Raw genomic sequence first — 54,565 nt, forward strand, 5'->3', positions numbered from 1 at the left:
CAGCGCCGACACAGCGATGCGGGCCATTGCCCATCGTCGTATGCCGGATCGGCGGCAGCTTGCGTTCGAAGTCCACCACCTCGGGATTGTCGAAACTTTCGGGATCCAGATTGTGCAGCACGCTCGGCAAATAGATCAGATCGCCCTTGCGCATCGTAACGCCGTCCGCCTCGACATCGGCGAGGAGGTTTCGCGTCACCGACACGGTCGGATAACGACGCATTAGTTCATCCGCCGCCTGCGGGATAAAGTCGGGATTGTCGCGCAGGGCCTGCTGGTCTTCGGGGAAGCGGGCCAGATGCGCGGCGATGTTGCCGAACATGGCGACCACCGTGTCGAGCCCGCCGAACAGCAAGTTGCGGCACATCCGCTGCGCTTCTTCGAATGTCCACGGTCTGCCTTCAATGGGAACCGAAAGGATACGGCTGAACAGGTCTTCGCCCGGATTGGCCAGCCGCGCCTCAACGTAAGGGCGCAGGTATTCGTCGGCTGCATCGCGCAGCTGCTCGACCGTCATCGAACCGTCGGGCCGCGTGAGTTGCGCGCCTAGCGGGCGCAGTTTTGCGCGATCTTCGGTCGGGACGTCGATCAGGGTCAGGAAGACGTGGATCGGCACGATCTCGGCAAAGGACTGCATGAATTCGCAGCCCTCCTGTTCCTTGAGATCGGCGATCAACTGCTGCGTCACGTCGCGCACCAGCGGGGTCAGCGCGACAATGTGCGCATTGGCAAATCCGCGCATGACGGCGTTGCGGAACGGCTTGTGTTCAGGCGGGTCCTGCTGAAGCGGGATGAATTCCATCACTTCGCCCAGCCCCGGCGTCACGGCCAGCGCCTCGTTCGAGAAGTTCTCGGCATCGCCCCACATCTCGCGGATGAGATCGCCGCGCGTCGCAATCCAGTGGCCGCCGTTCGCCGTAGTCCAGGCCAAGGCGGGCACGTCCGGCGCCTGCAGCGTCTGCCAGGCGGCGAAGTAATCATCCTCGATCCCCGGCGGGGCGAAGATGTCGAAATGGATGATGCGATCGGCCGGAACATTGTCCGGACGGACTGCGGCTGTTGCCATTGCGCTCTCTCCCAAGAAGCTTCGGGAGGGAGACTAGGGCTGCATCTCAGCCCCTACACCTGTCGATTATACCAATGCGCGAAATGCGCCCCGGCGCGATCAGCTCGCGTATTCGGGGGCCTTCTTCTGCATCAGTTCGAAGGCCTTTTCGTACCACTCGCTACCCGGATAGTTCGCGCCGAGAACGGCCGCGCTCTTCTTGGCTTCCTCGGGGATGCCGAGTGCGAGGTAGGTTTCGGTCAGGCGGTAAAGCGCCTCTGCCGTGTGGCTGGTGGTCTGGTATTCATCGACGACCTTGCGGAAACGCATCGTCGCGGCCAGCCACTTGCCGGTGTCTTCGTAGAACCGGCCGATGGTCATCTCCTTGCCCGCGAGGTGATCGTTGACAAGGTCGAGCTTCAGCTTGGCATCGGCGGCGTAGCTGCTTTCCGGATAGCGGCGCACGACTTCGGTCAGCGCGGTCTTCGCCAGAAGCGTCGTCTGCTGGTCGCGCTGCACGTCACTGATCTGTTCGTAGTACGAAAGCGCGATCAGGTAGCTGGCGTAAGGTGCGTCCTTGTTACCCGGGTGGATCGACAGGAAGCGCTGGGCCGACTGGATCGCCTGCGGGTAGTTCTTTCCGACGTAGTAGGAAAACGCGCTCATCAGCTGTGCGCGGCGGGCCCACGGCGAATAAGGGTGCTGACGTTCCACTTCGTCGAAGAGGGCGGCAGCAATCTTCACCTGGCCGCGGTCGAGGCGTTCCTTCGCCGCGAAGTAAAGCGATTCCACGTCGCGCGCGACATAGGCCGTGTCGTCGGGACGGCCGCCCCCGCCTGCACAGGCGGCGGTCAGCAACATGGAGCCCGAAGCGAGGGCAAGGGCAAGGGTGCGAACGGGGCGGCTGGCCGACGAAGCTGCGATCATGACCGGAGCCTATAGCCTCGCCCATACTGAACGCCAAGTGAAGCTTGTGCCTCTGTCCACGAAAGGTCGCCATTGCGATTTCGGGGCACTTCAACAGGAAACGGGGCGGCCCTTGTGGGGCCACCCCGTCCTTCGGGTGAAGTGGCGGTGTGCGTCGTGCGATCGTCACCCCGCCTTTTCAGTTCCGATCAGAGAGCGAGGTTCGACTCGCACTCGGCCGTCTTGATGCGGGCCAGGGCCAGGTTCGACTTGCTCTTGTCCAGGACGAGATAGATGAACACGGCCGGGCGCGAAGCCATCGGACGGATGATGTGATACTGCGACGACAGCGTGATCAGGATGTCGTCGATCGCATCCTTGGTGAGGCCGAGAGCCTTCATCGTCTTCAGCTTGGCGCGAACCACTTCGGTGTTGCCAGCGCCGGCAACGTCGAGGTCGATGCCGCCGCCTAGCTTGCCCAGGACCATGCCCGAGTCAGAATCGACAACCGCAGCGGCCTTCGCGCCGTCGATGGTCATCAGGTCGTCCATAGTTTCGTTGATGCTAGCCATTTTTTCACTTCCTTTTTTAAAGCGGTTTATCTGTGCCGGTCTCCGTCCCGCCAAATCCGGTGACCGTTAAATCAAGCTGCCTTTTCCTGGACCAGGGTCCGCATGTTGGAAGCGGCGAGCCGCGCTACGGAGAGCGCCTTGCCCACCGTTTCGGCCGCGTCGAAATGCGCGGCCAACACCATTGCGTGCTCGGGGACACGCATCTGGATCACGTAACCGGTTTCCGCCGCGATAATGATGTACTCGGCGCCCCCGATCCTGAGGTCCTTGGCGACGGCATCGCCCAGGGCCTGCATCGAGGAGGCCATCGAGGCGACGCGCCGATTCTGTTTTTCATCGCCCGCGATGCTGGCGACTTCGAAGCCGTCGTCGGTCAGGAACGTTGCGTAACGCAGCGACCTGCAGACGTCGGAAAATCCATCCAGAACCTCGTTCGCGAACGCGATGACGACGGGGTCCTTGTGTGCACTGACTGGCTGTGCGCCAACTTGCTCGGTCATGCCGCGCGCTCCTGGCTATCGGCGATCATCGCCGTCATTTCGATGTTCGCGATCAGGCTCATGAGTGCGGTGCGCATCTGATCGCCGTTGCGGGCATCGGCAGTGAAGACGGGGATCATGCGCCCCGGCATCACTTCGCGAATGCGTTCGGCGTACTTGTCGAGATAAGGGGTTGCCGCGACGTCGCTGCGCGTGACGCAAACGACGATGCCGCCCTTTTCGTGAAGCTCGCCAAATTCCTCGAGAAACGCGTCCAGCTCCTCGATAGGATCGGCCGCATCATTGTTGACCAGTAGGACGAGCCCGACGGCGCGTTCCTTCAGGATGGTCCACATGAAGTTGAAGCGGCGCTGTCCCGGAACGCCGTAAAGGCGCACCTTGTCCTCGTCGCCGACGGTAATCTCGCCGTAGTCGAGCGCGACCGTGGTCGTGTCCTTGTCGGCGGTTTCACGATCGGTGTTGGTCGCCTCGGTGCGGATCGTCTCGATCTCCGACAGGCTTTCGATCGCCGTCGTTTTGCCCGCTCCCATGGGTCCCGCGAAAAGTATGACGTGTTCAGCCATCGATCAGAGCCCCAGCTTAGTGCGAAGTTTGGAGAAGAGACCGCCGCCGCTTTCCTTCTGCGCCGGGGGCGTGAAGGTTACGGGCGCTGCCGTCTTGTCGGTCTGGATCTCGAGGAGACCCATCAGCGAATAGGCGTTGAGCGTGCGTGTCGCGCTCTCCACCGAGATTCCCGCTGCCGAAGCCAGTTCGGCGGCATTGAGGAAACAATTCCCGATGGCTGCTGCGGCGCGCATGTCGGCGACCGCGTGGTTCAGCTCGGTAAAGTTGGGCCAGCGGCGCAGGCGATAGCGGTCCTCAGGCTTCAGCCAGGGGGCACCGGTGCCGTGGAAGGCCTGGCTGCCGATGAACCAGAACAGCTTGTCCAGCGATTCACCCGGCAGGTTGACGATGGGCGGACGGAACGCCTCGACCAGCGTCGAACGGATCGCGATGCGGCTGCCGTTGGCGGCCACCTGTTCCAGCGGAATGCGTGAGTTGTAGGCCCGGAAGCGGAAATCGATGCGGATCATGTCGAGGTTCTCGACACGGATTTCCGCGACCGCAGGAGCCGAATTCTGCACGATGGAATAGAGCGCGACGGCGATCTGGTCCCATGCGGCAGCGAATTCGTGGGCATCGCCATGGCTTGCGTCGGAACTGACAGGCTGCGGCGGTGCGACTGGCTGGGGCTGCTGTACCGGTGCGTGCATCGCGCTTGGCTGGGTTGCCGGATGGGGGCTTCCGTCTGCGGTGACGGGCCAGGCCTCTGCCTTCAGGGCGGCCGAACCGTCGGTCAGGTGATGCGGGGTCGGCGTGCCGAAGCCGGCCGGGACATGGTGGCGATCGTTGGCCGGGACCGCACCCCAGTCTTCCATCTTCACCTTCATGGGCGTGACGTCGTCCGAACGCGACCGCGTCGAAAGATTGTCCTGCGCCTTCTTCAAGACATCCATCAGTTCCGCCGCGCTCAGCGGGGTAGTGATGCACAGCTCGCCTTCGATCGGCTGATTGCCGAAACGCACGAGGCGGATAAGAACCTGGTAGGGATCGGCGCTGAATTCGACGTCCGAGGGGACGATCAGTGCATCGCAGCTATCGGAGTGAAGCACCAGCCACGGGCAACCGGCCGCTTCAGCCTCGCTTTCGATGAATGTCGCGATCTTCGCGCATTCGATCGGCGAAAGACCGACGAGCCCCAGACTGTGCCGCGCTTTGGTCATCAAACCCATTGCCTTGCCGCTCCAACACACGGCACGACCAGATCGGGATGATTTGGATCGCGCCGCCAGGAACACTGACTAAGGCAGGTCCGCCTAATTAACGGTTAAACCGGATGCTTTCGAAAATAATAATTGCAGTAAAATTCCCCGGCATTCCCCTTATAGCCCAAAGAGTAGCAAGTTAATGAACGCTCAATCCCGGAAAATAATTCAAAAACCAATACATATTTTGCATAAATTACATATTTTTTATGCAAATTTACTTATAACAGGTACGCCTACATGAATTGGCAACCGATCAAAAAACACATTGGATGGATTTCGAAAATTACGGGATGAAACGTTATGTCTTTCACAAGCTCAACTAGGCAGTACTCCCAAGCAACATCATACCCCATATTGCCAGTAATCAGACATTGCACAGGTTCTCGCCTGCGCAGTTTGTCAGCCCGGTTTTCAGCGCTAATGTCGGGCTCAAATCGTTACCCCGCGCGTTTGTGACACGAATGCCCCCAATTTGCGGACACATGGATGGCCACGCAGCCTTTAAGAGATAACCGATACGCCGACGCGGCGGGCCGGGGTTACAATATTTTCCGCAGCTGGCCGCTCTGGTTTCAGGGCCTTCTCGCCGCACTTGTCCTGTTCTTCGGATGGGAAGTCTATGCCGCACCGCCATGGAAGCTGGGCGGCCCGCCCCCGCCGCAGGGCATAGATTTCCTTGCGACCGACGGCACCGTCATCGCGCATCGCGGGCCGAAATCCGCCGTCCCGATCGATGCCGAGGAACTGCCCGAACACGTCCGGCAGGCCTTCCTCGCGATCGAGGACCGGCGCTTTTACGAACATGGCGGCATCGATTTTCGCGGCCTTGCCCGCGCCACGGTCACCAATCTGAAAGCCGGCGGCGTCGTTCAGGGCGGCTCCACGATCACGCAGCAGTACGTGAAGAATGCCTTCCTGACGCAGGACCGCACGTTCGTGCGCAAGGGCAAGGAAATGCTGCTGGCCGACTGGGCCGAAATGTGGATGAGCAAGAACGAGATCCTCTCGCGCTATCTCGAGCTCTGCTATTTCGGTGAAGGTCAGTACGGCCTCGTCGCAGCCGCGCATCATTATTTCGACCGCACGCCTTCGGAACTGACGCTGGGTCAGGCCGCTCTGCTGGCAGGGATGGTGAAGGCCCCTTCCCGCCTTTCGCCGATCGATAACCGCGAGGCATCGTTCGAACGCATGCGCGTCGTGCTGGGCGCGATGGCCTATGCCGGTTTCATTACCGAAGAACAGGCTGAGGAAGAGCCCGATCCCAAGGTGACGCCGGGCGCGGAGGACGACGAAGGTCCCAGCGGGACGTGGTTCGTCGACTGGCTCATGCCGCAACTTCCCGAGGATTTCTCCGGCTCGGTCCAGACCACGCTGGAGCCTGACGCACAGGCCCGGGCCGAACGCGTCGTGCGCAATGCGCGGCTTGGCGGGGCGGAAGTGGCGCTGATCGCGATGCGGCCCAATGGCGCGATCGCTGCGATGGTCGGCGGCAAGAAGTGGACGCCCGAGGCGTTCAACCGCGCCACGACCGCCAAGCGCCAGCCGGGTTCGACTTTCAAGCTATTCGACTATTTCGCCGCGATCCGCGAGGGTGCGACCGCCGACACGCTGATCGAGGACGGCCCGATCGACATCGACGGGTGGCAGCCGAAAAACGCCTATTCGGGCTATTACGGCCAGATCCCGCTGTCCCGCGCCTTTGCGATTTCGAGCAATACCGCAGCGATCCGCGTCGCGCAGGATGTCGGCGCGGATGAAGTCATCGACACTGCACGCGATCTGGGCGTCGAATCCGAGATCCCCGAAAATCTCAGCATGGCGCTCGGCACGGCAAACCTGACGCTCAAGGAACTGGCCGCCGCCTATGCTGCCTTTGCCCTCGGCAAATATCCGGTCGAACCCTATGGCCTTGCGGAAGAGGCCGCGACGCCTTGGCGCAGTCTCGATGCTAAGCGGGAATGGGCGCCGATGCTCAAGCTGCTTTACGGCGCAGCGAACAGCGGCACGGGCCGCGCTGCCGTGATCGACGGTCAGCCGACTTTCGGCAAGACCGGCACGACGCAGGAAGGGCGCGATGCCTTGTTCGTGGGCTTTGCCGGCAACATGGTGACGGCCGTCTGGGTCGGCCGCGACGACAACAAGCCGATCCCCGGCAACCACGGCGGCGGCAATCCGGCGCAGATCTGGAAGCAGTTCATGAGCGGGGTGAAGCTGGAGCCGCTGCAGCTTCCGCTCAAGATCAACCAGATCAAGCGCCCTGCCCCGCGCCGCACGATGAGCGCGGAAGATGCCGACATGAGCACGATCGAGATCGGTGACATGAATGAAGGCGACATCGACATCATAGTTCCCGAGGGCATCCCCGACCTGCCGGAAGGCTTTGGCGATATGCCTTCATCAGCCGGTGCCGAGGATTTAGAGCCCGAAGTGCCGCAAGCTGACATGCAGGTGCCGGCCACTCCGCCGCAGGGGCAGCCCGCGGCGCCGCCAGAAAACGGCCCTGGCCCCGCGCCCGAGTAACATCGAGCGCGACCAAGGCATGAAACGGTATTTCTATCTGGGGGCTGGCTACCTGTCGCTGGCGCTTGGCGGCATCGGCATCGTCCTGCCCCTGCTGCCTACGGTGCCCTTCATGATCCTTGCCGCGTTTTGCTTTGCCCGGTCAAGCCCACGGCTTGAGGCGTGGCTGGTCGAACACAAACACTTCGGCCCGCACATCACGGCATGGCGCGAAAAAGGCGCGATCAGCCGCCGCGGCAAGACCGCCGCACTGGCCGCCTTTGCCGCCAGCGTCATCCTGTCCTTCGCCTTCGCGCCGATGCCTGCGCCGCTGATCTCCCTGATGGCAGCGGTCGTGGGCGGAAGCTGGATCTGGTCCCGCCCCGAAAGCTAGGTGCTCAACGCATCGGGCAGGTGTTGAGGCCCACGATCCGGTAGAGCGGGCAGAACCCGACCAGCCCAGTAATCAGCGGGATCAGGCCGAGCCAACCCCACGACGTCTGCGGCCCCACGAATACCAGCGCGATGACGAACAGCCCCACGACGACGCGCAGGATGCGATCAAGTTTTCCTTCGTTGACAGGCATTGTTGCCGACTCCTTCTCCTCTGGAACTGCAACAATCGCACTTCGGACGGCGACGCTAAATGATCCCGATCAAACCCGCAGTTCGCGCCATTCGCCAAGGCCCAGCCCTTCGACCGTCCAGTCCCCGATGCTCCAGCGCACCAGCCGCAAGGTCGGGTGGCCGACGGCGGCGGTCATGCGACGAACCTGGCGGTTGCGGCCTTCGGTAATCGTCAGTTCGATCCAGGCATCGGGCACCGACTTGCGAAAGCGGATAGGCGGATCGCGGTCCCACAGGTCTGGCGGGTCGATCACGCGCGCACGCGCGGGCGCGGTCATTCCATCCTTCAGCCGCACGCCCTTGCACAGCGCCGCTATCGCCGCGCCGTCCGGCTCGCCCTCTACCTGCGCAAGGTATGTCTTGGGCATCTTGTGGCGCGGTTCGGCGATGCGGGACTGCAGCCGTCCGTCGTCGGTCAGCAAAAGCAGCCCCTCGCTGTCACGGTCCAGCCGCCCGGCGGGATAGACGCCGGGGACTTTCACGTATTCCGACAGCGTCGGATGCGGGCTTTCATCGCGTCCGGCGCTGAACTGCGACAGGACGCCGAATGGCTTGTTGAGCAGGATGAGGCGCGACACGGGCGTGCCCCGCCTTATTCCTCGCCCATGCGCAGCGCAGCGATGAAAGCTTCCTGCGGGATCGAGACGTTGCCGTATTCGCGCATACGGGCCTTGCCCTTCTTCTGCTTTTCGAGAAGCTTCTTCTTGCGCGTGATGTCGCCGCCGTAGCACTTGGCGGTCACGTCCTTGCGCATCGCGCTGATCGTCTCGCGCGCGATGACCTTGCCGCCGATGGCCGCCTGGATCGGGATCTTGAACAGGTGGCGTGGGATGAGATCCTTCAGACGCTCGCACATGCCGCGTCCGCGTTCCTCGGCAACGCCGCGGTGGACGATCATCGAAAGCGCGTCGACCGGCTCGTTGTTGACGAGAATGCTCATCTTCACGAGATCGCCTTCGCGCAGGCCGATCTGTTCATAGTCGAAGCTGGCATAGCCGCGGCTGATCGATTTCAGACGGTCGTAGAAGTCGAAGACCACTTCGTTGAGCGGCAGTTCATAAGTCACCTGTGCACGCCCGCCGACATACGTCAGGTCGACCTGGATGCCGCGACGGTCCTGACACAGCTTCAGGATCGAGCCGAGGTATTCGTCAGGCGTGTAGATCGTCGCCTTGATCCACGGCTCCTCGATGACCTTGATGCGGTTCTGGTCGGGATAGTCCGCCGGATTGTGCAGGAAGATCTCGCGCGCCTCGTCGGTACGGCTGGCGGCAAGGTCGATGCGATAGACGACCGACGGCGCCGTGGTGATAAGGTCGAGGTCGTATTCGCGGCTCAGGCGTTCCTGAATGATCTCGAGGTGCAAGAGGCCGAGGAAACCGCAGCGGAAGCCGAAGCCCAGCGCCGCGCTCGATTCCATCTCGAACGAGAAGCTGGCGTCATTCAAACGCAGCTTGGCGATCGATTCGCGCAGCTTGTCGAAGTCATTCGCGTCGACCGGGAAGAGGCCGCAGAACACGACTGGCTGGACTTCCTTGTAGCCCGCCAGCGCCTTGGCCGCGCCGTTCTTTACCGTCGTGATTGTGTCGCCGACCTTTGCCTGTTCGACTTCCTTGATCTGCGCCGTGATGAAACCGATCTCGCCTGGCCCCAGTTCGGGAAGGTCGGTGCGCTTGGGCGTGAAGCAGCCGACGCGGTCGATCAGGTGCTCGGTCCCGCCCTGCATGAACTTGACGTTCAGGCCCTTCTTGATGACCCCGTCCATGACGCGGACCAGGATGACGACGCCGAGGTAGGGATCGTACCACGAATCGACCAGCATCGCCTTCAGCGGTGCTTCGCGGTCACCGGCGGGCGACGGGATCTTCTCGACGATCTGTTCGAGGATCTCCTCGATGCCGATGCCCGACTTCGCGCTGGCCAGCACCGCATCGCTCGCGTCGATGCCGATGATGTCCTCGATCTCTTCCTTCACACGCTCCGGCTCTGCGGCGGGAAGGTCGATCTTGTTGATCACGGGCACGATCTCGTGGTCATGCTCGATCGACTGGTAAACGTTGGCCAGCGTCTGAGCCTCGACGCCCTGCGCCGCATCCACGACCAGCAGCGCGCCTTCACAGGCGGCAAGGCTGCGCGACACTTCATAGGCGAAGTCGACGTGACCCGGCGTGTCCATGAGGTTCAGCTCATAGGTTGTGCCGTTCTTGGCGGTATAATTAAGGCGCACGGTCTGCGCCTTGATGGTGATACCGCGCTCCTTCTCGATATCCATGTTATCAAGGACTTGCGCGCTCATCTCACGCTCTGTCAGGCCGCCGGTGAACTGGATCAGGCGGTCGGCCAGCGTCGACTTGCCATGGTCGATGTGGGCAATGATGCTAAAGTTGCGGATGTTCGCGAGTTCGGTCATGTGCGCGCCATTAGCGGTTGCCTGTGCCCGTGTCAGCAGGGAACACGCATTGGCGGTCGCAAGATGCGCGCACCTGACCAATAGTCGGCTGTTCCATCGGGCCGGAACCTGCTAGCGCGATCATCTCATGCCATTCACCTATCGCAAATCCACGGTCGAGGGTCTGACCCTGCGCATCGGCAGAAAAGGGGCCGGATCCCCGCACGACGCAGTGCCGCTGCTGATGCTGAACGGCATCGGTTTCAATTCGGAACTGATGGAAGACCTGTCGCGCCAGTTCCCGAACCGGCCGATCGTCTGTCCCGACATGCCCGGTTGCGGCAAATCGCCCGATCCGGTGCTGCCCTACACGATGCAGCGCATGGCCCGCGGCATGGCCGCGATGATGGAGCGCGAATTTCCCGGTCGGCCCTTCGCAGTCCTCGGCTTCTCTTGGGGCGGCGCGCTGGCTCAGCAGATCGCGGTGACCGCGCCGCGCAAGGTGGAACGGCTTGCCCTTGTCGCGACGACGTCGGGGCTACCGCTGCCGATCGCAAACCCCGAGGTTCTGCGCCGCCTGCTGGACCCGACCGAGTACATCGATCCGGCCATCCTGTCGGAAAACTTCCTCGCGCTTCTGCATGAAGGCGGGGCGAGCGCAGGGCTGCTGCGCCGCTTCAAGACGCCGACGCCAGCTGGCGTCGGTTGCCAGGTCGCCGCGCTGGCCAGCTGGACCGCAGCACCGATGCTGCCGTTCCTGCGAATGCCGGTGCTGCTCGCCGGGATGACCGAGGACGCCGTCGTCCCCATTGCGCATCAGCGGGCGCTGTCCTGCCTGATCCCGCAGGCCGAAACGTTCGAGGTCCGCACCGGCGGGCACCTGCTTCCCCTCGCCGTCCCTACCCGCATCGCGCCGCGCCTTGCCGAGTTTCTGGAAGGCAAGGAAGCGCTTGTGAACTGCTAAGACGCAGCCACCCCTTCCCTTTTCGTGTCCGTTCGATAGCCTGACCCGACAAGACAAGCAGCTTGCGGGGGACTTCAATGCGCCACATCGCGGTGATCGGTTCGGGCCCGGCCGGATATTACACGGCGGAGGCCGCCATTAAGCACTGGGGCGACGATGTGCGCGTCGACGTCTTCGACCGCCTGCCCGTCCCCTATGGCCTTATCCGCACCGGCGTTGCCCCCGATCACCAGACGATCAAGGCCGTGTCGGGCCGCTATGAAAAGACGGCGCTGACCGAAAACGTCCGCTTCGTCGGCAATATCTCGATCGGCAAAGACATCTCGGTCGATGAACTGCGCGGCCTTTACGATGCCGTCGTTGTCGCGACCGGCGCGCCGCATGACCGGAAACTGGGCATTGATGGCGAGGAGCAGACCGGCGTCTATGGCAGCGCGGCTTTCGTCGGCTGGTACAATTCGCACCCGCAGTTCCGCAATCTGGACCCCGATCTTTCGAGCGATACCGCCGTTGTCATCGGTATGGGCAACGTCGCGCTCGACGTGTCGCGCATCCTGTCCAAGACCGAGGCCGAGTTCGAGGGATCGGACATCGCCGCCCATGCGCTCGACATCCTGAAGGGCTCGAACATCTCGCGCATCGTCCTGCTGGGACGGCGCGGGCCGCACCAGATCATGATGACGCCCAAAGAGCTTTCCGAACTCATGAAGCTCGACCGCGCCAGCCCGCATGTCGACAACGCGGACCTTCCGCCAGAAGGCGACGACGCGATGCTGGAGCCGGGCTTGCGCAAGTCGGTGAACCACTTGCGCAGCTTTGCCGCGATCCCTGCACACATTCATGCCGACAAGGCGATCGAGATCGAGTTCGACTTCTTCGCCAGCCCCAAGGCAATCCTTGGCGACGGAAACAAGGTGACCGGCATCGAGGTCGAGCGGACCGAAGTAAAGACCGGCCGCGCCGTCGGCACGGGTGAGACCTACACGATCCCCTGCGGCCTCGTGGTCACCTGCATCGGCTATCACACTGCCAACATTCCCGGCGTGCCGTTCGATGAACGCCTTGGCCGCTTCGCCAACGACGAAGGCCGCATCCTGACGGGGCTTTACTGCGTCGGCTGGGCACGGCGCGGACCTTCGGGGACGATCGGCACCAACAAGCCCGACGGTTTCGCCATCGTCGAGAAGGTCGCCGAGGATATGGAGGCGGGCCTGCTGGGGAATGGCAGCAAGAAAGGCCGCCCGGGCTTTGACGAACTAGCAGCCGCGCGCGGGCTCGACATCGTCACTTTCCGCGATTGGAAAAAGATCGAGGAAGCAGAAGCCTCGGCCGCCCGCGACGGCGCTCCGCGTGAGAAATTCGCCGATATCGAAGCGATGATCCGGGCAGCGCAGTAAGGACAAACGGATGGGGACGAACCGCGTGGCTCGTCCCCATCTCGTTCGCATTACTCGCGGCGATTCAGGGCTGGCGCAAGTTCCGCGTCAGCCGCCGGGGCTGATCAGCGCCCTTCGCCAGCCTGCGCATTGGCCGGTGCCGGCGGCTGAAGGCCGTCGATCGTCTGGGCCAGACGTGCGCCGAAGCTCTGCGCCTGCGGGGCGCAGGTCTTGTTCGCTTCCTCGACGTTGCCGAGCAGGCTCTGCACCGTCTGCGGGTTGATCTTCGTTTCGACCTTGCCGCCCGTACGCGCTTCGTAGCGGCCCATGAAATAGCTCATCATGAAGCCTAGACCGCGCTTGCGGCCCTCGTCCTGCTCCTGCGAACCGGCGACAAGCGCCCAGGTTGCGCAACGCAGGTCCGGATCGGGCGCGGCGTCCTGCGCGGCAGCAGGCAGCGCGGACAGGCCGAGCGCAGCGGCAGCGGCGATGGATGCGTACTTGGCAATCATAGTAATACTCCCGTTTGGGCGGCCCCTAACGCGCACGGCGCGCAAAGGCCAACCCATCGCCCGGTGCGATGGACGAAACGGGCTTGCTGCAGGATGAAGGGAGCCTTCGCGTCATGTAATCTGTGGCCTCACGCCTGTCCGATCGTTTCCGAAAGGGTCAGGATCGTGCGTGCATGACGCGATGCCACGGCCATGCGATCGGCTCCGTATCCCCCGCCCAGCGTGCTTGCCAACGCAATCCCGCGGCGGCGCGCCTCTGTAGCGACCATGCGATCGCGCGCCTGAAGGCCGCCGTCGCTTAGCGCCAGCCGCCCCAGCTTGTCATCGACATGGGCATCGACGCCCGCCTGCAGCAGCACCAACTGCGGCGCAAACTGGTCGAGCGCTTGCCGCAGCGACTTGCCGAGTGCGTCCAGATAGGCATCGTCGCCCGTTGCATCGGGCAGTGCGATATCCAGCGAGGAGCGCGCCTTCCGCGTCGGGAAATTCTTCTCCGCGTGAAGCGAAAGCGTGAAAATATCGCTGCGTCCCGCCGTCAATGCCGCCGTTCCGTCCCCCTGATGCACATCGAGGTCGAGGATCAGGATGCGCGAAACATCGCCTTCGGCCAGCAAGCGGTTCGCGGCAACGGCAAGATCGTTGAAGACGCAGTACCCTGCCCCGGTGTCGGCCAGGGCATGGTGGCTTCCGCCTGCGCTGTTGGCGGCAAAGCCGTGCTTCAGGGCAAGTTTGGCCGCAAGCCATGTGCCGCCGGGCGAAAGCTGCGACCTATGGGAAACACGCTCATCGATCGCGAACCCGATCCGACGCTGTTTCGCGTGCGGCACGGTGCAGGTAACGACTTCCTCGACGTAGTCCGGATCGTGCACCGCCTCCAACCAGGCTTTCGGCATGACCTCCGGCTCATGCACCGTCATCGGCACACCGCTTTCGCCAAGAGACAGCATGACCAGCGCGTACTTGTCGTGCGGGAACGTCCCGCCACTCTTCATCGCGATCGCATAGCCGGGATGATGGACGACGTGCAGCATTCGCAGGACGCCGGCTGCCTAAGTGGCCGCAGAAAGCCGGTTGCCCATCAGTTCACCAAGCCGAACCGGCCTTTCCGGAGCCCAGTCTTCGTTGAACGTAATCGTGTCTTTCCCGAACAGCATGACGATCGTGGAGCCCAGCCGAAAGCGGCCCATTTCCTCGCCCTGTTTCAGTTCGATTGCCTGATCGCCGTAAGTCCATTCGCAGACTTTGCCGGTCCGCGTCGGATTGACCACTCCGTGCCAGACGGTTGCCATGCTGCCCACGATAGTCGCGCCGACCAGAACCATGACGAACGGCCCATGTGTCGGCGAATCGAACACGCAGACGACCCGTTCATTGCGGGCGAAGAGGTTCGGCACACCGCGGGCCGTGGTCGGATTTACCGAGAACAACGCCCCCGGCACATAGATCATGCGCAGCAGCCTGCCGTCGCATGGCATGTGGAGACGATGATAATCCTTGGGAGACAGGTATAGGTTGGCAAAGCTGCCATGGCGAAAGCCGACCGCCAGGTCTTCATCACCGCCAAGCAGTTCTGCGGTGGTGAAGTGGTGCCCCTTGGCCTGAAATATCCGGTGATCATCGATCGACCCGAACTGGCTGATCGCGCCATCGACCGGGCTGATGAAGTCCGCCGATGCCAAGGGCCGCGCACCGGCCTTCAAGGGGCGCGTGAAAAAGTCGTTGAACGTCGCATAGCTGGCGATGTCGGGGTTTTCCGCCTCCCCCATGTCGACACCATACTTGCCGACGAACCAGCCGATCAGCCGCGTCGTCATCGCGCCGCCCCGCGCACCGGCGACGCGGCCGGCGAACGTGGTCAGACGCCGCTTGGGCATCAGGTACTGCGGCAGGACTTTCAGGCGTTCGAGCATGTTACGTCATAACGCCTTTGGACCCGAGAAAGTGCCCGAGACGGCAAACCTCCTCGCAAATGCGGGTCAGACCCGCATCGGCATCAGGACGTAGAGAGCCGGGCTCGCATCGTTCTGGCGGATCAGCGTCGGCGCACCGGCATCGGCAAGGTGCAGTTCGACGTTGTCACCTTCGATCTGGGCGAGGATGTCCTTGAGGTAGTTGGCGTTGAAGCCAATCTCCAGCCCCTCGCTGCCATAGGCGGCCGCGATTTCCTCGGCCGCGGTGCCGTTGTCGGGCGACGTTACCGAAAGCGTCACGCGGTCCGTATCGACGGCCATCTTCACGGCGCGGGTCTTTTCGGTCGCGATGGTCGCAACGCGGTCGACGCCGGCGAAGAACGACTTGGGATCAAGTTTCAGCAGCTTGTCATTACCGGTGGGGATGACGCGGCTGTAATCCGGGAACGTGCCGTCGATCAGCTTGCTGGTGAGGACGATGCCGCCCTCTCCGCCCAGCGTGAAGCGGATCTTGCTGGCCGACAGGTCGATCTGGACGTTGGAATCGAGCGATTCTTCGAGAAGCTTGCGCAGTTCGGCGACGCATTTGCGCGGCACGATCACGTCGGGCATCCCCTCTGCGCCGTCGGGGCGCGGGATCGTGAAGCGCGCAAGGCGGTGACCGTCGGTGGCCGCTGCCTTCAAAACCGGCTGGCCGCCCGGGCCATCGTCGGCCACGTGGAAGAAGATGCCATTGAGGTAATAGCGCGTTTCTTCCGTGCTGATCGCAAAGCGGGTGCGATCGACGAGCTGCGCCAGTGTCTGGGCCGGAACCTCGAACGTGGTCGGCAGGTCGCCTTCGACGATAACGGGGAAGTCGTCACGCGGCAGAGTGGGAAGCTGGAAGCGGCTGCGCCCGGCCTTCACGACCATGCGGTTGTCCGCGGTTTCCAGGCTGACCTGCGAACCGTCGGGCAGCTTGCGCGCGATGTCGAACAAGAGGTGGGCCGAAACGGTGATCGCGCCCGGGCTTTCGACCGAAGCGGCGGGCATGGCCTCTACCACTTGCAGGTCGAGGTCGGTCGCCATCACTTTGACGGTGCCGTCGGCCTTCGCCTCGATCAGGACGTTGGACAGGATCGGGATCGTGTTGCGGCGTTCCACCACCGACTGCACGTGAGACAGGCTGTGCAGCAGGGTTGCCCGTTCGATCGTCGCCTTCATTTCAATCAGATCCCCTTTTGCCCGACCGTGTCGAGAGGACCGACCAGGCATGAAATACGGTCAAACTTTCCTAGCGGATGGGTGAGACCGAACAAGGCGAACGAAAGGGGAACGGGTCGATTCTGGGGATAAAAGGCGGGGAAGAAGTCACTTGGCCTGCCCGATGGCGCGTGGAAGGCGCCTCGAGAGGCCGGTGGAAAGGCCGGGCGAAGAGGCGTATCTTACCCCTCGCGGTCGCGCCCACGATCCTTCTGAAGCGAAAAAGGAGGAACTCATGCGACATTCAATCGCAATTGCCGCCCTTGTCTCGGTCGTGCCCATCGGTGCGACGGCGCAGGACACGGACACGGCGGCCCTGATCGCCAATGCCAGCACTGCCGCCCCGGCGTCAGTGACGGACAAGGCCACTTTCGTCGACGGTGACGGCAACGTCATTCGCGAAGGCACCAACGGTTACACCTGCCACCCGCAGTCGGCCATGACCGGTCCCATGTGCAACGACGCGCAGTGGGAAGCACTGATGGGCGCGTTGATGGCGGGCAAGCCCTACGTCCCGACCGGCTTCGGCGTGTCCTACATGCTCGCCGGCGAAGGCACCGCACCGGGCGTCAGCAACATAAGCCCGGCAGAAACCGAACCGACACCAGACAACGACTGGATCAAGGACGGCCCGCACATGATGCTCATCCTGCCGGACGCGGCGATGCTGGAAGGCATTTCGACCGATCCGGCGGACCCGGTCTATGTCATGTGGAAGGACACGCCCTATCGGCACCTGATGGTGCGGATCGCCGAGGAGTAATTCTCAGACCTCGCCGCGATCGAGTTCGAGGCAGAAGAACTGGTTGAACTCGCTCGCCACGTAGTCAGAGAAGGCACCGCAGCTTTCGAACCCGCGTTTGCGGTAAAGGGCAAGCGCCGGTTCGAAAGACGAACCGCTGCCGGTCTCCAGGCTCAGTCGCGTCATGCCTTGCGCCTTGGCCGCTTCGATGATCGTTTCAAGGAGCTGCGCCGCGGCACCGCGCCTTTCGAAGCCCGGAGCCGTCCGCATCGACTTCACTTCGCCGGTGCCGTCGCCAAGCGCCTTCAGCGCGCCGATGCTGGCGATCGTGTCGCCATCCCACGCAGACCAGACCGTCACGCGCGGGTCCTGCAGCCCCGACAGGTCGAGCGCGAATACGCTCTCTGCCGGGGAATTGGCCTGCATCCCGGCAAGATGCAGCGCCAGCAGGCGGCGGGTCTGCTCACCGCCCAGATCGTCTTCGCGTATCGTGAACATGCGAGCAGGCCCCTACCCTGATCAGATCATCGCCATGCCGCCATTGACGTGCAGCGTCTGGCCCGTGACGTAGCCCGCTTCCTTTGATGAAAGGTAAGCAACGGCCGCACCGATATCCTCGCCCTCACCCATGCGGCCCATCGGGATGCGTGCGTTGAGCGCATCCTTCTGCGCGTCAGGCAGGACGTCGGTCATCGCCGTGCGGATGAAGCCGGGCGCCACGCAGTTCACGGTGACGTTGCGGCTGGCCAGTTCCTGCGCAAGGCTCTTCGACAGGCCGACAAGACCCGCCTTGGCCGCGGCGTAGTTCATCTGGCCGGGATTGCCGGTCGTGCCCACGACGCTGGTGATCGAAACGATGCGGCCGAACTTGGCCTTCATCATCGGACGGGTCGCGGCGCGCATCAGGCGGAAGGCCGCCGACAGGTTGATGTCCAGCACCTGCTGCCAGTCTTCGTCCTTCATGCGCATCATGAGGCCATCGCGGGTGATGCCCGCATTGTTGACGAGGATATCGAGGCTGCCCAGCGTGTCGATCGCTGCGGGGACGAGTTCCTCCACCTGCGTCGTGTCCGACAGGTTGCAGGTGATCTCGACGTGATCGCCGCCAATCTCCTCGTTCAGCTGTTCGCGAAACGCGCGCAGCTTGTCACCGTTTGAGCCCGAAAGCGCGAGGCGTGCGCCCTGCTTCGCGAGCGCGACCGCGATGGACGAACCGATGCCGCCGCTGGCCCCGGTGACAAGCGCGGTCATACCGCTGAGGTCGAACATCTTGTTCATTCCACGTTTCCTTCTTCACGCAGTCTATGAAGCCCCTCGATGCGGATAAGCCGCGCCTTGGCAAGCGGAGGGGCGTAATTTTCGATAGTGGCGATGGCGCCTTCTTCCATGGAGACGACAAAGCCACCGGTCATGGCTTGCATCGCTTGGGCCCGTTCCACGCCGTCGGCCTGCAGTTCGCCCGACAAGATACGAAGGTCGCGCATGGAGATGCGGTTCAGCATTTCCTGCACTTCCAGCCTGCTGGGCGTGGAGACCGGCATGGAATTCACGATCCCCATCTCGACCAGATAGCCGGTTTGAGCCCCGAACGCCGCAGACATCGTCGCATCGTCCCAGTCGAGTTCGGCCATACAACGGTAGAGGTGGCTTGCCAGCGCGTTCGACAACGCCTCGGTCGGATCGGGGATCGGCCCTCCCGGCTGATAGTCGAAATGATCGGTGTAGAACGAGATATAGGCCGCGTTCTCAGCATCGGTCGCATCGCGCATGCACGCAATGTTCGGCGGCACGTCCGCTTCCTGCGCAGCGGCAGGCGCGGCAATGGCCACCCCGCCCGCAATCAGGGCGAAACAGGCGCTGAGCGGAAAGCGCATCACAGTTCCTTAGCCAGCGCCTCAATGTCTTCCATCGTTACCACGCTGGTGACGACCGCGTCGGGGAAGGAACGCTTGATCATCGGCGCCAGCACCTTGCCGCCCAGTTCGTAGAAGTGGGTCACACCAATCGCGCCCATGCCGATCGCGCTTTCGCGCCAGCGGACGCGGCCCGTGACCTGTTCGACCAGCAGGCGGCGGATTTCGGCAGGGTCGGCGACCGGCTGCGCCGTCACGTTGGCAAATACCGGCAGGATCGGCGCGCTCGGCGGCGTGGCGGACAGCGCCTCTGCCATTGCGTCGGCGGCGGGCTGCATCAGCGGGCAGTGGAACGGTGCCGAAACCGGCAGCTTCACACCGCGCTTAATGCCAAACTCCTTCACCAGCGCGATGGCGCGGTCGATCGCCTCGGCATGGCCCGACAGCACGACCTGCGTCGGATCGTTGTCGTTGGCAACGGTGCAGACCTGCCCTTCGGCAGCGGCTTCTGCCAGCTGCGTCGCTTTCTCGATGTCGGCACCCAGCAGCGCGCACATCGCGCCCACGCCGACCGGCACTGCGGCCTGCATCGCCTGTCCGCGCAGCTTCAGCAGACGCGCGGTATCGGCGACAGAGAACGCGCGCGCGGCACAAAGCGCGGTATATTCGCCAAGGCTGTGTCCAGCGACGTAATCGCCCTTTTCGCCCAGCGAGACATTGAATTCGCGGCCCAGCACACGCACGACCGCCATGGCATTGGCCATGATCGCGGGCTGTGCATTTTCGGTAAGGGTAAGCTGGTCTTCGGGCCCTTCGGCCATCAGCTTGGCAAGATCCTGCCCCAGCGCGTCGTTCACTTCCTCGAACACTTCGCGAGCCGCGCTGCTGGCGGCGGAAAGGTCCATGCCCATCCCGACCTTCTGGCTGCCCTGCCCCGGGAAAACGAATGCCTTCATGATACAAGTCTCCTGTTGCCGGGCGGGTTAGGCATGCCTTTGCCCACGGGCAAGCCCTCAACCCAGCGAAATGTCGATAAGCAGACCGTCTTCGAACCGGCCCGCCTTGTCGGCGACCAAGCCGTAGAAGCCGAGCAGCGAGTCGGTTGGTTCGTAAAGTTCAATCATGTGTCCGTGGGTCTTCACCGTGTCGATGAAGGCAAAGCGAAAGCCGTCTTCCATCAGCGCGTCGAACGCGACTTCATATCCGGCTGCGGCGTAATGGGCGATCTCGTCCTCGATCGATTCCACGAAAAGCGCGATATGGTGCAGTCCGCTCTCCCCCGAACCCTCGGAATACATGTCATGAAAGGCGGAGGGGCCGGCATTGTTCTGCTGAACGAATTCCACCATCACCGAACCCCACTGGCCATAGGCGCTGGTATGGTCGAGCGTTGCCGGATTGCCGCGGTGCGTAGCCGTGCCCAGCGGGATATTCTCGGCCACAAAGAACGGGCCGGATCCGTAAAGGGTGTGATGCTCGGTCGCCGCCTTGCGGACATCGGGCACGAAATACGCGATCTGCCTGACGGGCAGCGCCTCTGGCATCTGTCTCTCCTCCTCGCGCGGTCCGTCAACCGGGCACGAAGTCGCGCTGGTGACCGAACGGCACGATCCGGTTCGCGTGGTCGTGCCCTATATCCGCACGGCCAAGGTACTGGATGCCGGCCCTTGCGCACCAGTCTTTTGCGATAGTCTCTGCATCGGCGCCGAATTCGCGGTCGTTCTCCGGCACGTCGGACACGCGGCCAAGCCGCAGCCCTGCAATGTCCATGCCCTTCAGCACTTCGACCGTGTGAAAGAACAGCCGGTCCACCGAGTAGAGATATTCGCTCACTTCCTCGACCATCACGACATGACCGCGCAGGTCCGGCATGAACCGCGTGCCTGCCAGCATGGCGAGCGTGGTGAGATTGAAGGCCACCGTCGGGCGGTGATCCAACGTAGGTTCCAGAGTATCGGCATCACCCTTCATCCAGGCGAGAACCCGCTCGATCGCCTCGGTCCCGCGGTGGCGTTTGACGTCGAGGGGCATGGGCGCATGGACCGGCCTGCCGATCCCCGCCTTGTAGAGCGAACCGAGCAGGTAGCCTCCGTCGGACGAGCCCAGAAACACCTTCCTGTCCGCATCGCGCGAAAGATAGGCCAGCGCCGCCTCGCAGATGCGGTTCGAACCATAACCGCCGCGCGCGAACCACACCGCGTCGATAGTCGGGTCGTTCGCGCAGTCGAGCAGGGCCTCAAGCCGCTGTTCGTCCGTGCCTGCGAAATGGCCTGCCTCGTAGAAGCACTGCTCGTGGAAATGCAAATCCACCCCTTCGAAGCACGAGGCGACTTCGCGCACCGGCGCGACGAGTTCGCGTGGCAGCGTTGCCGATGGGGCGCAGATGGCGATGCGTATGGCCATATGCATGTGGCTATCCGTCGCACCCGCGATTGCCAAGCGTCACCACAGGCAATAGCCACAGGGGCGATGACCGACACCCCGATTTCGCAAAGCCCCGTCCCCCAAGACCTTACCGGCCGCCCGTTCTTTTTCTGCGGGATCGGCGGGTCGGGGATGCTGCCGCTCGCCTGCATCCTGAACGCGCGCGGAGCGAAGATCGCCGGATCGGACCGCAGTCGCGACCAGGGGCGCAGCGCGGAGAAATTCGCATGGCTGGAGGCTCAGGGCATCGAACTGTTCCCGCAGGACGGCAGCGGCATCACCAGTGGCGATCGGGTTCTGGTCGCCAGCGCCGCGATCGAGGATACCGTCCCCGAAGTCGCCCGCGCGAAAGAACTGGGCTGCCTGCGCGCCAGCCGCGCCGAATTGCTGTCGGCTCTGTTCAACGCCGCGCCAACCTCGATCGCCATTGGCGGGACGAGCGGGAAGTCGACCGTGACGGGCATGACCGGCTGGATCATGGACCGCGCGGGCACCGACCCCACGATCATGAATGGCGCGGTGATGAAGAACTTCGTCGCGCCTGACATCCCTTTCGCCAGTGCACGTGCGGGGCGCGGACAGGTCTTCGTGTCGGAAGTGGACGAAAGCGACGGCTCCATCGCGCTTTACCAACCGTCGGTCGCGGTGCTGCTTAACGTGACGCTCGATCACAAGTCGATGGACGAATTGCGCATCCTCTTCGGCGATTTCCTCGCCGCTGCCGATGTCGCGGCGGTCAATGCCGACGATGCCGAGGCGCTGGCCCTGCTGCCGCGCGCCAAGCAGGCGCTGACTTTCGGGATCGAGCAGGAAAAGGCGCAGATCGGCATCGTGCCCGGCTCCATCGCCGACGGCCCGACACGGCAGGCTGCGACGCTGATCGACCGACATGATGGCAGTGAATATCCGCTCGTCCTGAACGTGCCGGGCCGTCACAACCTTTCGAACGCGCTGGCCGCGATTGCCGCCTGTGTCGCCGCGGGGGTTGCGGTTGGCGATGCGGTGGCGGCTCTTGCCAGCTTTACCGGCCTTGCGCGCCGATTCGACATTGTCGGCATCAGCCCGTCGGGCATCGCGGTCATCGACGATTTCGGCCATAACCCCGATAAGGTCCGCGCCACGCTTCGTACGCTGCGCAGCCATCCAGGCCGCGTCATCGCCTTTTTCCAGCCGCACGGCTTCGGGCCGCTGAAGCAGATGGGCCGCGAACTGGCGCAAGTCTTTGCCGAAGAGCTTGAGGCAGACGACCGCGTGATCCTGTGCGATCCGGTCTATTTCGGCGGCACCGTGGACAAGAGCGTCGGCAGTACCGAACTTGCCGGATGGATCGCCGAGGCCGGAAAACAAGCCGAACACATCCCGTCACGCGACGGCTGCGGCGACCGGATTGTCGAGATCGCTCAGACCGGCGACCGCATCGTCGTGATGGGCGCGCGCGACGATACGCTCAGCACTTTTGCCAAGGGCATTCTCGACCGGGTGGCCTAGCCCCAAAAAGCAACGGGGCGCCCGGATACCGGACGCCCCGCTCCCCACAAATCGTGTCCGAAGCTTACTTCGGCGCGTGCGTGTGGCCCAGTTCGCTCGTCGACGAGGCGATCAGTTCGCCCATTTCCTTGTCGAGCGCTTCGAGCTCTTCTTTCGAGCCCAGCTTCTTGATGCCGGCGTTCCGCCATGCCGCTCCGGTCGGAGAGATGCTGTAATCCATCTCTGCCATACCGCCTTCCATCGGGATCATGACCATGACCGGCCAGTCGCCAGAATTCATGTGCATGATCGTAGCCGGCTTCTGACCGGCTTCGACGCTGATCTCGTTCATGATCTTCGCGATCTCTTCGAAACGGTCCCATTTCCCGTCTTCGATTTCGAGATAAAGGATGCGGTACGCACTACGGCCTGGATCTTCCTTCATCTCTACTTGCGCATGCGCAGAGACGGAAAGGCCAAGCGTAACAGTCGCCAAGACGGCAGTCTTCATAAGCTTCATGATGTTCCCCCTTCATCCACTTGGGATGAACGGGAATAGATCAAGCAAAGTCGAGTCGGCACAACCCCTGCGGCGAAAGTTTATTTTAACGGGACTTTCCATGTATTTACGATGATTGAAACGAAAAAGGGCGACCCATAGGGGCCGCCCTTTCGTCTATTTGATAGACTTTTCGTCTGTTCAGAAGGTCTTGGTAAGCACCACGAGACCCGGATCACCCGCGAAGGGGCGCGGGGTAAAGCCCTTCTCGCGTTCCAGTTCGATCGCCGCGTGGTTTTCGCGATCCTCGATGGCGATGACCTGCTTCAGCCCGCGATCCTGCGCAGCCTTGCTCAACAGGTCAAGCATCGCCCAGCCCACACCGCGGCCCTTGTAGTCGTGGCGGATCGAAACGGCCACTTCGCCCAATTCCATGCGGGCATCGCAAGCCAGCATCGCGGTGGCGACAAGCGCGCCGGTATCGGCGTCGAAGGCCAGGAAGTTTTCAGACTGCCAGTGATCGACTTCGATCAGGGGGGCCAACTGATTGAGCCCGACGTGGGCCTGCGCGCTCAGAAAGCGGAAGCGGCGGTCATCAACGCTGACGCTGCGGAAAAAATCGACCAGCATCTCCACGTCGCCGGATTCGACGGGGCGAACTGAAAGCTGAACATCGTCGCGCGTCGACACGGTAAGGTCGGAAGTAATCACGTTCACTGCCATTCTCCATGTTTCGTCGCCGGAACATGTGCCGGCCATGGCGGGGCAGATAGTGATTATGCTGCGTTTGCGAAGAGAATTGTTGCGTTGCAGCACATGCTAATTGGCAGTTGCCTCTTGCATAAAATGCAAACGGCTAAAAGCAGCAGGGGCAGGCAGCATCGCCACCCACCCCGCAACTTGTTGCAATGCTTCAGAAAGTCCGCGTCAGGACAACCAGCGAATTGTCACCGGCGAAGGGCCGCGGTTCGAAACCCTTCTCGCGCTCAAGCTCGATCGCGGCGTGGTTGTCACGGTCCTCGATGGCGATGACCTGCTTCAATCCACGTTCCTGCGCCGCCTTGCCGAGTACGTCCAGCATGGCCCAGCCCACGCCCCGTCCGCGATAGTCGGAACGGACCGATACGGCGATCTCCCCCACGTCCATCCGCGCATCACAGGCCAGCATGGCCGTCGCGACAAGCGCGCCATTGCCGGTGTCGAAAGCAAGGAAGTTCTCGGTCTGCCAGTGGTCAACCTCGACCAGCGGGGCGATCTGGTCATGCCCGATATGCGCCTGCGCGCTAAGGAAACGGAAGCGGCGATCGCTTTCGCGCACGTTCTCGAAAAAGTCTTCCAGAAGCGCTTCGTCACGCGGCTCGACCGGGCGAACGGTAAGCTGCACGGCATCGCGGGTAAGGACGGTTCGCTGGGCGGCCATCACGTTCATCGGCTTTCTCCTGATCCTTGCGCCGGAACCCTCGCCGGCCATGGAAAGGAGAATAAGCGCCTTGCTGCATCTGCGAATTGATCTGTCGCAAGCGCATGATTGCCCATTTTGAAAACGCGGTTGCGTGAAGTGCAACAGTTGAAATGGAGCTGGCAGTAACTAGCAAAGGTCTGACAACGCAGCGGCAAAAGACCTTTCGTCTTCAGCCTCGGCGAAAAGACCCGAAGAGCGGGTTCAGGAGGTAATATGCGATCGCTGAGTGATAAAGTAGCGTTGGTAATCGGCGGATCGCGCGGCATCGGCGCGGCCGTCAGCCGCAGGATGGCCGCTGATGGTGCATCGGTCGCGATAGTTTATCTCAGCCGCTCCCAGGAAGCGGAAGACTTTGGGAAAGAACTGCAAAGCCAGGGAACGAAGGTCTTTCTTGCCCAGGCAGACGTCAGTGATCAGCGCGCTCTTAGTGAAGCGATCGACAAGGTTGCCGAACATTTCGGCCGGCTGGACATTTTGGTGAACGTTGCCGGCGTGGCGATCGTGGGCCCGCTGGATGATTATGCCGAAGATGCGTTCGACCGCACATTCGCCCTGAACGTCAGGGCGCCGTTTGTCGCGTCGAAGAAGGCTGCGGCACTGATGCAGGAAGGTGGACGCATCATCACCATCGGCAGCATCGTCGCGGATCGGATGCCGAGTTACGGGGGAACGTTGTACGCTGCCAGCAAGGCAGCGCTTGGCGGGATGACACGCGGTCTGGCCCGCGATCTGGGTGAGCGCGGCATCACCGCCAACCTTGTACAACCCGGACCAATCGATACGGAACGCAATCCCGCAGATGGCCCCAATGCCGCTGCCAATCGCGGACCGCTGGCCATTCCCCGGCATGGAACCTCGGATGAGGTGGCGAGCCTCGTCGCCTACTTGGCCTCGGAAGACGCCGCCTTCGTCACCGGATCGACCTACAATATCGACGGTGGGTGGAGCTCTTAGGGCCCGTCAGGGTTCAGGCGCCAGGATCGGATGGCTGCGTCCGTCCCGACAGCACGACCTCAACGCCTGAAGGCGAACAGCTTCCAGTACGTCAGACACCGCCACAGCCACTCCAGCGGGCCGAAGCGGTAGCGTTCGAGCCAGGGCTTCGACCAGCCGAGCATCAACGCCCATCCGGCAAAGACGAAAAGCCAGATGCCCCAGCGCGGGACTTGCGCGATGAGGCCGAAGCCCCAGCCGTGGAACAACCCCGGGAAGATCACCGACATCGCGATGTAGTTCGTGAACGCCATGCGCCCGGCGGCAGACAACCTCTCGCCCAACCATGTCGGCCCCAGCTTAGGCGTCACCACCACCAGCAGGCCCGCCATGCCCAGCACCATCGGCAGGCGGTACTGCGGCGACCATGCATAAGTGTAGAAATAGGTCGTCGCGGGCGCAAAGTCGCTTTGCCAGATGGTCAGCCCCAACCCCAGCGCCACCACGAGCGAGAACGCGATACCCACGCCTGACCAAAGCGTGACTTTGCGGGCGTTCCAGTTGCCCGTGAAAAAGCCTGCCCTGTAAAGCGCCGCACCGATCAGCATCAGGCCAAGATAGCCTGCGCCATAGGCCATGATGACGAACGTCGTGCGGCTGATCGGCGTATCGTACTTGTGCCGGTCCTGCGCCATCTCAATGAAGTTCGCGCCGCGATCGAATTCCAGCGCTTCGCGCGTTTCGCTCTCGAATTCCTCGCGCCAGTCGGCATAGTCGTGCGCGGTCTGCACGTCGGCGGTTCCGGTAGAGACCGCCAGTTCCTTCTGGTGATTGCGGTCGAAATAAGTCGTGACGGCCCATCCGTCCCAGATCAGCAGCGCCGCGGCCAGCGCGACCAGTCCCCAGTTCGGAATGCGCCGGATCAGCAAGATCGGCACCAGAAACGCGCCGACGACGGCATAGTCGAGCAAGATGTCCCCCTCGAAGAACAGCACGAAATGGAGCGACCCGAAGACCCAAAGCCAGAAGAGCCGCCGGTATTGGAGCCACCAGCCCTTCCCTCCCTTGGCCCGCGCATGTTCGAGGAACAGCACCACGCCCGCCCCGAACAGAACGGTGAACAGACCGCGCATCTTGCCGTCGACCAGCAACAGATTGATCAGCCAGAACAGCTTTTCGGCAAAGGTGTCCTCGATCATGGTCGGCACGCGGTGGGCGCTGCCCGGCAAGGCAAAGGCGACCATGTTCGCCGCCAGAATGCCCAGCACCGCGAACCCGCGGACAAGATCCAGCGATTGGATGCGCCCCGCAGGCGCCGGTTCGTCGGGCGTAGCAGCCACGTCCATCACGTCTGTCGGCACGGCACTGGTCATACGCATCCCCCAATGCGAATGGTTGCGACTCGTCGTCGGACAGGACATTAGGCCCGCCGGTGCGCCGGTCAAACAGGCGCGGTTTCACGCCCTTTGGCCTTGCATTTGCGGACAGACGCTGTAAGGGGCGCGCTTCCCTGCCTGTCCGGTACGGGAAAGCAGAAGGCCGGAGGGGCCTTGCACATCCGGTGCAAAGGTCAGCCGATCGGCAGTAAGTACAAGGACGCTACGCATGCCGCTTTACGAGCATGTGTTCCTGGCGCGCCAGGACCTGAGCCAGGCTCAGGTTGACGCGCTTGCGAACACCGCAACCGAAATCGTCGAGGCAAACGAAGGCAAGGTCACCAAGATGGAGACCTGGGGCCTCAAGAACCTCGCCTACAAGATCGACCGTAACCGCAAGGCTCACTTCGTGATGCTCAACATCGATGCCCCCGCCGGCGTCGTTGCAGAGCTCGAGCGCCAGACGCGCATCAACGAAGACGTCATCCGTTACATGACCGTCCGCGTTGAAGAGCACGAGGAAGGCCCCTCGGTTATGATGCGCAAGAATGACCGCGAACGCCGCGGCCGTCGGGGAGATCGCTAATGGCCCGTCCGTTTTTCCGTCGCCGCAAGTCGTGCCCGTTCTCTGCCAAGAACGCTCCGGCAATCGACTACAAGGACGTCCGTCTGCTCCAGGGCTTCATGTCCGAGCGTGGCAAGATCGTTCCTTCGCGCATCACCGCCGTCTCCGCCAAGAAGCAGCGCGAGCTGTCGAAGGCGATCAAGCGCGCACGCCAGATTGGCCTGCTGCCCTACGTCGTTAAGTAAGGAGCGGATCCATGGATATCATTCTGCTCGAACGCATCGAGAAGCTCGGCTCGATCGGTGACGTCGTCACCGTGAAGGACGGCTACGCACGCAACTATCTTCTCCCCGAGAAGAAGGCCCTGCGCGCGAACGAAGCCAACAAGAAGGTCTTCGAAGCCAACCGCGACCGCCTCGAGAAGGAAAACGCAGAGCGTCGCACCGACGCCGAAGCCGCTGGCGAAAAGATCGACGGCACCGAGATCGTCCTGATCCGCGCCGCTTCGAACGCCGGCCAGCTCTACGGTTCGGTCAACGTTCGTGACGTCACCCTGGCTCTGGCCGACAAGGGCTTCGACGTCGACAAGAAGCAGGTCATCATGGGCTCGCCCATCAAGACCATCGGCATGTTCGACGTCACCGTCGCGCTGCACCCGGAAGTTCGCGTCACGATCAAGGCAAACGTTGCCCGTTCGGACGACGAAGCCGAACTGCAGAGCGAAGGCGTCGACGTCCTCGCTGCGATGTTCGAAGAAGAATCGCAGGACAAGGGCGGCTTCACCGAAGCATTCGATCCCAATGCTGAACCGGGCGAAATCGCCACGGACGACGCAGAGGCGACCGAAGCCGAAGGCGAAGAGGAAGCCTGAGAGCTTCTTCACGCCGACAAGGCATGAAAAAAGGGCGCGGCGGGATTACCTGCCGCGCCTTTTTCTTTGCCTGTCATACAGGGCTCGCCCGCTACGTCAGGCGTCTTCGGGAAGCCCGATAGCCTTGAACTGCGCGGCCAGCACCGCCCGCATCCGCGCGGGCGTCCAGTCCTCTGGCGCGAAACACGCTTCCATAGCGATACCGGTCACTGCCGCGATCAGACAGCGGGCGTTCAGTGTCAGTTGCGCCGAAGTCGGCGGCTCACGATAGCGCGAGGCGATAACGACACGATGGACGGCCAGCCCGTCCTCTGCCGACCGGCGGCGTTCCTCGGCATAGCGCGGATCGAGATGCGCCTGCGCCCAGAAGGCCAGCCATACCTGCCACATCCGGCGGGAGAGATCGTCCATGGGGAGAATCTGGCAGAAGCATTCTACCAGCGGCGCATCAGTCCCGGCGATGGAAAGCAGCCGTTCGCGCGCCAGCATGTTCGCGCGGCGATAGATGTTGAAGAGCAGTTCTTCCTTGCTCTCAAAATAGTGAGACACGATCGAAGTGCTGCACCCGCAGGCCTTGGCCACCTCTCTTGTCGTAACGGCGCCGATCCCGCGTTCGGCGACGATGTCGAAAGCGACGGCCTCGACTTCAGCGCGGCGTTCTTCCTTATCCACCACGATTGGCATCATCGGTTCTCCCGTGCGACCCGATGTTTTTTGGCAGGATACGCGCCCGACAGCCTTTCGCAACTGCCGGGCGCAAAATCCTAGAATGTCTGGCTAAGTCCAATCGAAACGCGCCAGTCCTGAGGCATTTGGATACCGTTCAGGTCTTGATGGATCGGCAAGGCAAACTCGACCGAAAGCTGCGGATGGTTGGCTGCAGAGATCGGCAGGAACCAGTTGGTGCCCAATCCCAGCGACACCGTGTCGCCGCCGTAGTTGCCTCGTCCGTCGGACGGCGAAGCGGTCTTGTGCGGACCGTTATATTCACCTTGGATCGCCCCTTCGTGGACATATTCGACGCGCGCCGTCGTGCCGAGGCGGCCGGTCAGGCGATAGCTTGCCCATGCGCTCGTCTGCAGCTTGTCACCGAAGGAGAAGCCGACGTCGTTCCGCTTTTCGCTACGCCACTTGTACGATGCCTGTCCGCCCCAGCCGACCGGACCGACAGAGCCGGAGACGGTGACCGCAGGTTCTATGTCCCAAGTCCCGCTGCCCGGCTGCATGCCATAGTGGACGAAAGTGCCATCAGGATTGGTGAGGTCGTCCGAACCCGTCGGCACCCAGACGCCCAACGTGGCATGGGCCCATAGCGCCCTGCCTTTCGCCAGCCGGTAAGAGGCAGAGACGAGCGTATCGCCAAAGCCTTCGGCCCCGTGCGAATGCGTCTCGCCGTAGCCCAGCATCGAAGAATGGCCCGCCATGCTATCGCCTGACATGTCCATGCCGCCCGCCATCGGGTTGATGCCGACCATCGTCATTCGGTGCCACATGTAGTGCGGCATCACCATCAACGTCACATCATCATTGGGCGCATACATCAGGTCGAGCATGACCATGTCCATTTCCATGGACTGGGCGCGCACGGAGTATCCGGCGGCAAGCACGTCGGCATCGTCGATCTTGTCGGTCCCGCTGACGTTCTGCCCCGAATAGCGACGACGTTCGAGGCGAAGGCCGACCATGACCTCGTCCCCGTCGTGCATATGATCGTTCATCAGGCCTGCCGACGGATGCAGCAGGGCAGTCTCGACGCGGATCTCGTTGGCATCGTCAGTCGTCTCTGCCAGCGCAGGCTGCGCGGCAAGGATCAGAAGCAGCGCGAATGCGCCGCCCGCAAGTACGGTTTTCATCTATAAAGTCCATCAATCTGAAATCGTTGAAGCCGGGCCAGAGCGGCCCGAACGGGAAATCAGGCGATGGAAGGTGGCCCCGTGGACGGGGGCAGCGTGTGGGCCGGCCGCAGGGCAAGCGCCTTGGCCGCCAGCGTCGGCTGAACCGCGCGGGCCGGAAGCACCTGGGGCAGCATTGGCATGTCGGGCGTCGTGGCAGCGGCGGCGAAACCGGCAAAGGCGCAGGGCGACGGCTTTTCGTGCTCCTTCACCTCACCCTTCTTGGGCGGCAGTTCGATGGTCCACGTCGCGTCGCTGTTGCAGATGTCGACGATCAGCACGCCGCCTTTCGCCTCGGCCATGTAGCCTTGCGGCATGACCGCGCGCATGAAGAGCGCTGCTGCCAGAAGCAGCCAGACCCAGGCACCGGGGCGCGAGAGGCGGAAGAAACGTCGCATGCCGGCCGCTCCGCTAGCGCCGATGTCCCGCGCCGCCAAGCGGGAAAAACAGGCCCTACGACAATTGTCCGAAGTGCGAAGCGTAACCGACCGGACACGCTGGGCCGTGAAAATTGCATCGGGCCTTTGAATTGTAACCTGGCAGGCGCTAACTCCTGTCCATGAAAACAACAGAAGAAATCCTTTCCGAAATCACCCGCATCTATGACGAGGCCCGTGCCACTCTTCGCGCAGACCTCTTGGCCTTTGCCACCGACGGCACGAAGCCGGCCGGAAGCCGCCGTACCGACGGGTCATATGCCTATCCCGAACTGCGCCTGAAATTTCGCGAAGCCGACGTCGGCGCCAGCGTGACGCGCGCCTTCGCCCGCCTGACGCGGCCCGGCCTTTATGCCACCACCGTCACGCGCCCGCGCCTGTTCAACGAATACCTGTCGGAACAGCTCAGCCTGATCATGGCCGACTACGACGTCGAGATCGAGGTCGGCCCTTCGCGGCAGGAAATCCCCTTCCCCTACGTCGTGGACGGAGAAGCCGGCGCGGTTCTTGCCGGGGTCAGCCCGCTGGAACTGGCGCGCCACTTCCCGGCGACCGAACTGTCGCTGATCGGTGATGAACTGGCCGACGGCATCGACATCGGCGGCAGTGGGCCCATGCCCATGTCGCTGTTCGACGCGCTGCGCACCGATTTCAGCCTTGCGCGGCTGGAACACTATACCGGCACCAACCCCGACCATTTCCAGCGCTTCATCCTGTTCACCAACTACCACCGCTATGTCGACGAGTTCGTGGACTGGGCCGGTGAGCAGCTTGGCGAAGGTGGCTTTTCCGCGCTGGCGGGTGCTGGCGGGCTGATGCTGACCGAAAAAACGCAGAACGCGCGGGCCCGGCTGTCCGACACGGCGTGGCGTCGGCACCAGATGCCGGCCTATCACCTCGTTGCGCCGAACCGCGGGGGCATTACGCTGGTCAACATCGGCGTCGGCCCGTCGAACGCCAAGACGATCACCGATCACCTCGCCGTGCTTCGCCCAGAAGCGTGGCTGATGATCGGCCACTGCGGCGGCCTGCGCCCCAGCCAGAAGATCGGCGACTACGTTCTGGCTCACGCCTACTTGCGCGACGATCACGTGCTGGATGCGGTCCTGCCGCCCGAAATCCCGCTTCCCGCCATTGCAGAGGTTCAGCAGGCGCTGGCCCGTGCGGCTGAGGAGATCAGCGGCACGGCAGGTGCGGACCTTAAAAAGCGGATGCGTACCGGCACCGTTGTGACGACCGACGACCGCAACTGGGAACTGCAGGTGACCAACACCGGCCACCGCCTGTCGCTGTCACGCGCGGTCGGGATCGACATGGAAAGCGCGACGATCGCTGCGCAAGGCTATCGCTTCCGCGTGCCTTACGGGACGCTGCTTTGCGTGTCGGACAAGCCGATCCATGGCGAGCTGAAGCTGCCCGGACAGGCCAACCGCTTCTACGAGGAAGCGATTGCCAGCCACCTTCAGATCGGCATCCGGTCGTGCGAATTGCTGAAGGCGGAAGGCGACCGGCTGCACAGCCGCAAGCTGCGCGCCTTTAATGAGCCGCCGTTCCGCTAGGGATCAGTCCGCGAAAAAACGGACCAGTTCCTGTCCCAGCGCGGGTTCGGAAACGCAGCTCATGTGCGTGCCGGGAATCTCGGCAAATGTCGCATTGGGCAGCTTTTCGACCAGCGTCTGGGCAGAGCCGTTGTCGTTGTCCTTGTCGCCGTTGATGACCTTCGTCGGCATCGTTACGGCGTCGAGGTTCGACAGGTCGGTGCCCTCCATCGAAGTCAGCAGCGCGCGGGCCGCGACGCGGTCCACTTTCTGCGTCTTCATGAAGCTCTTGGCGAAGAACGCGGCGTCGCCCATGCGGATGTCATCGAAGCGGTCGATCGCATCGACGAAGAACCCGATCCGCTTGTCCCAGCCGACCAGTCCTTCCCAGCCCATGCCGACCAGCGCCAGCCGTTCGGGCCGCACACCGTCGAGCACGGCATTGAGCGATGTGCGCGCGCCGAGCGAGAAGCCCGCAAGGTCGAACGTGCCAAGCTGATAATGTGCGATCACGTCGCGCAGATCGTCGACCAGCACGTTATGCGCGTAGTCCCCATGCGGAGCTTCCGACAACCCGTGCGCGCGCAAGTCCGGCATGATTACGTCGAACCCGGCATCGGCCAGCATCTGCGCCGTGCCGAACTTAATCCAGTTCACCTCTGCGCTGGAAAACAGCCCGTGCAGCAGCACGATCGGCTTTCCCGCGCCCGTGCGGTGGACGGCAAGCCTGGTGCCGTCCGCCGCCGTGACGTGTTCGAGGATCGGAGCGGTCATCAGCCCTTCTTGAGGTGACGACGGCCCAGCAGTTCGGCGATCTGCACCGCGTTGAGGGCAGCGCCTTTGCGCAGGTTGTCCGACACGCACCACAGCGCAAGGCCGTTGTCGACCGTCGGGTCTTCGCGGACGCGGCTGATGAACGTTGCGTAGTCGCCCACGCATTCGACCGGGGTGACGTATCCCGCGTCCTCACGCTTGTCGACGAGCATCACGCCCGGCGCTTCGCGAAGGATATTCTGGGCCTGCTCTGCCGACAGCTCTTCCTCGAACTCGATGTTGAGCGATTCGGAGTGGCCGACGAAGACCGGCACGCGCACGCAAGTCGCGTGGACCTTGACCTTGGGGTCGAGGATCTTCTTCGTTTCGGCGACCATCTTCCACTCTTCCTTGGTGGAACCGTCGTCGAGGAAGACGTCGATGTGCGGGATCACGTTGAAGGCGATCTGCTTGGTGAACTTCTTGGGTTCGACCTGATCACCCACGAAGATCGCGCGGCTCTGTTCGAACAGCTCGTCCATGCCCGCCTTGCCCGCGCCGGAAACCGACTGGTAGGTGGCGACGACGACGCGCTTGATCTTCGCCGCTTCATGCAGCGGCTTGAGCGCCACGACCATCTGCGCGGTTGAGCAGTTGGGGTTCGCGATGATGTTCTTCATGGTGTAGCCGTCGATCGCGTCCGGGTTCACTTCGGGCACGATCAGCGGCACATCCGGGTCCATGCGGTAGAGCGACGAGTTGTCGATCACCACACAGCCCGCAGCCGCCGCCTTGGGCGCATACTCAGCCGTCGGGCCCGAGCCCGCGGCGAACAGGGCGATATCCCAGCCGGTGAAGTCGAAATGCTCGATGTTCTTGCATTTGAGCATCTTGCCGGTTTCGCCGAACTCGATCTCGGTGCCCGTCGAACGCGGGGACGCGACGGCGGCGATCTCGTCAATCGGGAACTCGCGCTCTGCCAGGATGGTGAGCATTTCGCGACCGACATTTCCGGTCGCACCGACGACGACTACCCGGTAACCCATTTCAACTACTCGCTGCATTTGTTCGCGCGGAAACACCCGCAGGATTGCGGGGCCGCTAAGGGAGGGCTGCCGTTAGCCGCGATAGCGCCGGAGCGCAAGTTCGCACCTGCAATAGGTTTGTCTCAATTGCGCAGGTTATGGCGCCATGCGAAACGGGCTTGCTTCTGCAAGGATCAACATGAAACGATCTTGCGCGTCGCGCCAATGGGTTACCGGCGTCCAGCCGCCGGCCAGAAGCAGCGCATTGGCACTGCGGCGGGTGTACTTGTGGCTGTTCTCGGTATGGATCGTCTCGCCCTTGCGCATCGTGAAACGACGTTCGCAAATCGTGAAGGCCAAGTCGCGGCGGGCTTCCAGATGCATCTCGATCCGGGCGATGTCATCATTCCAGATTGCACGGTGGACGAAGTCGTCGACGGGAAGCGTCCCTTCCAGTTCGCGGTTGATGCGGTCGAGAACATTCAGGTTGAACGCACCGGTTACCCCGCGCGCATCATCATAAGCCGCTTCGAGGACCGCGGTGTCCTTTACACGGTCCATCCCGATCAGCAGTTTGGCAGGCCGGTCCGCCCCGTCGCACAGCGTCTCGCGCATCTCACGCAACAGGTCGACGGCGGTGCGCGGCACGAGGTTGCCGATGGTCGATCCGGGAAAAAATCCGAGGCGCGGCATCCCGGCAATGGCGCGGGGCATCGTGACCTTCTTGGTGAAATCGGCCTCGACCGGACAGACGGGGATCGATGGGAACTTGACGGCAAGCTGCTCAGACGACGAGCGTAGGAAGTCGCCCGAGATGTCGATCGGCACGTAAGCCGCCGGATCGATCGCCTCCAGAAGCAGCGGCGTCTTGGCCGAACTGCCCGAGCCGAACTCGACCACTGCCGCCCCTGCCCCGATTGCCTCGGCGAAGGCTGCGCCGTTACCTTTCAGGATCTCGGTCTCGGCGCGGGTCGGGTAGTATTCGTCGAGCTTGGTGATTTCCTCGAACAGCTCCGAGCCGCGCTCGTCGTAGAACCAGCGGGCGGGGATCGCCTTCTGCTCATGAGACAGGCCCTGCAGCACGTCGTTCCTGAAAGCGCGGTCTATGCCGCTGTCATCCTCGTCGATAATGCGAAGTGCTTCTTGTACGGGCATCGAAGCTCCTAGATATCCTTCGCGAGACGCAGACCGGTGAATTGCCAGCGTTGGTGCGGATAAAAGAAATTGCGGTAACTGGCCCGCGAATGGCCGCGCACCGTGGCGCAGGACGCGCCCTTAAGGACGAACTGTCCGCTCATGAACTTGCCGTTGTATTCGCCGACCGCGCCCTCTGCGGGGCGGTAGCGCGGGTAAGGCAGATAACCGCTTCGGGTCCATTGCCAGACCGAACCGAACAGCGAAGTCGTCGCGCGCGGCAGCACGGGACCGGCCTCGTCAAGCTGGTCGCCCGATGATCCATCCTCGCTTGCGGCCAGCGCTTCCCATTCGAATTCAGTCGGCAAACGGTGCCCTGCCCATGAAGCGAAGGCGTCGGCCTCGAAATAGGAGATGTGCGTCACCGGAGCATGCGCGTCGCGCTTCTGCCATCCGGCGTGGGTGAACTGTTCGTCCTTGTGCCAGTAAAGCGGCGCCTCGATGCCTTCGCTCTGCACCCAGGCCCAGCCGTCCGAGAGCCAGAGCGCGGGGTTGCGATAGCCACCGCCGGCGATGAACTCGGCCCATTGTCCGTTTGTCACGAGGCTGCGCGAAAGTGCGAAAGGTTCTAGCAGGACGCGGTGGCGCGGGCCTTCGTTGTCGAAAACAAACCCATCATCGTCATGGCCGATCTGGGCGATGCCGCCGGGATATTCCGTCCAGCCTTCGTCCACGTCCTGAAACGCTGGTGCCGGTTCGGCATAGATCGCCGGACCCAGCGGGTTCTGGAACATGGCGTGCTTGATATCGGTCTGCAGCAGTTCCTGGTGCTGCTGTTCATGCGCGATGCCCAAAGCAATCAGGTCTGCGCAGTCCTCGCGCCCCAGCAGAGCCTCCATCGCCTCGTCCACCGCATGGCGGAAGGCGATAATCTCTTCCAGCGACGGGCGCGACAGCATCCCGCGCGAAAAACGCCCGATGCGTGCGCCTTCGGCCTCGTAATACGAGTTGAACAGGAACGGATACCGCTCATCGAACAGCGCATAGCCGTCCAGATGGTCGCGCAGCAGGAAAGTCTCGAAGAACCAGGTCGTATGCGCGAGGTGCCACTTGGCGGGGCTCGCGTCTTCCATCGACTGGATCGTGGCGTCGGCGTCTGAAAGCGGAGCGGCCAGAGCCTCGCTCAACGCACGGGTGCGCCGGAACCGCTCTGCCAGCGTAAGGGTCGCCTGCCCTGTTATGTCACCGGCGACCTTGCGGTGGGCATTCTCCATGCCTCTCATAATGCATGAGAAGCATTACGGTTGCGAGGCTATGCGAATTAACCTCGCATCAGGCCCCGCAACCGCGATTAACCGTGATGGATCAGGCCGCTTCCGCCTTGCGAACGGCAGCTTCGGCGTTGAGCTCTTCGGCCAGCAGAAACGCCAGTTCAATCGACTGCGCACCGTTGAGGCGCGGGTCGCAGTGCGTGCGATAGCGGTCGGACAGACCTTCGTCGGTGATGGCGATTGCGCCGCCGGTGCATTCGGTCACGTCCTGGCCGGTCATCTCGATATGGATGCCGCCGGCGTGCGTGCCCTCTGCCCGGTGGACCGCGAAGAAGCCCTTCACTTCGGAAAGGATGCGTTCGAACGGACGGGTCTTGAGGCCCGATGCCGCCTTGATGACGTTGCCGTGCATCGGGTCGCACGACCACACGACTGGGTGGCCTTCGCGCTTTACGGCGCGGACCAGCGGGGCGAGCCCAGCTTCTACCTTTTCGTGACCAAAGCGGCTGATCAGGGTGATACGGCCAGCTTCGCGCGACGGGTTCAGCGTGTCGAGCATCTTGAGCAGCGCGTCGGGTTCGAGCGACGGGCCGCACTTCATGCCGATCGGATTGCCGACACCGCGCAAGTATTCGACATGTGCCGAACCTTCGAAGCGGGTGCGGTCGCCGATCCACAGCATGTGGGCACTGGTGTCGAACCAGTCGCCGGTCAGCGAATCCTGGCGCGTCATCGCCTGCTCGTACGGGAGCAGCAGCGCTTCATGGCTGGTGTAGAAGCTGGTGCCCTGAAGCTGCGGAACCTCGGACGGGTCGACGCCGCAGGCTTCCATGAAGTCCAGCGCTTCGCCGATGCGGTCGGCTGTCTGGGCAAAGCGTTCGCCCCATGCGCTGCGGCCGATGTGGTCCAGCGTCCACTGGTGCACCTGGCGCAGGTTCGCATAACCGCCGGTCGCGAAAGCGCGCAGCAGGTTCATCGTCGCAGCCGACTGGCTGTAGGCGCGCACCATGCGTTCGGGATCGGGCTTGCGGCCCTCACCGTCGAAATTGATATCGTTGATGATGTCGCCAAAGTAGCTCGAATGTTCGACATCGCCCTGCTTCTCGGTCGGGGCCGAACGGGGCTTTGCGAACTGTCCGGCGACGCGGCCGACCTTCACCACCGGTTGCTTGCTGGCGAACGTCAGGACGACGGCCATCTGCAGCAGGACGCGGAACGTGTCGCGGATGTTGTCGGGGTGGAATTCGGCAAAGCTTTCCGCACAGTCGCCGCCCTGAAGCAGAAAACCGCGACCGTTGGCGACTTCGCCAAGTTCCGCCTTCAGCGCGCGCGCCTCGCCTGCAAAGACGAGCGGCGGAAAGGTCGAGAGACGCTGCTCCACGTCTGCCAATACCGACTTGTCCGCATATTCCGGAAGATGCCTGCCCTCGAAGGACTTCCAGCTATCCGGGCTCCACTTGCTCGCCACTTTTCTGCTCCGAAACTCGCTCGCCGCCATCCCATCGGGCGGCGCTTCATAATGTCCGAAAATGTCGGAATAGGGGCGCAATACGCCGCCTGCCCGTGCATTGCAAAGGTTTCAGACGCAATTATCGCGATCTCACTGATCGGTTCATGCGGTTATGGCAACTCGTACCCCTCCGGCACGATCGCGACCTCGAACGCCTCGTCGTTCAGCAGGAAGCCTTGCGCCAGCATCTGCATCGTTTCGGGCGAAGTGCGCGAATAGTCGTTGAGGATCGTCCTCACGTCCAGCGCGCGGTTCGGATCGTTGGCAGTGCCCGCCAGTTCGCGCAGCCAGAAACCGTTGCCGCTGGACGCGCGGCTGATCAGCTGGCGCAGCGGTTCGGTCACGCGGGAGATTTCCTCCTCGCTCGGCGGTGCGGCGGCAAGGTCGGCGGCGATCTTACGCGATTCCTCGAAGAAGGCGGGGACCGCGTCAGGGGTCAGCTGCGCCATGGCGAGGATCATGCCGCCGTCCTTGCGGTCGAGCGGCCAGCGCGATCCGACATTGGGCGCATAGCTGGCGCCCAGCCGTTCGCGCATCGCGTCGAACAGGCGATTGTTGAAGATCTGCGCCAGGATTTCGAGCTGGCGCGAGACGCGGATTCGTTCGCGCCCTGCGCCTGTCGGCCAACCGATGACCGCCGCAGCCTGATCGGCATCGCCGCGGTGGGTCAGCACGATCGGGGCACTGGTGGGTGCAGGTTCCTTCGACAGGTCAATGTCGGCAGTAGCCTCTTCACGCGGGGCAAGTGCGCCGAACGTGCGGGTCAGCGCGGCAATCGCCTCGTCACGCTGGATGTCACCGAAAATCTCGACCTGTACCGGCCCGCTGGCAAGGATCGGCTCCCACACCTTACGGAAGCCGGCCATGTCGGCCCCTTTCAGCTCCTCGGGCGTCGGCGTGGCGAAACGCGGATCGCCGCCGCGCAGGATCTGTTCGAGATCGCGGCTGAGCACGCCATTGGGGCTGGTGGCAAAGCTGTCGTACCCCATTTCGAGCGCCGCCTTGGCGCGAAGGACCGGGTTCGCGTCCCAACGCGGGTCGGACAGCTTCGACGCGAAAAGGTAGAGCTGGTCCTCAAGGTCGGCGGCACGCGTTTCCGCGCCGAAGACGAATTCATTGTCCTCGATCGAGAAGTCGAGGCCCATCTTCCGGCCATTGGAAATCTGGTCGAGATCGTCCTGCGACAATTCGCCCATGCCGGTGCCCATCAGGGCGTATTCGCCAAGCGAAATGTACGGCGTGTCAGCTTCGCCAAGAGCTTCATACCCCTCGCCAAAGCGGACGCGGACCGAGACACGGCCCGGTTCCGCATCGCTCTGCCAGACGAGCGCATTGACGCCGTTCGACAGCTTTACGGTCTCGATCTCCAGCACGCCGATAGGCGCGGCCGAAGTCACCTCGCCCGGCGTACCGATGGCAGGTAGGTCCGCGAAGGATACCTGCTTGTCCTCAAGCCGGGCCGAGGCATCGGCCTCTACCGGTGCGAGCATGGCGCTGCGGAAGGCGGCTTCGTCGCCGCTAGTGGCATCGGGCACGTTCATCACGCCGCGCAGGACCGAACCTGTAAACAGCGCGCGGGTGTGGTCCTGCACGATGGCAGGCGTAACCTTGCCCTTCATGCTGCGAAGCACGTTGAGCACGGTATCGGGCGCGGCCACGGTTTCGCGGATATCGACGGCTTGCACTACGTTGTCGGCAAGGTCGGTCGCCTGCTGCACGGCCTGCGTCTCGACACCGATCGAGAATGCGTTTTCGAACTCGTTCAACTCGCGTGTGATCTCCGCTTCGCTGGGCGGCGTAGCGAGCGCGTCTGCTATCACCGCGCGCACATCCGCCAGCGCCGCGCGCCAGTCGTTGCCGAGCGGGGTGATCGACACGAACGTCATGTCGGCGCTGCGACTGACGTCGTCCTGCCCGACCTGTGCGGCAAGGAAACTGCCGCCTGCGCGGGCCTTGTTTTCAAGCCTGCGGTTGATGATCGACATGGCAAGCTGATCGGTCAGCAGGCCTTCGTTATAGACGATCGTGTCGGCCACCTTCTCCCACGGGCGCATGATCGTATAGCTGATCGAAATCGGCAGATCGGGTTCGGTCAGAACGGTCAGCTTGTCGACCGGAGCGAGCGCGCCGGCCGCCGCCCTGGCATCAGGACCAGGCGTCGGTGCGCCAAAGTCCGGCGCGGGCACGGGTTCGCCCTTCGCGTCCCAGTCGCCGAAATGCTTTTCCAGAAGCTGGACCATGACCGCCGGATCAAGATCGCCCGCGACCGAGATCACGGTGTTTTCGGGGCGATACCAGCGCTTGTAGAATGCGCGCACGCTCTTCTGGTTGGCGGCCTGAAGCGTTTCGACCGTGCCGATCGGGCTACGCTCGGCAAGGCCCATGCCGGCGAAATAAGTCTCACGCGTCGCGTCTGCCGCGCGTTTTCCCGCACCGCCACGTTCGCGGCGTTCGGCCAGAACGATAGGCACTTCGGTCCGCACGCCTTTTTCCGAGAGCGTAGGCGCCTCGATCATGCCGGACAGCAGGCGGAACGTTTCGTCCGCCTTGGCAAGGTCGATGCCCGGAACATCGAGCTTGTAAACCGTGTGCGTCGGCGTCGTTTCCGCATTGGTATCGGACCCGAAAGTCGCGCCCAGTTCCTGCCAACGGGGAATGGCCTCCCCTTCCTTCAGGTAGCGAGACTCACGAAAGACGAGGTGTTCGATTAGGTGGGCAAAGCCGCGCTCGCTGTCCTGTTCATGCAAGCTGCCAGCGTCGACGCGCACGCGGACCGAAAGCTGCTCCTGCGGAACTTCGTTGAAGCGCACTGCATAGCGCACGCCGTTCGATAGTTCGCCGAACGTCCACTCGGTATCGGGCGGCACGTCGCTGCCCCGATAGATCCACGGGCGATCCTGTTCGATCTGGGGCCATTCGCGCTGCGCTTCGGCAGATGGTGCGGGCTGCGCAATGGCGGTCGTGGCGAGGAGCGAGCAGATCAGCGCACAGGCAGGTGCGGCACGTTTCAGGAAGGTCATGGGGGCCGATATATGGGCTGCCAGCGTGAAGCGCCAGTGAACATGGCTGTCATGCCGCGCACAAAAGGCATAGAATGAACGCTTGAACCCTGACGCAAGGGGGCTAAATCGTCGCCATGTTCATCGAAACCGAAACCACGCCCAATCCCGCCACGCTGAAGTTCCTGCCCGGACGGCAGGTCATGCCGAGCGGCACGCGCGAATTCACCGATCCCGACGCTGCGGACATATCGCCGCTCGCCTCTGCCCTGTTCTCGCTGGGCGATGTGACCGGCGTGTTCTTGGGCAGCGACTTCGTGTCGGTCAGCGTCGCACCGGGCGTGCAGTGGGCGGACCTCAAGCCGCAGGTCGTGGCCATCCTGCTCGACCATTTCGTGTCGGGCGCGCCGCTATTCGCAGGCGGCGATGCGGCTGACATCGCGGTTCCGGCGGAAGAGGCCGACATGGGCGACGATCCGGCCGATGCCGATGTCGTCGCGCAGATCCGCGAACTGATCGAAACCCGCGTGCGCCCCGCAGTGGCCGGCGATGGCGGCGACATCATCTATCGCGGTTTCCGTGAAGGTGTCGTGTTCCTGACGATGCAGGGCGCCTGCGCGGGCTGCCCATCCTCGACCCAGACGTTGAAGCAGGGGATCGAAGGGCTCTTGAAGCACTACGTCCCCGAGGTGACCGAGGTTCGCGCCGCCTGACCGGCCAAGCCTGCTGACGTCATGAACCGGACACTCGTGATCGACAGCGCGACCGACGCTTGTTCGGCCGCCCTTTTCGAAGGCGGCGAATGCCTTGCGGGTGAATGGTTGCAGCTTGGTCGCGGCCATGCCGAACGCCTCGTGCCGATGATCGGTGCGCTGCCCGACAAGGGCCGCGCCGATCGCGTCGTCGTGGCGCTGGGCCCGGGCAGTTTCACCGGCATTCGCGTGGGGCTTGCTGCGGCAAAGGCGCTGGCGATGGCGTGGAAGGCGGACCTGCTTGGCTATCACACCCCTGCCCTGCTTGCTGCGCAGGCGCGGGCCGAACATGGCGCGCAGCCGGTGGCGGTCGTAAATACCGGCGGGCATGGCGAATGGTTCGTGGAGGAGTTCGGAGCCGACGGCACCAGCCTTGCGCCGGTCCGTTCGCTTCGCCCCGACGACGCGGCATCGCAGATCGGCGCCGACCTCGTCGTCGGCAGCCAGGCCGAGGCATTGGTGGACTTTCGCGGCACCGGCACGGCGCAGGCCATGCTGCCCGACGCGCGGCGTTTCGCTGCGCTGCCGGAAAGCGCGCTTACGCGCGACGTGCGCCCGGCATATGGCCGCGCGCCCGATGCCAAGCTTCCCGGCGGGAAAATGCCATGAGACCGACCGGCCCCGAAATGGACGGCATGATGTCGGTCATGCTCTCCGCCTTCGACCCCGCCTTTGGCGAGGCATGGAACGAGCGGCAACTGGCCTCGGCGATGCTCATCCCCGGCACGCGCTTTGCCATGATTGATGCGCACGGCGTGATCGGTCCGCCCTCTCCTTCCGTGCCGACCGCAGGGTTCTACCTCACGCGGCAAGTGGTGGACGAGGAAGAGCTACTGCTCATCGCAGTCGATCCCGAGTATCGAAGACTTGGTCTTGCCTCGCGGTTACTTGAGCATCTCCTTGCAAACGCACCGGAAAGAGGAACCGCGCGCCTGTTTCTCGAAATGCGCGCCGATAATCCGGCAGAGCATTTTTACCGCCGCTATGGCTTTGAGCAGGTGGGCCTGCGGCGCGACTATTATCGCGGCGCCGACGGCCGGCTTCGCGATGCAAAGACCTTTGCGCGGATACTCGATCAAGTAATTGAATTGCGCAGCGCACAATAACCAAGAGTAGCGCTGACGAGTTCGCACATCATTCGGGCACGATGTACCGAATTGATACTTAAGAGTGGCCCACAGGGACTTGTTGTCTCGGAACACGGGGCATATAGGTGGATGTGAGACGGACACTCGCGCCAATTACTTCCCCCGCTGCCGATCGGCGCAACGCGGGCATCCGTGATCGCAAAAGGACACCAAAATGGACAATTCCGCCCCGGACATGACGGAAACCCTCATCACGCTCACTTCGGACATTGTTGCCGCGCACGTCAGCAACAATGCCGTCGAAGTGGCTGAAGTGCCGACCCTCATCAACAACATCTACAATGCGCTTGCAGGTCTCGGTTCGGAACCGGCCGAAGAAGAAACGCCGCCCGAACCGGCCGTTTCTATCCGCTCTTCGGTCAAGCCTGACTACATCGTCTGCCTCGAAGACGGCAAGAAGCTGAAGATGCTGAAGCGTCACCTGATGACGCATTACAACATGACGCCGGAAGAATATCGCGCGCGCTGGAACCTGCCTGCCGATTATCCGATGGTCGCCCCGAACTACGCTGAAAAGCGCCGCGAACTGGCCAAGAAGATCGGCCTGGGTCGCAAGCCGGGTCGCCGCAAGGGCGCTGCCAAGAAATCCTGAGGGATTTGAGGTTTCGGGCGGTTGCGCTTTTGCGGATCAACGGACTATGGTCCGCGCCTCAGCCAACCGCCTGCAACCGCCGACCGGCGTAAATCGAAAGAACTGACCGACCGGTGCCCAATCGTATCGACATCGAAACAATCTGTGCCGAACGCGGCCTTCGCATAACGGACCAGCGCCGCGTGATCGCACGCGTCTTGTCCGACAGTGAAGACCACCCCGACGTGGAACTGCTGCATTCGCGCGCATCGGCCATCGATCCGCGCATCTCGATCGCCACGGTCTATCGCACCGTCCGCCTGTTTGAAGAAGCCGGCATTCTCGATCGCCACGACTTCGGCGACGGTCGCGCCCGTTACGAAGCCGCACCAGAGGCTCATCACGATCACCTGATCGATGTCGAGACCGGCAAGGTCGTCGAATTCGTCGATCCCGAGCTTGAGGCTCTGCAGCGCCAGATCGCCGAACGCCTCGGCTTCCGCCTCGTCGACCACCGGATGGAACTTTACGGCGTAAAGCTGGAACGGGACTGATCCCGTGCGCCGGCTGCGGATAGCGGTCCGGCTGGCCCTGCTGATCGGCTGGCTGCTGCTCTGCATTCCCGCTTATATCCTGTCCCGCCTGGTCACGCGCCGCCGCATCGTGCCGCGAATTTTCCTGGGCGGTGTCGCTCGCATGATGGGTGTGCGGATTGCGACGACCGGCAAGCTGGAGCCGCGTGCCATCCTGCTTGCCAATCATCTCAGCTGGCTCGACATCCCGATCATCGCCGCCTGCACCGGCAGCGCCTTCGTCGGCCATGACGGCATTGCGCAGAGCAAGTTTCTGAAATGGCTGGCCGAGATGAACGACACCGTCTTCATCGCCCGCACTCGCCGTCAGACCGTCACGCACCAGATCGAACAGGTGCGCGACGCTCTCGACATTTCCCACGTGCTGACGCTGTTTCCGGAAGGGACGACGAACGACGGCGCGGACCTGCTCCCGCTCAAGAGCTCGCTGCTCTCGGCGATCGACCCTGCGCCCGAAGGCGTCGCGGTCCAGCCGGTCTTTCTCGACTTCGGCCCTGCTGCGCAGGAAATCGCATGGGTGGGCGACGAACCGGGCCTCGACAACTTCTTCAAGGTGCTGGGCAGGCCCGCACCCTTGAATGTCACCGTCCATTTCCTCCCGCCGCTGACTGGTGAGAGCCTTGCCGGGCGCAAGACGATTGCCGCGGCCACCCGCCGCACGCTTGAACAGGCGATGGGCCGGTAGAAACTTACCCCTCGCGCGATCTTCAAATGCGCGGCGAAAGCGCGTAAGGGCGCGGCCATGAACAAGGTCTCCATCCCGAAAAGTTTCCGCGTAAAGAGCTTCGGCTGCCAGATGAACGTCTATGACGGCGAGCGCATGGCAGAACTACTGGGTGCGCAAGGCATGGACGCGGCAGGCGAAGGCGAAGACGCCGATCTCGTCGTGCTCAACACCTGCCACATCCGCGAAAAGGCGGCGGAAAAGGTCTATTCCGACATCGGCCGCCTGCGCCGCGAGGACGGATCCAGCCCGCTGATCGCGGTCGCCGGTTGCGTCGCACAGGCCGAAGGCGAAGAGATCATGAAGCGCGCGAAGGACGTGCGCATGGTTGTTGGCCCGCAGGCCTATCACCGGCTGCCCGAAATGATCGGAAAGGCCAGCGCGGGCGAGCGTGTGACCGATACCGACATGCCCGCAGAGGCGAAGTTCGGCGCCCTCCCCGCCCGCCGCAAGCGCGCGCCCAGCGCATTCCTGACGGTGCAGGAAGGCTGCGACAAGTTCTGCACTTATTGTGTCGTGCCCTACACCCGTGGCGCCGAAATATCGCGTCCGTTCAGTGATCTGATCGACGAAGCGCAGAAACTGGTTGAGCAGGGCGCGCGCGAAATCACCCTGCTGGGCCAGAACGTGAATGCCTGGACCGGCGAGGACGCGAAGGGCCGTGACATCGGCCTTGACGGATTGGTCCGCGAACTGGCGAAGCTGCCCGATCTGGCGCGCGTCCGTTACACCACAAGCCACCCCAACGACATGACCGACGCACTGATCGCGGCGCATAGCGAAGTGGACAAGCTGATGCCCTACCTGCACTTGCCCGTGCAGGCCGGTAGCGATCCGATCCTTGCCGCGATGAACCGCAGCCACACGGCCGAAAGCTACATCCGCCTGATCGAGCGCGTGCGCGAAGCCCGCCCCGACATCGCGATCAGCGGCGATTTCATCGTCGGCTTCCCCGGCGAGACCGATGCCGATTTCGAAGCGACGATGCAGATGGTGGACACGATCCGCTATGCCGCCGCCTTCAGCTTCAAGTATTCGCCCCGCCCCGGTACTCCGGCGGCGACGATGGACGACCAGATCGCAGTCGAAGTGATGGACGAGCGGTTGCAGCGCCTTCAGGCCGCGATCACGCGCGACCAGTTGGCCTTCAACAGGGCGAGCGTCGGCAAGACCTGCCAAGTCCTCGTCGAACGTAAGGGCCGCCGCGAAGGGCAGTGGCTTGGCAAGACACCGTGGCTGCAGTCGGCGCACTTTACCGGCGACTATGCGGTCGGCGATCTGGTCGAGGTCGAACTGCTCGAGGCCGGTCCCAACTCGCTTTCGGCACGCGTTTGCTGAAATAGGTGGTTACCCGCCTTGCAAGGGGCGGCAATTGTGCGATTATGGGCGGGCAATGTCCCGCCCCAAATCACTGAAATATATCGCGATTGTCGCCGCTCTTGCGGCTGCGGCGTGCGATTCCGGCGAAGCGGAAACCGCGGCACCGTCGCCCGCACCGACAGTTATCGCCACGCCGACGCCGGTGCCTGTCGCGCCGAAGGGTGGCGGCGGCCTGCTGGAAGACGGGTTCGCGCCGATCGCTTTCGACTTGGCGGGAACAAGCTGGCTGGTAATCGCCATCGACGGAGAGCCGCTGGCCGAGAGCTATTCCGATCCTGCCACCGTGCATTTCACGCAGTCGATGCTGCACTGGCAAGGCTGCAACTATCACGAGGGGCTCTATGTCCGCAGCCGGACGAGCTTTGCCGTGGGTCGCGCCGTCGCAACGCAAGTCGCCTGCCCCGATGGCACGCCCGATCCCGCCATGGCGCAAGTGCTGGGCGGACGTCCGCTGATCGGCAGCAATTCGGAAGGCAAATTGCAACTCGCCGTCGAAGGCCGTAGCCTGACCCTGTCGCAGATCGACAAGCGCTATGACGAACCGGCCGCTCCCCCGTTGGAAGCCGGACCGTTCCGTTTGACGACAGCCGAAAGCGGGACGCACCCGCCCGTGCTGTCGTTCAAAGGGGGTACTTTTGCGATCTGGCTCGATTGCCACGGCGCGATCACCGGACAGGCGCAAGTCGGCAATGGCCGCATGCGCACCGGCAAGGTCGAGGTTACGCAGTGCGAAACGCATCGCCCGACCGCACGCCGCACGCTGGAGACGTTCTTCAAGGGCTCACCCGCCATCGCGCGCGGCCCGAACGGCGAACTGATGCTTAGCGACGGGGACATGATCATACTGGGTCAGCAGTGCCATCCCGACCCCAGCGGGTGTGCACACGCTGAAGTAGAGCCAACGGTATAGACGGGACGAAATCTGCGCGGGGCATAGCGCACTTGCAAACCTTGCCACCGGCCCGCGGTGTCCTATCTTCAACACATACCCGAGTCGCCCCGGGCCGGTGCCCGGTCGGCAGGAACGAAGGAGCATTCGTGGGGAACATCGTGTGAGCCGCAAGCAGGCGCGCGTACAGACTTCCGCCCCGGCAGGCAGCCCCCCGGCAGGCCTTCCCGGCAATTCGGCCCCCACGCGGGCCCGCACCGAAATGGAATTCGAAAATCCCGAGATTCTCGGGACGCTCTTCGGCCAGTTCGATGCCAACCTTGTCCAGATAGAGAACCGCCTCGGCGTCTATATCTCGGCCCGCGGCAACCGCATCCAGATCGAAGGATCGGAAGAGGCGGTGGCCCGCGCCCGTGAGGTTCTGTCGGGCATGCACACCCGGCTGAAACAGGGTTTCGAGCTTGATCAGGGCGCCGTCGAATCGCTTATCGCGATGAGTAACGAGCCCACGCTCGAAGGCATCATCACCGGCGACGACAAATGCCCGCCGATCATGATCCGTACCCGCAAGAAGACGATCGTGCCGCGCTCTGCCGCGCAGATCGACTACATGCAGGCGCTGACCAACAATGAGGTGATCTTCGCCCTCGGCCCGGCAGGTACCGGCAAGACCTACCTTGCCGTGGCGCAGGCCGTGGCGCAGCTCATCACCGGCAGCGTGCAGCGCCTTATCCTGTCGCGCCCCGCGGTCGAGGCGGGTGAACGCATCGGCTTCCTGCCCGGCGACATGAAGGACAAGGTCGATCCCTACCTTCGGCCGCTTTACGATGCGCTCTACGATTGTCTGCCCGCAGAGCAGGTCGAACGCCGCATCGCCAGCGGCGAGATCGAAATCGCGCCAATCGCCTTCATGCGCGGCCGCACGCTGGGCGATGCCTTCGTCATCCTCGACGAAGCGCAGAACACTACGGCGGCGCAGATGAAGATGTTCCTCACCCGTTTCGGCCAGAACAGCCGGATGGTGGTGTGCGGAGACCCGAACCAGGTCGATATTCCGGGCGGAGTCATGCACTCGGGCCTTGCCGATGCAGTTCGCCGGCTTGAGGGCATCGAAGGCATTGCGGTGTCACGCTTCTCCGCCGCAGACGTCGTTCGCCACCCGCTCGTCGGGCGGATCGTCGATGCCTACGAAGGACCGAATGCGGAAAAACCGCCTTCCTGATGACAACCAATTCCATGACTGCCCCCGTACTGGAACTCGACATAGACCCCATCTGGGGCGATTCGACCGATTGGGACGCGCTTTGCGCCGATGCGGCAGAAGCGGTCGCCGCCGAAGTGCCCGAACTGGCGCATTCGGAAATCCTCGTCAGCGTCGTCTTCGCCGATGACGAAGAAGTGCACGACCTCAACCGCCAGTGGCGCGCAAAAGACAAGCCAACCAATGTCTTGAGCTTTCCTATGCTGAGCCGTGAGGAGCTTCTGGCCGCCGGCAAAAGCCCCGGCGCGCCGATTATGCTGGGCGATATCATCCTCGCTCACGGCGTATGTAGCCGTGAGGCGGATGAGAAATCTGTTGCACTTGCGAAGCATGCGACCCATTTGCTTGTCCATGGGTTGCTTCATCTCGCCGGTTACGACCACGAGACGAGCACCGAGGACGCCGAGGCGATGGAAGCGATGGAAATTCGCATTCTGGCCCACCTTGGCATCGCGGATCCTTACGGGGACCGTGGCCCGGTTTGAAAACCCAGGTTTTGAAAGGACCTTGAGGCCCGACAATGTCGGACGGTGATAGATCAGAAGACGCTCGCAACCCGGAGCCTGACCGACGGGGCGAAAAGCGATTCCTGTGGGATAAAATCCGCACCTTTTTCGATGGGAACGAAGGCGACCAGTCGCTTCGCGCCCAGATCGAGGAAGCCATCGACGAACACGAGGAAGAGGAAGAGCGCGACGGCCCGCAAGGCGTTGTCGGCGATCTCACCATGCTGGAGCGTCAGATGCTCCGCAATCTCCTCCACTTCAGCGAACACGATGCCGACGACGTGGCGATCCCGCGCGGCGAAATCATCGCCATCGACCGCAGCGCAAGCTGGGACGAATTGGTCGCGACGTTCTCGGAACATGGCCATTCGCGCATGCCGGTCTATGCCGAGTCGCTCGATCACGTGATCGGGATGATGCACATCAAGGACGTGTTCCCCTTCTTGGCAAACAAGAAGGAGCCGCCCTCCGACTGGACCAAGCTGATGCGTCAGCCGCTCTACGTGCCGCAGGCGCGCGGGGCGCTCGACGTCCTGGCCGACATGCGGGCGCGCTGCGTGCACCTTGCCATCGTGGTCGACGAATATTCGGGCACCGACGGCATCATCACGATCGAGGATCTGGTCGAGGAAATCGTCGGGGAGATCGAGGACGAGCACGACGACGCGCCGGTCCAGCTCCTCGTGCCGATCGACGACGGCATGTGGGACGCCGACGCCCGTACCGAACTCGATGAAGTCGCCCGCCGCGTCGATCCCCGCCTTGCCGAGGTTGAAGAATCGGTCGACACGCTTGGCGGACTTGCCTTCGTCCTGGCCGAAAAGGTCCCCGTGGTCGGCGAGATCATGGACCATGATAGCGGCTGGAAGCTGGAAGTAATCGCGGGCAACGAACGCCACGTCGAACGCCTGCGCCTCCACCCGCCCGTCGCCGCCGAAGAAGCGGAAGAGGAAGAAGCGGCCTGATGGTCCCCAAGCGTCTCCCTCCCCTCCGCTCGCTGGAGGCTTTCGTCCGCATTGCCCGCCTCGGTTCTGCCAAGGCGGCTGCGGAGGAGCTTGCGATCAGCCCGTCTGCCCTGTCCCGCCGCGTCACTGCGCTGGAGGATTTCACAGGCCGGAAGCTGTTCCATCGCAAGCACCAGGCGATGACGCTGACCGATGATGGCGAGGCGATGTTCGATGCGATCGCGCCGACGCTGGACGAACTGGCGGAAAAGATCGGCCAGCAGATGGCCGACAGCAAGATCATGCGCCTGCGCCTTGGCGTCATGCCGCTGTTCGGCAGCCAGCGCCTTGTCCCGCGCCTGCCCGAACTGCGCAGCCTTTATCCGACGCTGCACATCGACATCGATTCCTCGGCTCACCCGATTCCGAAGCTGGGCGATACACTCGATGCCGCGATTACGCTGGCGGACGAGCCTGATCCGAAACTGCATCACGTGCGGCTGGACCATAACCGCGTTCACGCGATCGCATCGAAGGCGCTGGTTGAACAGCTGGGTGACTTTCCCGATCCGGACCGGCTGGCCGAGCAGAACTTCCTCGTTCATTCGGAAATGCAGCTGAGCTTCGAGGCGTGGAAGAAAGCCGTCGGTCTCAACAGCCGTCACGAGCTCATGGCCGACAGCTTCGACAGCGGCCCGCTTCTGCTGGAAGCTGCAGCCCAAGGACTGGGCATCGCGATCCTGCATGGCGATCACCTCGCCCGTTCGAACGACGATCGCCTTGCTACGCTCTACGATATCGAGGTGAAGAGCCCGTACAGCTACTGGTTCGTGTGCAAACCGCGCGCGCTGGAAAGTCGTCCGGTGCGTATCTTCCACGACTGGCTGGTAAACGCCCAGCTCTGATCAGAGCACGTCGTTTTCGATCTTGGCCGTCACCGGCGGGTCGATCTCGTTCCTGATGACCGACTTTTTCGCCGCCTCGCTGTCGAGCGCGGCGATCCATGTCAGGCAATCGGCCAACCGACGCATGAAGTGACTGGCGACGGGATTGATCGTCGATTGGCAGTCGATCGTATAGCCGTCCCAGCGCCTGTCATTGGCGGCAAAGCGTACCCATCCGGCAACGTCGGCAGTCTCGGAAACGGAGGTGTGAATGCTCTCACCCTCAAGCCCCTCTCCCAGCGCCCAGCCGCCCGCGTTCGGGTTGAAGAGGTAGCTGCTCAGCGTTTCCGGCAAGGCGCCGTCCTCACGCTCGACCTTTTTTAGCACGTGATCGGCAATGCGCCCGCCCAGCGAATGGCCGGTCAGCGATACGGGAATGTCGGCATAGCCCGCCTCGTCCAGTCCCTGCCGGACCTGACGGTAGATGCTGAGGCCACGCGGGGCCTGCTGGCCCAGCAGCGTGCCGTAATACCAGTCCTTCGGCCCCTCGGTACCGCGATAGACCAGAACGACTTCTTTAAGGTGCTCATCCTCGAAACGGTCAAACACGCTATAGGCAAAGCCCACTTTGTCATCGACCGAGGCAAAGCGTTCCTTCAGATCTTCGGGGAGGACGTAGAGTTCGTCATCGGGCCTGTCGCTGGTAAGCCCATTTTCCCAATAGGCGTTCTGCGCCAATTGCGCATAGCGCCAGGTCTTGCCCGCGACTTCACGTGTCTGCGGGCAGTAGCCGCCCGGCCCGGAACAGTCCTGCCCCAGCCGGGTGACGGTATAGCTGCACCCGCCCAGCGCGGGCAGGCATAGCAACAGAAACAGAAATGCGAGGCGGCCGCGCACCATTTGCGGCAACGCGGCCATGCCCCGTGTCAGTCGGTCGATCAGGCGACGGTCGCCTTGACGATCTTGCCCGGATTTGCCGGCGGCTCGCCCTTGGGCAGCGCGTCGATCACGTCCATGCCGCTCTCGACCTCGCCCCAGACGGTGTACTGGCGGTCGAGGAAGCGCGCATCGTCGAAGCAGATAAAGAACTGCGAGTTCGCGCTGTGCGGATAGCTAGTGCGCGCCATCGAGCAGACGCCGCGGGTGTGCGGGTGGTCGTTGAACTCCGCCTGCAGGTCAGGCTTGTCCGAACCGCCCATGCCGGTGCCGTTGGGGCAACCGCCCTGCGCCATGAAGCCGGGGATCACGCGGTGGAACTTCACGCCGTCGTAGAAGCCTTCGCCGACCAGTTCCTTGATGCGGGCGACGTGGCCCGGGGCAAGGTCGGGAAGCAGCTTGATCACAACGTCCTTGGCAGCGCCGTCGCCGGTGTCGATGGAGAGGGTGAGTTTTTCGTCGGACATGGGTGCTCCCTAAGTCATGATTGTGCGGCGGACATGGCCCGGCGCTTTGTGGCAGTGGTCGGGATATAGGCATTGCCCGCGCAAAGTCATCCCCGCCCTTTGCCGGATCGCTCCCCAGACCTGCCCACAGGGTTGTCCACAAGCTGTCCCCAGATGTGCCCGATCCGGCCCCGCCCCTGCCAAGCGGGGAACATTCGCCCTTCCCAGTTGCTTTTGCAGCGCAGCAACGTAGTTACGTCGGTAAGGGGCCGCGCCTCTATCCCGCATCGCCAACCATAAGGGGCAACATGGACGGCAAGGATCCGACCCTGCTGGAAGAGGACCGCGAGGAGGACATCGTCCCCGCCGCCGGCCCCGACACGGCAGACGGTGAGCCGGAAATCGAGCATCTCGACGAAGATGACCGCCTGACCCGCGAATATGTCGAGGCGGTCCGCGACGCGGTCGAGGAAGGCGATGACGGGCGCGTTTACGACCTTGTCGAACCGCTCCACCCCGCCGACATCGCCGACTTGTTCGAGCTTGTCCCGGCAGAAGAACGCCCCGACCTCGGCAAGGCGATAGCCGAACTGATGACCGGCGAGGTCATCACCGAGCTTAACGAACACGTCCGCGACGAACTGTTCGAGGCATTGTCCCCCGACGCCGTCGCTCAGATCGCCGAACAGCTCGAAACCGACGACGCCGTCGCGCTGATCGAGGATCTGGACGACGACGAACAGCGCGCCGTCCTTGCCGAACTTGATCCCGAAGACCGCGCCGCGATCGAGGACGCGCTTTCTTTCCCGGAAGAATCGGCAGGCCGTCTTATGCAGCGCGATCTGGTCGCGGTGCCCGAACACATCACGGTCGGCGACCTCATCGATTACTTGCGCGATAACGGCGACCTGACGACCGAATTCTGGGAAGTCTTCGTCGTGGACCCCGCGCACCGCCCCGTTGGCACCTGCCAGCTTTCGTGGATCCTGCGCACGCCGCGCAACATCCCGATTTCCGACGTGATGAAGCGCGACCAGACCCTGATCCCGGCGACGCTGGACCAGGAAGAGGTTGCCCTGCGCTTCCAGAAATACGCGCTGATCTCCGCCGCCGTCGTCGATGCCTCGGGCCGGTTGATCGGCCAGATAACGGCCGACGATATCGTGCATATCATCCAGGAAGAGGCGAGCGAGGACGCCCTTCTGATGAGCGGTGCCGGCGAAGGCGACATCAACCAGCCGATCCGCGAGTCCTATTACGAGCGTGTGCGCTGGCTGATCGCGAACCTTGGCACGGCGCTCATCGCCTCGCTGATCATCGCGGCGTTCGGTGCGGCGATCGAAAAGCTGGTCGCGCTTGCCGTGCTGATGCCGGTCGTCGCCTCGATCGGCGGCAATGCGGGGACACAGACGATGGCCGTTTCGGTCCGCGCGCTGGCGATGAACCAGCTGACCCAGTCGAACACCGTGCGCGTCCTGTGGCGCGAGATGCGCGTGGCGCTGCTCAACGGCGTGACCGTCGCGGCGCTGATCGGCGGGGCGACGGCGATCATCTTCCAGCCGATGCTGGGCGTCGTCATCGCGATTGCGGTCGTCATCAACATTATCACCGCAGGGCTGGCGGGCGTTGCCGTGCCGGTCCTGTTCGACCGGCTGGATCAGGATCCGGCAGTCGCGTCCTCGGTCTTCGTCACGATGATCACCGATTCGATGGGCTTCTTCGCCTTCCTCGGCCTTGCCGTGGCATCCGGACTGGTCAGTTAAGGATCAGTCCCCATATGGCCTGTCATGACCGACGGGCCGCTCCACCTCACCAAGATCGCATTCGGCGCGAAAAGCTATGCCGATATCGAGAAGTGGTTCGAGAACCGGCCCCGCCTTGCCGTCAACACGCGATACTGCCCCAAGCGGGTGGACGAGATGGAAGGCGGCTCGCTGTTCTGGATCCACGAACACGCCATCGTCGCACGCAGCCCGATCATGGGGTTCGAACAGCAGGACAATGGCCGCTGGTTCATCAACCTCGAACCGCGCCTGATCCGCGTGCAGAGCCGCCCGAAACGCGCACACCAGGGCTGGCGCTATCTGAAGGACGCGGACGCCCCACCCGACCTGCCCGAGGGTGAGGACGGCGGCGATGTCCTGCCCGGAAAGCTTTTGGGCAAGCTGTCGAAGCTGGGTCTGGTCTAGACCTTTTCCAGCCACATGCGCATCAGGCGGTGCGCGATGGCATAACGCGGCGGCGCTTCGAACAGGCCCGGACGGCCCGACATGACCTCGCGGACCTGTTCCTCGCTGAACCAGCGCGCATCTTCCAGTTCGGTGCGATCGACCACGATGTGCTCGTGGAACGTGATGCAGTGGCAGCCGATCATCAATTGCGACGGCATCGGCCAGGCTTGGCTCGACAGGTAGCGAACTTGCGCAATCG

Annotated in this window: 60 protein-coding genes (2 of these 60 cut by a window edge); 25 read left to right on the forward strand and 35 right to left on the reverse strand. The window is 63.0% G+C overall.

All coding sequences use genetic code 11. From position 1 onward, the window contains the following. The 6 genes from KIH45_RS12165 to KIH45_RS12190 all read right to left on the reverse strand — a co-directional run. Nucleotides 1-1,066, reverse strand: partial view of a cytochrome P450 gene (locus KIH45_RS12165; protein ID WP_213176274.1) — the 5' portion only. It extends 143 nt beyond the left edge of the window; only the first 1,066 of its 1,209 coding nucleotides appear in the window; the start codon lies at nt 1,064-1,066; its stop codon lies beyond the left edge, outside the window. A 99-nt stretch (nt 1,067-1,165) separates the two neighbouring features. Continuing rightward, entirely contained in the window at nt 1,166-1,972 is an 807-nt protein-coding gene (locus tag KIH45_RS12170) for an outer membrane protein assembly factor BamD (protein WP_213176275.1), read from the reverse strand. 188 nt (nt 1,973-2,160) lie between these two features. After that, nucleotides 2,161-2,523, reverse strand: a complete 363-nt coding sequence (locus KIH45_RS12175; protein WP_225899883.1) for a hypothetical protein — start codon at nt 2,521-2,523, stop codon at nt 2,161-2,163. A gap of 71 nt (nt 2,524-2,594) precedes the next feature. Beyond that, nucleotides 2,595-3,023, reverse strand: coding sequence for a roadblock/LC7 domain-containing protein (locus tag KIH45_RS12180; protein ID WP_213176276.1), 429 nt, complete (start codon nt 3,021-3,023; stop codon nt 2,595-2,597). Next, nucleotides 3,020-3,586 (reverse strand): GTP-binding protein, encoded by a 567-nt coding sequence (locus tag KIH45_RS12185; protein ID WP_213176277.1) that lies wholly within the window; start codon nt 3,584-3,586, stop codon nt 3,020-3,022. The genes KIH45_RS12180 and KIH45_RS12185 overlap by 4 nt, the downstream gene beginning before the upstream one ends. A gap of 3 nt (nt 3,587-3,589) precedes the next feature. Next, nucleotides 3,590-4,786: a hypothetical protein gene (locus KIH45_RS12190; RefSeq protein ID WP_213176278.1), complete on the reverse strand. Its 1,197-nt coding sequence runs from the start codon at nt 4,784-4,786 to the stop codon at nt 3,590-3,592. Nucleotides 4,787-5,317: 531 nt separating this feature from the next. Between KIH45_RS12190 and KIH45_RS12195 the strand changes: the two genes are divergently transcribed. Together KIH45_RS12195 and KIH45_RS12200 are read left to right on the forward strand one after the other, a co-directional pair. Next, nucleotides 5,318-7,351, forward strand: coding sequence for a transglycosylase domain-containing protein (locus tag KIH45_RS12195; protein ID WP_213176279.1), 2,034 nt, complete (start codon nt 5,318-5,320; stop codon nt 7,349-7,351). A 19-nt stretch (nt 7,352-7,370) separates the two neighbouring features. After that, the gene (locus KIH45_RS12200) at nt 7,371-7,724 is read left to right on the forward strand and encodes a YbaN family protein (protein WP_213176280.1); all 354 of its coding nucleotides are present in this window, start codon (nt 7,371-7,373) and stop codon (nt 7,722-7,724) included. Nucleotides 7,725-7,728: 4 nt separating this feature from the next. Here KIH45_RS12200 and KIH45_RS12205 read toward each other — a convergent pair whose 3' ends face one another. The 3 genes from KIH45_RS12205 to lepA form a co-directional block, all read right to left on the reverse strand. Next, nucleotides 7,729-7,917, reverse strand: a complete 189-nt coding sequence (locus tag KIH45_RS12205) for a YgaP family membrane protein (RefSeq protein ID WP_213176281.1) — start codon at nt 7,915-7,917, stop codon at nt 7,729-7,731. Between the two features lie 69 nt (nt 7,918-7,986). Continuing rightward, nucleotides 7,987-8,535, reverse strand: a complete 549-nt coding sequence (locus tag KIH45_RS12210; protein ID WP_213176282.1) for a pseudouridine synthase — start codon at nt 8,533-8,535, stop codon at nt 7,987-7,989. A 14-nt stretch (nt 8,536-8,549) separates the two neighbouring features. Next, a complete protein-coding gene (gene lepA / locus KIH45_RS12215) occupies nt 8,550-10,367 on the reverse strand; it encodes a translation elongation factor 4 (RefSeq protein ID WP_213176283.1) in 1,818 nt (605 codons plus the stop codon). 127 nt (nt 10,368-10,494) lie between these two features. Here lepA and KIH45_RS12220 point away from each other — a divergent pair, with 127 nt between their 5' ends. Then, on the forward strand, nt 10,495-11,310 hold the full coding sequence (locus KIH45_RS12220; protein WP_213176284.1) for an alpha/beta fold hydrolase: 816 nt from the start codon (nt 10,495-10,497) through the stop codon (nt 11,308-11,310). 77 nt (nt 11,311-11,387) lie between these two features. Next, complete coding sequence (locus KIH45_RS12225; RefSeq protein ID WP_213176285.1) at nt 11,388-12,707, forward strand: FAD-dependent oxidoreductase; 1,320 nt, start codon at nt 11,388-11,390, stop codon at nt 12,705-12,707. A gap of 104 nt (nt 12,708-12,811) precedes the next feature. Here the strand turns inward: KIH45_RS12225 and KIH45_RS12230 are convergent, their stop codons facing one another. From KIH45_RS12230 to dnaN, 4 genes are all read right to left on the reverse strand, one after another. After that, nucleotides 12,812-13,198, reverse strand: coding sequence for a hypothetical protein (locus KIH45_RS12230; protein WP_213176286.1), 387 nt, complete (start codon nt 13,196-13,198; stop codon nt 12,812-12,814). A 128-nt stretch (nt 13,199-13,326) separates the two neighbouring features. Continuing rightward, nucleotides 13,327-14,229: a histone deacetylase family protein gene (locus KIH45_RS12235; RefSeq protein ID WP_213176287.1), complete on the reverse strand. Its 903-nt coding sequence runs from the start codon at nt 14,227-14,229 to the stop codon at nt 13,327-13,329. An 18-nt stretch (nt 14,230-14,247) separates the two neighbouring features. Then, a complete protein-coding gene (asd, locus tag KIH45_RS12240; RefSeq protein WP_213176288.1) occupies nt 14,248-15,108 on the reverse strand; it encodes an archaetidylserine decarboxylase in 861 nt (286 codons plus the stop codon). Between the two features lie 66 nt (nt 15,109-15,174). Continuing rightward, complete coding sequence (gene dnaN, locus KIH45_RS12245; protein ID WP_213176289.1) at nt 15,175-16,311, reverse strand: DNA polymerase III subunit beta; 1,137 nt, start codon at nt 16,309-16,311, stop codon at nt 15,175-15,177. Nucleotides 16,312-16,585: 274 nt separating this feature from the next. Between dnaN and KIH45_RS12250 the strand changes: the two genes are divergently transcribed. Continuing rightward, nucleotides 16,586-17,113 (forward strand): hypothetical protein, encoded by a 528-nt coding sequence (locus tag KIH45_RS12250; protein WP_213176290.1) that lies wholly within the window; start codon nt 16,586-16,588, stop codon nt 17,111-17,113. Between the two features lie 3 nt (nt 17,114-17,116). Here the strand turns inward: KIH45_RS12250 and KIH45_RS12255 are convergent, their stop codons facing one another. From KIH45_RS12255 to KIH45_RS12280, 6 genes are read right to left on the reverse strand one after another with little or no spacing between them, the layout of a single operon-like run. Continuing rightward, nucleotides 17,117-17,590 carry a GNAT family N-acetyltransferase gene (locus KIH45_RS12255; RefSeq protein ID WP_213176291.1) on the reverse strand — a complete coding sequence of 158 codons (474 nt, stop codon included), beginning with the start codon at nt 17,588-17,590 and terminating at the stop codon, nt 17,117-17,119. Nucleotides 17,591-17,611: 21 nt separating this feature from the next. Then, nucleotides 17,612-18,361 (reverse strand): 3-oxoacyl-[acyl-carrier-protein] reductase, encoded by a 750-nt coding sequence (fabG, locus tag KIH45_RS12260; RefSeq protein WP_213176479.1) that lies wholly within the window; start codon nt 18,359-18,361, stop codon nt 17,612-17,614. A 5-nt stretch (nt 18,362-18,366) separates the two neighbouring features. Further along, complete coding sequence (locus tag KIH45_RS12265) at nt 18,367-18,966, reverse strand: hypothetical protein (protein ID WP_213176292.1); 600 nt, start codon at nt 18,964-18,966, stop codon at nt 18,367-18,369. Further along, on the reverse strand, nt 18,966-19,901 hold the full coding sequence (gene fabD / locus KIH45_RS12270; RefSeq protein WP_213176293.1) for an ACP S-malonyltransferase: 936 nt from the start codon (nt 19,899-19,901) through the stop codon (nt 18,966-18,968). The genes KIH45_RS12265 and fabD overlap by 1 nt, the downstream gene beginning before the upstream one ends. Before the next feature lie 57 nt (nt 19,902-19,958). Further along, complete coding sequence (locus KIH45_RS12275; protein WP_213176294.1) at nt 19,959-20,489, reverse strand: VOC family protein; 531 nt, start codon at nt 20,487-20,489, stop codon at nt 19,959-19,961. A 25-nt stretch (nt 20,490-20,514) separates the two neighbouring features. Further along, nucleotides 20,515-21,348 carry an LD-carboxypeptidase gene (locus KIH45_RS12280; protein WP_213176295.1) on the reverse strand — a complete coding sequence of 278 codons (834 nt, stop codon included), beginning with the start codon at nt 21,346-21,348 and terminating at the stop codon, nt 20,515-20,517. Nucleotides 21,349-21,414: 66 nt separating this feature from the next. On the opposite strand from KIH45_RS12280, the gene KIH45_RS12285 reads away from it, so the two are divergent. Next, a complete protein-coding gene (locus KIH45_RS12285; protein ID WP_213176296.1) occupies nt 21,415-22,857 on the forward strand; it encodes a glutamate ligase domain-containing protein in 1,443 nt (480 codons plus the stop codon). A 64-nt stretch (nt 22,858-22,921) separates the two neighbouring features. Here the strand turns inward: KIH45_RS12285 and KIH45_RS12290 are convergent, their stop codons facing one another. The 3 genes from KIH45_RS12290 to KIH45_RS12300 form a co-directional block, all read right to left on the reverse strand. Then, nucleotides 22,922-23,356: a hypothetical protein gene (locus KIH45_RS12290; RefSeq protein WP_213176297.1), complete on the reverse strand. Its 435-nt coding sequence runs from the start codon at nt 23,354-23,356 to the stop codon at nt 22,922-22,924. Nucleotides 23,357-23,536: 180 nt separating this feature from the next. Beyond that, a complete protein-coding gene (locus KIH45_RS12295; protein ID WP_213176298.1) occupies nt 23,537-24,058 on the reverse strand; it encodes a GNAT family N-acetyltransferase in 522 nt (173 codons plus the stop codon). A gap of 190 nt (nt 24,059-24,248) precedes the next feature. Continuing rightward, nucleotides 24,249-24,764, reverse strand: coding sequence for a GNAT family N-acetyltransferase (locus KIH45_RS12300; RefSeq protein ID WP_225899884.1), 516 nt, complete (start codon nt 24,762-24,764; stop codon nt 24,249-24,251). A gap of 246 nt (nt 24,765-25,010) precedes the next feature. On the opposite strand from KIH45_RS12300, the gene KIH45_RS12305 reads away from it, so the two are divergent. Beyond that, entirely contained in the window at nt 25,011-25,751 is a 741-nt protein-coding gene (locus tag KIH45_RS12305) for an SDR family NAD(P)-dependent oxidoreductase (protein WP_213176299.1), read from the forward strand. Between the two features lie 59 nt (nt 25,752-25,810). Here the strand turns inward: KIH45_RS12305 and KIH45_RS12310 are convergent, their stop codons facing one another. Further along, the gene (locus KIH45_RS12310; RefSeq protein WP_213176300.1) at nt 25,811-27,109 is read right to left on the reverse strand and encodes a DUF418 domain-containing protein; all 1,299 of its coding nucleotides are present in this window, start codon (nt 27,107-27,109) and stop codon (nt 25,811-25,813) included. Between the two features lie 226 nt (nt 27,110-27,335). Between KIH45_RS12310 and rpsF the strand changes: the two genes are divergently transcribed. From rpsF to rplI, 3 genes are read left to right on the forward strand one after another with little or no spacing between them, the layout of a single operon-like run. Further along, on the forward strand, nt 27,336-27,692 hold the full coding sequence (rpsF, locus tag KIH45_RS12315; protein WP_066761015.1) for a 30S ribosomal protein S6: 357 nt from the start codon (nt 27,336-27,338) through the stop codon (nt 27,690-27,692). Continuing rightward, on the forward strand, nt 27,692-27,916 hold the full coding sequence (gene rpsR / locus KIH45_RS12320; protein ID WP_066761017.1) for a 30S ribosomal protein S18: 225 nt from the start codon (nt 27,692-27,694) through the stop codon (nt 27,914-27,916). Before rpsF ends, rpsR begins: the two co-directional genes overlap by 1 nt. Before the next feature lie 11 nt (nt 27,917-27,927). Continuing rightward, a complete protein-coding gene (rplI, locus tag KIH45_RS12325) occupies nt 27,928-28,542 on the forward strand; it encodes a 50S ribosomal protein L9 (protein ID WP_213176301.1) in 615 nt (204 codons plus the stop codon). A gap of 96 nt (nt 28,543-28,638) precedes the next feature. Here the strand turns inward: rplI and KIH45_RS12330 are convergent, their stop codons facing one another. The 3 genes from KIH45_RS12330 to KIH45_RS12340 all read right to left on the reverse strand — a co-directional run bounded on the left by KIH45_RS12330 (nt 28,639) and on the right by KIH45_RS12340 (nt 30,832). Continuing rightward, a complete protein-coding gene (locus tag KIH45_RS12330; protein ID WP_213176302.1) occupies nt 28,639-29,229 on the reverse strand; it encodes a TetR/AcrR family transcriptional regulator in 591 nt (196 codons plus the stop codon). A 77-nt stretch (nt 29,230-29,306) separates the two neighbouring features. After that, nucleotides 29,307-30,395: a transporter family protein gene (locus tag KIH45_RS12335; protein WP_213176303.1), complete on the reverse strand. Its 1,089-nt coding sequence runs from the start codon at nt 30,393-30,395 to the stop codon at nt 29,307-29,309. Nucleotides 30,396-30,454: 59 nt separating this feature from the next. Further along, a complete protein-coding gene (locus tag KIH45_RS12340; protein WP_213176304.1) occupies nt 30,455-30,832 on the reverse strand; it encodes a hypothetical protein in 378 nt (125 codons plus the stop codon). A gap of 161 nt (nt 30,833-30,993) precedes the next feature. Between KIH45_RS12340 and KIH45_RS12345 the strand changes: the two genes are divergently transcribed. Continuing rightward, nucleotides 30,994-32,430, forward strand: coding sequence for an AMP nucleosidase (locus KIH45_RS12345; protein ID WP_213176305.1), 1,437 nt, complete (start codon nt 30,994-30,996; stop codon nt 32,428-32,430). 3 nt (nt 32,431-32,433) lie between these two features. On the opposite strand, the gene KIH45_RS12350 is transcribed toward KIH45_RS12345, so the two are convergent. The 6 genes from KIH45_RS12350 to KIH45_RS12375 all read right to left on the reverse strand — a co-directional run bounded on the left by KIH45_RS12350 (nt 32,434) and on the right by KIH45_RS12375 (nt 41,122). Then, entirely contained in the window at nt 32,434-33,183 is a 750-nt protein-coding gene (locus tag KIH45_RS12350; protein WP_213176306.1) for an alpha/beta fold hydrolase, read from the reverse strand. Then, nucleotides 33,183-34,208, reverse strand: a complete 1,026-nt coding sequence (locus KIH45_RS12355; RefSeq protein WP_213176307.1) for an aspartate-semialdehyde dehydrogenase — start codon at nt 34,206-34,208, stop codon at nt 33,183-33,185. Before KIH45_RS12355 ends, KIH45_RS12350 begins: the two co-directional genes overlap by 1 nt. Nucleotides 34,209-34,343: 135 nt before the next feature. Beyond that, nucleotides 34,344-35,342: an L-histidine N(alpha)-methyltransferase gene (egtD, locus tag KIH45_RS12360; RefSeq protein ID WP_213176308.1), complete on the reverse strand. Its 999-nt coding sequence runs from the start codon at nt 35,340-35,342 to the stop codon at nt 34,344-34,346. A gap of 8 nt (nt 35,343-35,350) precedes the next feature. After that, the gene (egtB, locus tag KIH45_RS12365) at nt 35,351-36,595 is read right to left on the reverse strand and encodes an ergothioneine biosynthesis protein EgtB (RefSeq protein ID WP_213176309.1); all 1,245 of its coding nucleotides are present in this window, start codon (nt 36,593-36,595) and stop codon (nt 35,351-35,353) included. 91 nt (nt 36,596-36,686) lie between these two features. Next, the gene (locus tag KIH45_RS12370) at nt 36,687-38,060 is read right to left on the reverse strand and encodes a class II 3-deoxy-7-phosphoheptulonate synthase (protein ID WP_213176310.1); all 1,374 of its coding nucleotides are present in this window, start codon (nt 38,058-38,060) and stop codon (nt 36,687-36,689) included. Nucleotides 38,061-38,212: 152 nt separating this feature from the next. Continuing rightward, nucleotides 38,213-41,122, reverse strand: coding sequence for a M16 family metallopeptidase (locus KIH45_RS12375; protein WP_213176311.1), 2,910 nt, complete (start codon nt 41,120-41,122; stop codon nt 38,213-38,215). Nucleotides 41,123-41,238: 116 nt separating this feature from the next. Here KIH45_RS12375 and KIH45_RS12380 point away from each other — a divergent pair, with 116 nt between their 5' ends. From KIH45_RS12380 to KIH45_RS12435, 12 genes are all read left to right on the forward strand, one after another. Next, nucleotides 41,239-41,814, forward strand: coding sequence for a NifU family protein (locus KIH45_RS12380; RefSeq protein WP_213176312.1), 576 nt, complete (start codon nt 41,239-41,241; stop codon nt 41,812-41,814). A 21-nt stretch (nt 41,815-41,835) separates the two neighbouring features. Further along, the gene (gene tsaB / locus KIH45_RS12385) at nt 41,836-42,462 is read left to right on the forward strand and encodes a tRNA (adenosine(37)-N6)-threonylcarbamoyltransferase complex dimerization subunit type 1 TsaB (protein WP_213176314.1); all 627 of its coding nucleotides are present in this window, start codon (nt 41,836-41,838) and stop codon (nt 42,460-42,462) included. Further along, complete coding sequence (locus tag KIH45_RS12390) at nt 42,459-42,959, forward strand: GNAT family N-acetyltransferase (protein ID WP_213176315.1); 501 nt, start codon at nt 42,459-42,461, stop codon at nt 42,957-42,959. The genes tsaB and KIH45_RS12390 overlap by 4 nt, the downstream gene beginning before the upstream one ends. A 196-nt stretch (nt 42,960-43,155) precedes the next feature. Further along, nucleotides 43,156-43,593, forward strand: coding sequence for a Ros/MucR family transcriptional regulator (locus KIH45_RS12395; RefSeq protein WP_213176316.1), 438 nt, complete (start codon nt 43,156-43,158; stop codon nt 43,591-43,593). A gap of 113 nt (nt 43,594-43,706) precedes the next feature. Next, nucleotides 43,707-44,126 carry a Fur family transcriptional regulator gene (locus KIH45_RS12400; RefSeq protein WP_213176317.1) on the forward strand — a complete coding sequence of 140 codons (420 nt, stop codon included), beginning with the start codon at nt 43,707-43,709 and terminating at the stop codon, nt 44,124-44,126. Nucleotides 44,127-44,130: 4 nt separating this feature from the next. Beyond that, complete coding sequence (locus KIH45_RS12405; protein ID WP_213176318.1) at nt 44,131-44,850, forward strand: lysophospholipid acyltransferase family protein; 720 nt, start codon at nt 44,131-44,133, stop codon at nt 44,848-44,850. Between the two features lie 57 nt (nt 44,851-44,907). After that, on the forward strand, nt 44,908-46,227 hold the full coding sequence (miaB, locus tag KIH45_RS12410; protein ID WP_213176320.1) for a tRNA (N6-isopentenyl adenosine(37)-C2)-methylthiotransferase MiaB: 1,320 nt from the start codon (nt 44,908-44,910) through the stop codon (nt 46,225-46,227). 55 nt (nt 46,228-46,282) lie between these two features. Continuing rightward, nucleotides 46,283-47,179 (forward strand): META domain-containing protein, encoded by an 897-nt coding sequence (locus tag KIH45_RS12415; protein WP_213176321.1) that lies wholly within the window; start codon nt 46,283-46,285, stop codon nt 47,177-47,179. Nucleotides 47,180-47,420: 241 nt separating this feature from the next. Next, on the forward strand, nt 47,421-48,380 hold the full coding sequence (locus KIH45_RS12420; protein ID WP_213176481.1) for a PhoH family protein: 960 nt from the start codon (nt 47,421-47,423) through the stop codon (nt 48,378-48,380). A 14-nt stretch (nt 48,381-48,394) separates the two neighbouring features. Next, a complete protein-coding gene (gene ybeY, locus KIH45_RS12425; protein WP_213176322.1) occupies nt 48,395-48,904 on the forward strand; it encodes an rRNA maturation RNase YbeY in 510 nt (169 codons plus the stop codon). A gap of 35 nt (nt 48,905-48,939) precedes the next feature. Further along, entirely contained in the window at nt 48,940-49,890 is a 951-nt protein-coding gene (locus KIH45_RS12430) for a hemolysin family protein (protein WP_213176323.1), read from the forward strand. After that, entirely contained in the window at nt 49,890-50,774 is an 885-nt protein-coding gene (locus KIH45_RS12435) for a LysR substrate-binding domain-containing protein (RefSeq protein ID WP_213176324.1), read from the forward strand. The genes KIH45_RS12430 and KIH45_RS12435 overlap by 1 nt, the downstream gene beginning before the upstream one ends. Here the strand turns inward: KIH45_RS12435 and KIH45_RS12440 are convergent, their stop codons facing one another. Then, nucleotides 50,775-51,650 (reverse strand): Tle-like phospholipase domain-containing protein, encoded by an 876-nt coding sequence (locus tag KIH45_RS12440; protein WP_213176325.1) that lies wholly within the window; start codon nt 51,648-51,650, stop codon nt 50,775-50,777. A 41-nt stretch (nt 51,651-51,691) separates the two neighbouring features. Beyond that, nucleotides 51,692-52,156, reverse strand: a complete 465-nt coding sequence (locus KIH45_RS12445; RefSeq protein WP_213176326.1) for a peptidylprolyl isomerase — start codon at nt 52,154-52,156, stop codon at nt 51,692-51,694. A 287-nt stretch (nt 52,157-52,443) separates the two neighbouring features. Between KIH45_RS12445 and mgtE the strand changes: the two genes are divergently transcribed. Together mgtE and KIH45_RS12455 are read left to right on the forward strand one after the other, a co-directional pair. Beyond that, nucleotides 52,444-53,898: a magnesium transporter gene (gene mgtE / locus KIH45_RS12450; RefSeq protein WP_213176328.1), complete on the forward strand. Its 1,455-nt coding sequence runs from the start codon at nt 52,444-52,446 to the stop codon at nt 53,896-53,898. A 24-nt stretch (nt 53,899-53,922) separates the two neighbouring features. Continuing rightward, entirely contained in the window at nt 53,923-54,324 is a 402-nt protein-coding gene (locus KIH45_RS12455) for a DUF1489 family protein (RefSeq protein WP_213176329.1), read from the forward strand. On the opposite strand, the gene nudC is transcribed toward KIH45_RS12455, so the two are convergent. Then, nucleotides 54,321-54,565: the 3' end of an NAD(+) diphosphatase gene (nudC, locus tag KIH45_RS12460; RefSeq protein WP_213176331.1), read on the reverse strand. It continues 649 nt past the right edge of the window; the window shows 245 of its 894 coding nt (coding positions 650-894); its start codon lies off the right edge, out of view; it ends in the stop codon at nt 54,321-54,323. The genes KIH45_RS12455 and nudC overlap by 4 nt on opposite strands.

It is taken from the genome of Croceicoccus gelatinilyticus, assembly GCF_018398395.1.
GTDB lineage: Bacteria > Pseudomonadota > Alphaproteobacteria > Sphingomonadales > Sphingomonadaceae > Croceicoccus > Croceicoccus gelatinilyticus.

What these genes read in the sequence shown, in the direction of transcription:
- KIH45_RS12170 (WP_213176275.1), bottom strand. Translation starts at nt 1,972, where the DNA reads ATGATCGCAGCTTCGTCGGCCAGCCGCCCCGTTCGCACCCTTGCCCTT.
- KIH45_RS12175 (WP_225899883.1), bottom strand. Translation starts at nt 2,523, where the DNA reads ATGGCTAGCATCAACGAAACTATGGACGACCTGATGACCATCGACGGC.
- KIH45_RS12180 (WP_213176276.1), bottom strand. Translation starts at nt 3,023, where the DNA reads ATGACCGAGCAAGTTGGCGCACAGCCAGTCAGTGCACACAAGGACCCC.
- KIH45_RS12185 (WP_213176277.1), bottom strand. Translation starts at nt 3,586, where the DNA reads ATGGCTGAACACGTCATACTTTTCGCGGGACCCATGGGAGCGGGCAAA.
- KIH45_RS12190 (WP_213176278.1), bottom strand. Translation starts at nt 4,786, where the DNA reads ATGACCAAAGCGCGGCACAGTCTGGGGCTCGTCGGTCTTTCGCCGATC.
- KIH45_RS12195 (WP_213176279.1), top strand. Translation starts at nt 5,318, where the DNA reads ATGGCCACGCAGCCTTTAAGAGATAACCGATACGCCGACGCGGCGGGC.
- KIH45_RS12200 (WP_213176280.1), top strand. Translation starts at nt 7,371, where the DNA reads ATGAAACGGTATTTCTATCTGGGGGCTGGCTACCTGTCGCTGGCGCTT.
- KIH45_RS12205 (WP_213176281.1), bottom strand. Translation starts at nt 7,917, where the DNA reads ATGCCTGTCAACGAAGGAAAACTTGATCGCATCCTGCGCGTCGTCGTG.
- lepA (WP_213176283.1), bottom strand. Translation starts at nt 10,367, where the DNA reads ATGACCGAACTCGCGAACATCCGCAACTTTAGCATCATTGCCCACATC.
- KIH45_RS12220 (WP_213176284.1), top strand. Translation starts at nt 10,495, where the DNA reads ATGCCATTCACCTATCGCAAATCCACGGTCGAGGGTCTGACCCTGCGC.
- KIH45_RS12225 (WP_213176285.1), top strand. Translation starts at nt 11,388, where the DNA reads ATGCGCCACATCGCGGTGATCGGTTCGGGCCCGGCCGGATATTACACG.
- KIH45_RS12230 (WP_213176286.1), bottom strand. Translation starts at nt 13,198, where the DNA reads ATGATTGCCAAGTACGCATCCATCGCCGCTGCCGCTGCGCTCGGCCTG.
- KIH45_RS12235 (WP_213176287.1), bottom strand. Translation starts at nt 14,229, where the DNA reads ATGCTGCACGTCGTCCATCATCCCGGCTATGCGATCGCGATGAAGAGT.
- asd (WP_213176288.1), bottom strand. Translation starts at nt 15,108, where the DNA reads ATGCTCGAACGCCTGAAAGTCCTGCCGCAGTACCTGATGCCCAAGCGG.
- dnaN (WP_213176289.1), bottom strand. Translation starts at nt 16,311, where the DNA reads ATGAAGGCGACGATCGAACGGGCAACCCTGCTGCACAGCCTGTCTCAC.
- KIH45_RS12250 (WP_213176290.1), top strand. Translation starts at nt 16,586, where the DNA reads ATGCGACATTCAATCGCAATTGCCGCCCTTGTCTCGGTCGTGCCCATC.
- KIH45_RS12255 (WP_213176291.1), bottom strand. Translation starts at nt 17,590, where the DNA reads ATGTTCACGATACGCGAAGACGATCTGGGCGGTGAGCAGACCCGCCGC.
- fabG (WP_213176479.1), bottom strand. Translation starts at nt 18,361, where the DNA reads ATGTTCGACCTCAGCGGTATGACCGCGCTTGTCACCGGGGCCAGCGGC.
- KIH45_RS12265 (WP_213176292.1), bottom strand. Translation starts at nt 18,966, where the DNA reads ATGCGCTTTCCGCTCAGCGCCTGTTTCGCCCTGATTGCGGGCGGGGTG.
- fabD (WP_213176293.1), bottom strand. Translation starts at nt 19,901, where the DNA reads ATGAAGGCATTCGTTTTCCCGGGGCAGGGCAGCCAGAAGGTCGGGATG.
- KIH45_RS12275 (WP_213176294.1), bottom strand. Translation starts at nt 20,489, where the DNA reads ATGCCAGAGGCGCTGCCCGTCAGGCAGATCGCGTATTTCGTGCCCGAT.
- KIH45_RS12280 (WP_213176295.1), bottom strand. Translation starts at nt 21,348, where the DNA reads ATGGCCATACGCATCGCCATCTGCGCCCCATCGGCAACGCTGCCACGC.
- KIH45_RS12285 (WP_213176296.1), top strand. Translation starts at nt 21,415, where the DNA reads ATGACCGACACCCCGATTTCGCAAAGCCCCGTCCCCCAAGACCTTACC.
- KIH45_RS12290 (WP_213176297.1), bottom strand. Translation starts at nt 23,356, where the DNA reads ATGAAGCTTATGAAGACTGCCGTCTTGGCGACTGTTACGCTTGGCCTT.
- KIH45_RS12295 (WP_213176298.1), bottom strand. Translation starts at nt 24,058, where the DNA reads ATGGCAGTGAACGTGATTACTTCCGACCTTACCGTGTCGACGCGCGAC.
- KIH45_RS12300 (WP_225899884.1), bottom strand. Translation starts at nt 24,764, where the DNA reads ATGAACGTGATGGCCGCCCAGCGAACCGTCCTTACCCGCGATGCCGTG.
- KIH45_RS12305 (WP_213176299.1), top strand. Translation starts at nt 25,011, where the DNA reads ATGCGATCGCTGAGTGATAAAGTAGCGTTGGTAATCGGCGGATCGCGC.
- KIH45_RS12310 (WP_213176300.1), bottom strand. Translation starts at nt 27,109, where the DNA reads ATGCGTATGACCAGTGCCGTGCCGACAGACGTGATGGACGTGGCTGCT.
- rpsF (WP_066761015.1), top strand. Translation starts at nt 27,336, where the DNA reads ATGCCGCTTTACGAGCATGTGTTCCTGGCGCGCCAGGACCTGAGCCAG.
- rpsR (WP_066761017.1), top strand. Translation starts at nt 27,692, where the DNA reads ATGGCCCGTCCGTTTTTCCGTCGCCGCAAGTCGTGCCCGTTCTCTGCC.
- rplI (WP_213176301.1), top strand. Translation starts at nt 27,928, where the DNA reads ATGGATATCATTCTGCTCGAACGCATCGAGAAGCTCGGCTCGATCGGT.
- KIH45_RS12330 (WP_213176302.1), bottom strand. Translation starts at nt 29,229, where the DNA reads ATGATGCCAATCGTGGTGGATAAGGAAGAACGCCGCGCTGAAGTCGAG.
- KIH45_RS12335 (WP_213176303.1), bottom strand. Translation starts at nt 30,395, where the DNA reads ATGAAAACCGTACTTGCGGGCGGCGCATTCGCGCTGCTTCTGATCCTT.
- KIH45_RS12340 (WP_213176304.1), bottom strand. Translation starts at nt 30,832, where the DNA reads ATGCGACGTTTCTTCCGCCTCTCGCGCCCCGGTGCCTGGGTCTGGCTG.
- KIH45_RS12345 (WP_213176305.1), top strand. Translation starts at nt 30,994, where the DNA reads ATGAAAACAACAGAAGAAATCCTTTCCGAAATCACCCGCATCTATGAC.
- KIH45_RS12350 (WP_213176306.1), bottom strand. Translation starts at nt 33,183, where the DNA reads ATGACCGCTCCGATCCTCGAACACGTCACGGCGGCGGACGGCACCAGG.
- KIH45_RS12355 (WP_213176307.1), bottom strand. Translation starts at nt 34,208, where the DNA reads ATGGGTTACCGGGTAGTCGTCGTCGGTGCGACCGGAAATGTCGGTCGC.
- egtD (WP_213176308.1), bottom strand. Translation starts at nt 35,342, where the DNA reads ATGCCCGTACAAGAAGCACTTCGCATTATCGACGAGGATGACAGCGGC.
- egtB (WP_213176309.1), bottom strand. Translation starts at nt 36,595, where the DNA reads ATGGAGAATGCCCACCGCAAGGTCGCCGGTGACATAACAGGGCAGGCG.
- KIH45_RS12375 (WP_213176311.1), bottom strand. Translation starts at nt 41,122, where the DNA reads ATGACCTTCCTGAAACGTGCCGCACCTGCCTGTGCGCTGATCTGCTCG.
- KIH45_RS12380 (WP_213176312.1), top strand. Translation starts at nt 41,239, where the DNA reads ATGTTCATCGAAACCGAAACCACGCCCAATCCCGCCACGCTGAAGTTC.
- tsaB (WP_213176314.1), top strand. Translation starts at nt 41,836, where the DNA reads ATGAACCGGACACTCGTGATCGACAGCGCGACCGACGCTTGTTCGGCC.
- KIH45_RS12390 (WP_213176315.1), top strand. Translation starts at nt 42,459, where the DNA reads ATGAGACCGACCGGCCCCGAAATGGACGGCATGATGTCGGTCATGCTC.
- KIH45_RS12395 (WP_213176316.1), top strand. Translation starts at nt 43,156, where the DNA reads ATGGACAATTCCGCCCCGGACATGACGGAAACCCTCATCACGCTCACT.
- miaB (WP_213176320.1), top strand. Translation starts at nt 44,908, where the DNA reads ATGAACAAGGTCTCCATCCCGAAAAGTTTCCGCGTAAAGAGCTTCGGC.
- KIH45_RS12415 (WP_213176321.1), top strand. Translation starts at nt 46,283, where the DNA reads ATGTCCCGCCCCAAATCACTGAAATATATCGCGATTGTCGCCGCTCTT.
- KIH45_RS12420 (WP_213176481.1), top strand. Translation starts at nt 47,421, where the DNA reads ATGGAATTCGAAAATCCCGAGATTCTCGGGACGCTCTTCGGCCAGTTC.
- ybeY (WP_213176322.1), top strand. Translation starts at nt 48,395, where the DNA reads ATGACTGCCCCCGTACTGGAACTCGACATAGACCCCATCTGGGGCGAT.
- KIH45_RS12430 (WP_213176323.1), top strand. Translation starts at nt 48,940, where the DNA reads ATGTCGGACGGTGATAGATCAGAAGACGCTCGCAACCCGGAGCCTGAC.
- KIH45_RS12435 (WP_213176324.1), top strand. Translation starts at nt 49,890, where the DNA reads ATGGTCCCCAAGCGTCTCCCTCCCCTCCGCTCGCTGGAGGCTTTCGTC.
- KIH45_RS12445 (WP_213176326.1), bottom strand. Translation starts at nt 52,156, where the DNA reads ATGTCCGACGAAAAACTCACCCTCTCCATCGACACCGGCGACGGCGCT.
- mgtE (WP_213176328.1), top strand. Translation starts at nt 52,444, where the DNA reads ATGGACGGCAAGGATCCGACCCTGCTGGAAGAGGACCGCGAGGAGGAC.
- KIH45_RS12455 (WP_213176329.1), top strand. Translation starts at nt 53,923, where the DNA reads ATGACCGACGGGCCGCTCCACCTCACCAAGATCGCATTCGGCGCGAAA.